The organism is Pelomonas sp. Root1237, from assembly GCF_001425055.1.
Lineage (GTDB): Bacteria > Pseudomonadota > Gammaproteobacteria > Burkholderiales > Burkholderiaceae_C > Pelomonas.
This window is the reverse complement of the sequence record NZ_LMDK01000001.1, coordinates 218,612-261,837: the sequence shown is the minus strand read 5'-3', so window position 1 is coordinate 261,837 and position 43,226 is coordinate 218,612. Positions and strand designations below refer to the sequence as shown.

36 protein-coding genes (1 of these 36 cut by a window edge) are annotated in these 43,226 nt (G+C 66.9%); 5 read left to right on the top strand and 31 right to left on the bottom strand.

The window, feature by feature from the left end:
* The 13 genes from ASC91_RS01205 to ASC91_RS01145 all read right to left on the bottom strand — a co-directional run.
* Nucleotides 1-2,367: DNA gyrase subunit B (locus tag ASC91_RS01205; protein ID WP_235531770.1), on the bottom strand; the 2,367-nt coding region annotated here is incomplete at its 3' end.
* A 109-nt stretch (nucleotides 2,368-2,476) separates the two neighbouring features.
* Nucleotides 2,477-3,589: a DNA polymerase III subunit beta gene (dnaN, locus tag ASC91_RS01200; RefSeq protein ID WP_056191286.1), complete on the bottom strand. Its 1,113-nt coding sequence runs from the start codon at nucleotides 3,587-3,589 to the stop codon at nucleotides 2,477-2,479.
* A gap of 239 nt (nucleotides 3,590-3,828) precedes the next feature.
* Nucleotides 3,829-4,809 (bottom strand): LysR family transcriptional regulator, encoded by a 981-nt coding sequence (locus ASC91_RS01195; RefSeq protein WP_056191285.1) that lies wholly within the window; start codon nucleotides 4,807-4,809, stop codon nucleotides 3,829-3,831.
* 13 nt (nucleotides 4,810-4,822) lie between these two features.
* Nucleotides 4,823-5,575 (bottom strand): FadR/GntR family transcriptional regulator, encoded by a 753-nt coding sequence (locus ASC91_RS01190; RefSeq protein ID WP_056192518.1) that lies wholly within the window; start codon nucleotides 5,573-5,575, stop codon nucleotides 4,823-4,825.
* A 29-nt stretch (nucleotides 5,576-5,604) separates the two neighbouring features.
* Complete coding sequence (locus ASC91_RS01185; RefSeq protein ID WP_056191282.1) at nucleotides 5,605-7,500, bottom strand: glycoside hydrolase family 97 protein; 1,896 nt, start codon at nucleotides 7,498-7,500, stop codon at nucleotides 5,605-5,607.
* A gap of 7 nt (nucleotides 7,501-7,507) precedes the next feature.
* The gene (locus tag ASC91_RS01180) at nucleotides 7,508-8,446 is read right to left on the bottom strand and encodes a family 43 glycosylhydrolase (RefSeq protein ID WP_056191280.1); all 939 of its coding nucleotides are present in this window, start codon (nucleotides 8,444-8,446) and stop codon (nucleotides 7,508-7,510) included.
* The gene (locus ASC91_RS01175; protein WP_056191278.1) at nucleotides 8,443-9,969 is read right to left on the bottom strand and encodes an alpha-N-arabinofuranosidase; all 1,527 of its coding nucleotides are present in this window, start codon (nucleotides 9,967-9,969) and stop codon (nucleotides 8,443-8,445) included. The genes ASC91_RS01180 and ASC91_RS01175 overlap by 4 nt, the downstream gene beginning before the upstream one ends.
* Entirely contained in the window at nucleotides 9,966-11,279 is a 1,314-nt protein-coding gene (locus tag ASC91_RS01170) for an extracellular solute-binding protein (RefSeq protein ID WP_056191276.1), read from the bottom strand. The genes ASC91_RS01175 and ASC91_RS01170 overlap by 4 nt, the downstream gene beginning before the upstream one ends.
* The gene (locus ASC91_RS01165; protein WP_056191273.1) at nucleotides 11,276-12,112 is read right to left on the bottom strand and encodes a carbohydrate ABC transporter permease; all 837 of its coding nucleotides are present in this window, start codon (nucleotides 12,110-12,112) and stop codon (nucleotides 11,276-11,278) included. The genes ASC91_RS01170 and ASC91_RS01165 overlap by 4 nt, the downstream gene beginning before the upstream one ends.
* Nucleotides 12,109-13,002 carry a carbohydrate ABC transporter permease gene (locus ASC91_RS01160; RefSeq protein WP_056191271.1) on the bottom strand — a complete coding sequence of 298 codons (894 nt, stop codon included), beginning with the start codon at nucleotides 13,000-13,002 and terminating at the stop codon, nucleotides 12,109-12,111. Before ASC91_RS01160 ends, ASC91_RS01165 begins: the two co-directional genes overlap by 4 nt.
* 591 nt (nucleotides 13,003-13,593) lie before the next feature.
* A complete protein-coding gene (locus tag ASC91_RS01155; protein WP_056191269.1) occupies nucleotides 13,594-14,685 on the bottom strand; it encodes an ABC transporter ATP-binding protein in 1,092 nt (363 codons plus the stop codon).
* Between the two features lie 16 nt (nucleotides 14,686-14,701).
* On the bottom strand, nucleotides 14,702-15,625 hold the full coding sequence (locus ASC91_RS01150; protein WP_162247720.1) for an arabinan endo-1,5-alpha-L-arabinosidase: 924 nt from the start codon (nucleotides 15,623-15,625) through the stop codon (nucleotides 14,702-14,704).
* A 75-nt stretch (nucleotides 15,626-15,700) separates the two neighbouring features.
* A complete protein-coding gene (locus ASC91_RS01145; RefSeq protein WP_056191261.1) occupies nucleotides 15,701-16,630 on the bottom strand; it encodes a dihydrodipicolinate synthase family protein in 930 nt (309 codons plus the stop codon).
* Between the two features lie 217 nt (nucleotides 16,631-16,847).
* On the opposite strand from ASC91_RS01145, the gene ASC91_RS01140 reads away from it, so the two are divergent.
* Genes ASC91_RS01140 through ASC91_RS01125 form a run of 4 tightly spaced genes read left to right on the top strand, consistent with a single transcriptional unit; the run spans nucleotide 16,848 to nucleotide 20,070 of the window.
* On the top strand, nucleotides 16,848-17,612 hold the full coding sequence (locus ASC91_RS01140) for an SDR family NAD(P)-dependent oxidoreductase (protein WP_056191259.1): 765 nt from the start codon (nucleotides 16,848-16,850) through the stop codon (nucleotides 17,610-17,612).
* Nucleotides 17,612-18,673 carry an aldose epimerase family protein gene (locus ASC91_RS01135; protein ID WP_056192515.1) on the top strand — a complete coding sequence of 354 codons (1,062 nt, stop codon included), beginning with the start codon at nucleotides 17,612-17,614 and terminating at the stop codon, nucleotides 18,671-18,673. Before ASC91_RS01140 ends, ASC91_RS01135 begins: the two co-directional genes overlap by 1 nt.
* A gap of 16 nt (nucleotides 18,674-18,689) precedes the next feature.
* Nucleotides 18,690-19,160, top strand: coding sequence for an acyl-CoA thioesterase (locus ASC91_RS01130; RefSeq protein WP_056191257.1), 471 nt, complete (start codon nucleotides 18,690-18,692; stop codon nucleotides 19,158-19,160).
* Nucleotides 19,150-20,070, top strand: a complete 921-nt coding sequence (locus ASC91_RS01125) for an SMP-30/gluconolactonase/LRE family protein (protein WP_056191255.1) — start codon at nucleotides 19,150-19,152, stop codon at nucleotides 20,068-20,070. Before ASC91_RS01130 ends, ASC91_RS01125 begins: the two co-directional genes overlap by 11 nt.
* Here the strand turns inward: ASC91_RS01125 and ASC91_RS29125 are convergent, their stop codons facing one another.
* The 8 genes from ASC91_RS29125 to rpmH all read right to left on the bottom strand — a co-directional run bounded on the left by ASC91_RS29125 (nucleotide 20,071) and on the right by rpmH (nucleotide 26,538).
* The gene (locus ASC91_RS29125) at nucleotides 20,071-20,244 is read right to left on the bottom strand and encodes a hypothetical protein (protein ID WP_157280995.1); all 174 of its coding nucleotides are present in this window, start codon (nucleotides 20,242-20,244) and stop codon (nucleotides 20,071-20,073) included.
* A gap of 178 nt (nucleotides 20,245-20,422) precedes the next feature.
* On the bottom strand, nucleotides 20,423-20,734 hold the full coding sequence (locus ASC91_RS01120; RefSeq protein ID WP_157280993.1) for a hypothetical protein: 312 nt from the start codon (nucleotides 20,732-20,734) through the stop codon (nucleotides 20,423-20,425).
* A 115-nt stretch (nucleotides 20,735-20,849) separates the two neighbouring features.
* Nucleotides 20,850-22,115 (bottom strand): choice-of-anchor K domain-containing protein, encoded by a 1,266-nt coding sequence (locus ASC91_RS01115; protein ID WP_162247719.1) that lies wholly within the window; start codon nucleotides 22,113-22,115, stop codon nucleotides 20,850-20,852.
* Nucleotides 22,116-22,284: 169 nt separating this feature from the next.
* Entirely contained in the window at nucleotides 22,285-23,649 is a 1,365-nt protein-coding gene (mnmE, locus tag ASC91_RS01110) for a tRNA uridine-5-carboxymethylaminomethyl(34) synthesis GTPase MnmE (protein ID WP_056191249.1), read from the bottom strand.
* Between the two features lie 199 nt (nucleotides 23,650-23,848).
* Nucleotides 23,849-25,570: a membrane protein insertase YidC gene (yidC, locus tag ASC91_RS01105; protein WP_056191247.1), complete on the bottom strand. Its 1,722-nt coding sequence runs from the start codon at nucleotides 25,568-25,570 to the stop codon at nucleotides 23,849-23,851.
* Nucleotides 25,563-25,850 carry a membrane protein insertion efficiency factor YidD gene (gene yidD / locus ASC91_RS01100; protein WP_056192512.1) on the bottom strand — a complete coding sequence of 96 codons (288 nt, stop codon included), beginning with the start codon at nucleotides 25,848-25,850 and terminating at the stop codon, nucleotides 25,563-25,565. The genes yidC and yidD overlap by 8 nt, the downstream gene beginning before the upstream one ends.
* Before the next feature lie 26 nt (nucleotides 25,851-25,876).
* Nucleotides 25,877-26,356, bottom strand: coding sequence for a ribonuclease P protein component (locus ASC91_RS01095; protein ID WP_056191245.1), 480 nt, complete (start codon nucleotides 26,354-26,356; stop codon nucleotides 25,877-25,879).
* A gap of 47 nt (nucleotides 26,357-26,403) precedes the next feature.
* A complete protein-coding gene (rpmH, locus tag ASC91_RS01090) occupies nucleotides 26,404-26,538 on the bottom strand; it encodes a 50S ribosomal protein L34 (protein WP_054021782.1) in 135 nt (44 codons plus the stop codon).
* A 382-nt stretch (nucleotides 26,539-26,920) separates the two neighbouring features.
* Between rpmH and dnaA the strand changes: the two genes are divergently transcribed.
* Nucleotides 26,921-28,381: a chromosomal replication initiator protein DnaA gene (gene dnaA / locus ASC91_RS01085; RefSeq protein WP_056192510.1), complete on the top strand. Its 1,461-nt coding sequence runs from the start codon at nucleotides 26,921-26,923 to the stop codon at nucleotides 28,379-28,381.
* A 17-nt stretch (nucleotides 28,382-28,398) separates the two neighbouring features.
* Here the strand turns inward: dnaA and ASC91_RS01080 are convergent, their stop codons facing one another.
* The 10 genes from ASC91_RS01080 to ASC91_RS01035 form a co-directional block, all read right to left on the bottom strand.
* Nucleotides 28,399-28,698, bottom strand: coding sequence for a hypothetical protein (locus tag ASC91_RS01080; protein ID WP_056191243.1), 300 nt, complete (start codon nucleotides 28,696-28,698; stop codon nucleotides 28,399-28,401).
* A 16-nt stretch (nucleotides 28,699-28,714) separates the two neighbouring features.
* Nucleotides 28,715-29,446, bottom strand: coding sequence for a DUF6250 domain-containing protein (locus ASC91_RS01075; protein WP_056191241.1), 732 nt, complete (start codon nucleotides 29,444-29,446; stop codon nucleotides 28,715-28,717).
* Between the two features lie 67 nt (nucleotides 29,447-29,513).
* Complete coding sequence (gene yjfF / locus ASC91_RS01070; protein ID WP_056191239.1) at nucleotides 29,514-30,491, bottom strand: galactofuranose ABC transporter, permease protein YjfF; 978 nt, start codon at nucleotides 30,489-30,491, stop codon at nucleotides 29,514-29,516.
* A complete protein-coding gene (locus tag ASC91_RS01065; protein WP_235531769.1) occupies nucleotides 30,488-31,474 on the bottom strand; it encodes an ABC transporter permease in 987 nt (328 codons plus the stop codon). The genes yjfF and ASC91_RS01065 overlap by 4 nt, the downstream gene beginning before the upstream one ends.
* 17 nt (nucleotides 31,475-31,491) lie before the next feature.
* A complete protein-coding gene (locus ASC91_RS01060) occupies nucleotides 31,492-34,419 on the bottom strand; it encodes a TIM-barrel domain-containing protein (RefSeq protein WP_082532407.1) in 2,928 nt (975 codons plus the stop codon).
* Between the two features lie 11 nt (nucleotides 34,420-34,430).
* Nucleotides 34,431-35,969, bottom strand: a complete 1,539-nt coding sequence (locus tag ASC91_RS01055) for a sugar ABC transporter ATP-binding protein (RefSeq protein ID WP_056191234.1) — start codon at nucleotides 35,967-35,969, stop codon at nucleotides 34,431-34,433.
* Nucleotides 35,970-36,058: 89 nt separating this feature from the next.
* Nucleotides 36,059-37,009 (bottom strand): ABC transporter substrate-binding protein, encoded by a 951-nt coding sequence (locus tag ASC91_RS01050; protein WP_056192505.1) that lies wholly within the window; start codon nucleotides 37,007-37,009, stop codon nucleotides 36,059-36,061.
* Nucleotides 37,010-37,218: 209 nt separating this feature from the next.
* Nucleotides 37,219-39,228: an alpha-L-arabinofuranosidase C-terminal domain-containing protein gene (locus ASC91_RS01045; RefSeq protein ID WP_056191231.1), complete on the bottom strand. Its 2,010-nt coding sequence runs from the start codon at nucleotides 39,226-39,228 to the stop codon at nucleotides 37,219-37,221.
* A 173-nt stretch (nucleotides 39,229-39,401) separates the two neighbouring features.
* Nucleotides 39,402-41,768, bottom strand: a complete 2,367-nt coding sequence (locus ASC91_RS01040) for a glycoside hydrolase family 127 protein (RefSeq protein ID WP_056191230.1) — start codon at nucleotides 41,766-41,768, stop codon at nucleotides 39,402-39,404.
* Nucleotides 41,765-43,226, bottom strand: the 3' portion of a protein-coding gene (locus tag ASC91_RS01035; protein ID WP_082532317.1) for a glycoside hydrolase family 43 protein. Its footprint extends 95 nt past the window's final position; only the last 1,462 of its 1,557 coding nucleotides appear in the window; its start codon lies off the right edge, out of view; it ends in the stop codon at nucleotides 41,765-41,767. The genes ASC91_RS01040 and ASC91_RS01035 overlap by 4 nt, the downstream gene beginning before the upstream one ends.

Sequence of the window (43,226 nt, the reverse complement as noted above, 5' to 3'; positions counted from 1 at the left end):
CTCGCCCAGGCCCTTGTAGCGCTGGCGGCCGACGGCGCTTTCGGCTTGCAGCATGAGCCAGGCCATGGCGGCGCGGAAGTCGTCGACCTTGCTTTCCTTGGCCTTCTCGCCCTCGCCCTTGCGCACGATGGCGCCGGCCTGGATGAGGCCTTGGAAGCTGAGGCCCGCGTCGGCCAGCACTTCGTAATCGGCGCCGTGCACGAAGTCGGCGTGGATGACGCTGGCGCGCACGTTGCCGTGGTGGGTGCGGGCGATCTTCAGGAAGAACTTGTCGGTGCGCGGATCGGTCTCCACCGTCACCAGCGCGTCGTGCAGCAGGCCCTTGAGGCTGGCGGCGCTGGCGTCGGCGTCCTCGTGGGTGTCAAGCTTGAGGGCCAGGCCGTTGGCCAGCACGTGCAGGGCTTCGATGTCCATCCAGTTGGACAGGCGCGCGATGACGGACTGCGCGGCCACGTATTTGCGGGCCAGCGTGTCGAGGGTGTCGCCCTTGAGGGTGTTGCCGGTGCCGGTGTCCAGGCTCGCGTCCTGCAGCGCGACCTTGAGCAGGAAGCTGTCGAGCTCGGGCGCGTCCTTCAGGTACTGCTCGTGCTTGCCGACCTTGACCTTGTACAGCGGCGGCTGGGCGATGTAGATGTGGCCGCGCTCGCAGAGCTCGGGCATCTGGCGGTAGAAGAAGGTCAGCAGCAGGGTGCGGATGTGGGCGCCGTCCACGTCCGCGTCGGTCATGATGATGATGCGGTGGTAGCGGAGCTTGTCGGGGTTGAAGTCGTCGCCGCCAGCGCCGCGGCCGATGCCGGTGCCCAGGGCCGTGATCAGCGTCAGGATTTCGTTGCTGGTCAACAGCTTCTCGTAGCGGGCCTTCTCGACGTTCAGGATCTTGCCGCGCAGGGGCAGGATGGCCTGGAACTTGCGGTCGCGGCCCTGCTTGGCGGAGCCGCCGGCGGAGTCGCCCTCGACGATGTAGATCTCGCACAGCGCCGGGTCTTTTTCCTGGCAGTCGGCCAGCTTGCCGGGCAGGCCCAGGCCGTCGAGCACGCCCTTGCGGCGCGTCATCTCGCGGGCCTTGCGGGCGGCTTCGCGGGCACGGGCGGCGTCGAGGATCTTGCCGCAGATGATCTTGGCGTCGGTGGGGTTCTCGAGCAGATAGTCGGTCAGCAGGCGGGAGACGATGTCTTCCACCGGGCCGCGCACTTCCGAGCTGACGAGCTTGTCTTTCGTCTGCGAGCTGAACTTGGGCTCGGGCACCTTGACGCTGACGACGCACGCGAGGCCTTCGCGCATGTCGTCACCGGCGACTTCGACCTTGGCCTTCTTGGCCAGCTCGTTGTCGTCGATGTATTTGTTGATGACGCGGGTCATCGCAGCGCGCAGGCCGGTCAAGTGGGTGCCGCCGTCGCGCTGCGGGATGTTGTTGGTGAAGCAGAGGACGTTCTCGTTGAAGCCGTCGTTCCACTGCATCGCCACTTCGACGCCGATGTTGGTCTGCTGGTCGCTCATCTTGTCGCCCTGGGCGTGGAAGATGTTCGGGTGCAGGGTGGTCTTGCCCTTGTTGATGAACTCGACGAAGCCCTTCACGCCGCCGGCATAGGCGAAGTTGTCTTCCTTGTTGTTGCGCTCGTCGACGAGGCGGATCTTGACGCCGTTGTTCAGGAACGAGAGCTCGCGCAGGCGCTTGGCGAGGATGTCGTAGTGGTAGTCGTTGTTCTCTTTGAAGATCTCGGTGTCGGGCAGGAAGTGGACTTCCGTGCCGCGCTTGTCGGTCTCGCCGATGACCTTCATCGGGCTGGTCTCGAAGCCGTTGACCATGACGATCTCGCGGTCCTGCGGGATGCCCTTGGCGAACTCCATGAAGTGCACCTTGCCGTTCTGGCGCACGGTCAGGCGCAGGAACTTGGACAGGCCGTTGACGCAGGACACGCCCACGCCGTGCAGGCCGCCCGAGACCTTGTAGCTGTTCTGGTTGAACTTGCCGCCGGCGTGCAGCTCGGTCAGCGCGATCTCGGCGGCCGAGCGCTTGGGCTCGTGCTTGTCGTCCATCTTGACGCCGGTGGGGATGCCGCGGCCGTTGTCGATGACGGAGATGGAGTTGTCGGTGTGGATGGTGACGACGATGTCGTCGCAGTGGCCGGCCAGGGCCTCGTCGATGGAGTTGTCCACCACTTCGAACACGAGGTGGTGCAGGCCGGTGCCGTCGGAGGTGTCGCCGATGTACATGCCGGGGCGCTTGCGCACGGCTTCCAGGCCTTCCAGGATCTGGATGGAATCGGCGTCGTACACCGCGCCCGATTTGGCCTCGGCCGCGGCGGCCGCCTGCTGGTTGGCGTTCAGGCCATCGGGGTGGTCGGCACTGCTGGAAACATCACTCATTGGAAGGTACTCAAGGCCGCAAGCGGCCGCTACTGCTGTCTGGCTAGAACCCCCGCTTGGCGGGGGCAGGGGGTGCGCCACATTCAGGCACACGTGCCTATGAGGATCGCTAGATCCTCATAGGCATGACCACGTACTTGAAGCCGGTGGTGTCGGGGATGGTCAGCAGCGCGCTGCTGGCGCTGTCGTTCAGGTCGATGCAGACCATGTCCTGGCTCATGTTGGCCAGGGCGTCCATCAGGTAGGTGACGTTGAAGCCGGTTTCGATCTTGTCGCCGGCGTAGTCGATCTCGATCTCTTCCTTGGCTTCTTCCTGCTCGGCGTTGCTGGACGCGATGGACAGCAGGCCCGGCTCGAAGGTCAGGCGCACGGCCTTGAACTTCTCGCTGGTCAGGATGGCGGCGCGCTGCAGGCTGCTCAGCAGCGGCGCGCGGCCCAGCGTCAGGCGGAACTTGTGGCTCTTGGGGATGACGCGGTTGTAGTCGGGGAACTTGCCCTCGACCAGCTTGGTGACGAACTCCATGCCGCTGAAAGAGAACTTGGCCTGGTTGCCGGCGAAGCGCATCTCGATGGCGTCGTCTTCCTTGCCGTCCTTCAAGAGGCGCTGCAGTTCCAGCACGGTCTTGCGCGGCAGGATGACTTCCTGCTTGGGGATGTCGGTGTCCAGCTCGGCCTGGGCCAGCGCCAGGCGGTGGCCGTCGGTGGCCACCAGCGTCAGGTTCTTGCCTTCGGCGACGAACAGGATGCCGTTCAGGTAGTAGCGGATGTCGTGCACCGCCATGGCGAAGTGGACCTGGTTGATCAGGCCCTTGAGCGCCTTTTGCGGCACGCTGAAGGCGGGGCCGAAGTCGGCGGCTTCCTGCACGAGGGGGAAGTCGTCGGCCGGCAGCGTCTGCAGCGTGAAGCGGCTCTTGCCGCCCTGCAGGGTCATCTTGTTGGCGTTGCTGGTCAGGCTGACGACCTGGTCGGCCGGCATGGAGCGCAGGATGTCGATCAGCTTGCGGGCGCCGACGGTGGTTTGCAGGTTGCCGGCGTCGCCGTCGAACTGGACCGTGGTGCGCACCTGGATCTCGAGGTCGCTGGTTGTGAGCTCCACCTGGTTGCCGGTCTTGCGGATCAGCACATTGGCCAGGATGGGCAGCGTGTGGCGCCGCTCGACGATGCCGGACACCGCTTGCAGCGCGCCGAGCACCTGATCCTGGGGAGCTTTCAAAACGATCATGGAGGCCTCTTGGGGGATCTCTGGGGGGCAGTTTCGGCGCGCCCAAGCACAACGCGCGCGCGAAGCTGCGATTGTCGCCCGGAAACGGTGCCCGGCCGGGCGGCGGGGCTCTTGTGGGGGCTACGGGTGAACCCGGAGACCGCCCAGGGCGCTGCCGACCTCACCCCGGGAAAAGGACCTGGGGCGGGCCGCAAAGACCCGCCATCGGGCTGCAACTGCGCCCGGCGCGCCTCAATAGCTCAGTAGAGGTCGCGCGCCGCCGACCTGACCTCATGCAGCAGCTGCCGCGCCCCGGGGGACATCAGATGCCCCTCGCGGGTGATGATGCCGAAGGCGTCCATGTGGCAGGGCAGGTCGATGGGCAGGATGGCCAGCACGTTCAGCGACGCGTAGTAGCGCGCCACCTCCACCGGCATCACATGCAGGGAGTCGGTCTGCTGCAGCAGCGCGGTGATGAGCAGCAGCGCCGTCGTGTCGACGTTGTTGGCCGGCGGCTCCAGCTCGGCGCGGCGGAACATCAGCTCCCAGCGGTGGCGCAGCACGCTGCCCGTGGGCGGCAGGATCCAGGGCTGGTCGGCCAGGTGGGCGAGCTTGAGGTTGTCTTCCTTCAGCAGCGGGTGGCCCACGCGCGCCACGGCACAGGCGGGCTCGACCGTCAGCTCCTCGTAGTGCAGCCCGGCGGCGTTGTGCTCTTCGACGATGCGGCCGATCATGAAGTCCAGCTTGCCGCGCTGCAGCATGTCCACCAGCTGCTTGCTGCTTTCCATGTGCACGCCGATACGCAGCTTGGGCGCCTGTAGCTTGATGCGCGAGATGGCGCGGGGCAGCAGGCCCATGGCCGGCGTCATGATGACGCCCACCTCGACCTGGCCGGCGAGGCCGTTCTTCAGCGACACGATGTCGTCGTGTGCGGCGGACAGCGACGTCAGCGCCATGCGGGCGTGGCGGATCATGGTCTCGCCATAGAGCGTGGGCTCCATGCCGCGCGGGTGGCGCTCGAAGAGCTTCACGTCCAGCATGTCCTCCAGGTCCTTGAGCTGCTTGGACGCGGCGGGCTGGGTCATGCAGAGGACCTCGGCGGCGCGGTGGATGTTGCGCTCATCGTCGAGCGCAATCAGCAGCAGCAGCTGGCGCGTCTTCAGGCGTGCACGCAGGAACCAGTTGGGGTTGGGGCTGGCGTCGGTCAGGCCGTTGGCGTCATCGTCGTCGTCGCGGGCCATGGAGGTGACTTTCTTAAGCAAGGTTCACGCGACCGTCGTTGGCGAGCACGCTGTTGATGTCGTCGCCCGTCTCGTCCAGCTGCACCAGCGTCGCCTGGCGGGCGCCGAGCGGATCGCGGGCCTGCAACGCGGTCAGGATGGCCTTGTGGCGCGGCAGCGAGAGCTCGTGCGTGTTGGGCAGCTGGCTGGACAACGTGATGGACTCGCGCAGCGCCAGCGACAGCATGTTGCCAATGTAGGCCAGCAGGTCGTTGCCCGTGGCTTCGGCAATGCGGCGGTGAAAGGCCAGGTCGGGCTCCAGGAGCTCCTCGGTCGTCCTGGCAGCGGCCATGCCTTCGTAGGCGGTGGCGATGGATGCGAGCTGCTCGTCCGTCGCGGCGCGGGCGGCCAGCGCGGCGGCGGCGGGTTCGAAGATCTGGCGCACTTCCAGCAACGTCTGCACAAAGTCGCGCTGCGGGCGGGACTGGATCAGCCAGTACAGAACGTCGGGGTCCAGCAGATGCCACTCGTTGCGCGGCCGCACGATGGCGCCGGCACGCTGGCGCGACACCACCAGGCCCTTGGCGACGAGCACGCGCACGGCCTCGCGCAGCACGGGGCGGCTGATCTCGTAGCGCTCCAGCAGCTGGGCCTCGGGCGGCAGCTTGTCGCCGGGCTGCAGTTCGCCGCCGACGATGGACAGCCCCAGCTCGCTGACGATGCGGCCGTGCTGGCTCTTGCCCTCGGTCTGGGCGCTGTAGGTGGAGTGGTCTGCTCGGGTTCGCATGGACGCCAGGCCGATTGCTAAAGCCTTCATTATCGAAAGCGCGCGACAAAGCCGCCCTTGGGTGCCAGCGTCAGCTTGGCCGCCGGTGCGGCGAGCTTGCTTTCAGCAAACTCGCGCTCGCCTGCGCCGTCGGTGATGAGCTGGCCCTCGGCCCGGCCCAGCCAGCCCAGGTCCAGCGAAATCTCGCGCGGCTGCTCGTCGGCGTTCAAGCCGGCGACGAACCACTGCTTGCCGGCGCGGCGGGCGATGACGACGAACTTGCCCGGCTCGCCGTCCAGGAAGCGCACCTCGTCCCAGTGGCGCGGCAGCTCGCGCAGCAGGCCTTTCACATAGGCCGGCACGGTGGCCATGCCCTCGGGCGTCTCGGCGAAATGCTGGATGCCCGACAGGAACAGCACGCTCTCGGCCAGCTCGAAGCCGTTGCGCGTGGCGCGCTTGATGTTGGGGACGTCGCCGAACACCATGGGCGTGAAGTCCATGGGGTCGAAGAGGTTGCGCGTGAACGGCAGCATCGCGGCGTGCGTGGCGACGGCGTCCTGGTCTTCCTGCGTGAAGGTCGTGAACTCCAGGCCGCGCACCGCCTCCACCGTCATCAGGTGGGGATAGGTGCGGCTCCAGCCGCGCGGCAGCGTGGCACCGTGGAAGTTCATCAGCAGGCCGGCCGCCGCGGACTCCTTCAGCAGGTCCACGTAGTAGGCCTGCATGGAGGCACCGTCGCCACCGAAGAAGTCCACCTTCAGGCCCGCCACGCCGATGGCCTTCATGCGCGCGAACTCGCGCTGCCGGTCGGCGCGGGTCAGCAGCATGCTGCGGGGCGTCTGCGGCGTGTCGTTCCAGTCGCCGGCGGAGTTGTACCAAGCCAGCAGGCCGACGCCCTTGGTCTTGCCGTAGTCCGCCAGCGCCTTCATCTTGGCGTCGCCGATCTGGCGGTCCCACTCGGCGTCGACCAGCGTGTAGTTCCAGCCCATGTCGGCGGCGTAGTCGATGAAGCGCTTCTGCACCTCGAAGACGGTGGCCTCGTCCTTCAGCAGCGCCCAGCTCCAGGACGCATGGCCGGGCTTGAGCTTGGCCTTGTCGAAGGGTACGGCGGGGGCGGCGAGATCGGTGCCGAGGGTGGACTCCATGACCGTCTTCAGCGGGCCGATGGCGAGCACGCGCCAGGGCGTGGTCAGCGGCCCATCGACTTGCGCCAGCAGGTGGCCGCCGGTGAAGACCTCGCTCGGGTCGGGCAGGCCGATGCGGTAGGTGCCGCCGGTCGAGTCGGCTTGCAGGCGCGACGCGTGAAAGCGTCCGTCCATGCCGGCTTCGGTCAACGCCACCCAGTTGGCGCCGCTGCGAAACAGCGCCGGAAAAATCCAGCCGGCCGGCATGGGCGACGGCGTACCGACGGCGATGCCCATCTGGTAGTGCTCTTCATAAGACGGGTTCACGCGCTTGTAGCCCGACTTGGCGGTCGCCATGGGCTGCAGCCAGGCGCGCGCATCGGGCGCGAAGGCGAAGCTGGTCAGTTCGTCCTTGAACTGCTTGCGGCCGGGGCCGTCCACCGTGTAGCGCAGCGCCAGGCCGTCGTTGGAGGCGCGCAGGGTCAGGATAAGCCTTTGGCCGGCGGAGTTGGCGACGGTGAAACGCTGTTCATTGGCGCGGTAGTCGATGCTGCTCTTCTTGCCGGCAGCGAGCGTGTACTGCTCGCGGTGGGCCTTCACGGGCGAGGTCGCGACGAGCTTGAGGCCGTTGGCGAAGTCGCCCTGCTCCAGCACCAGGCCCAGGCGCGAGGCCAGCAGCACGGGTTGGCCGGCGCGCTGCACCGTGTAGACGAGCTGCTGCTCGGTGTTGACCGACACGTCGACCTGGAGCTGGCCGTCGGGGCTGTTCAAGGCCTGGGCGAGCGCAGGGATGGCGAGCATGAACGAAGCGATGAGGCGCATATCGATCTCAGATTGAGTAAAGGCCATCGGCGACGGGTGCGCCGAAGTCGGGGAAGCCGTCGTCGCGCCAGCCAAAGGCCTGCGCACGCGTGTGGCGGTTGGGGTCGTTCAGCGGGTCGCCGACGATGTCGCGGTAATTGCGGGCGTGGTAGACCAGCAGGTCGGTCCTGCCGTCGGGTGTCGTCGTGAAGCTGTTGTGGCCAGGGCCGAACTGGCTCACAGATTCGTCGGTCGTGAAGACCGGCGTGGGCGACTTGCTCCAGCTCTTGGCGTCCAGTAGATCGGCGTTCTCGTCGGCCCACAGCAGGCCCATGCAGTAGTTGGCGTCGGTCGCGGCAGCCGAGTAGGCGATGAAGATGCGGCCATTGCGCTTGAGCACAGCCGGGCCCTCATTGACGCAGAAGCCGATGCGCTCCCAGGCCAGGTCGGGCCGCGTGATGACGACGGGTTCGGACTTCAAGGTCCACGGGTTGGCCATCTCGGCGAGGTAGAGATTGCTTTCCGTCGGCGGGCTCTTCTGCGCCCAGCAGAGGTAGCGGCGGCCGTTGTGCTCGAAGGGCGTCGCGTCCAGCGAGAAACCTTCCTCGGGCGTCACGATCTGGCCGCGCTCCACCCAGGCGTCAGCCAGCGGGTCGTCGCCCTGGCACTCCAGCACGTACATGCGCAGCTTCCAGATGTCGTCGCGCTCAGCCGCAGCGAAGTAGACGTACCAGCGGCCGGCGATGCGGTGCAGCTCCGGCGCCCAGACGTGGAAGCTCATCGGGCCGCTGTCGTGCTTGTGCCAGATGGCCTTGGGCGTGGCGGTCGAGAGGTCGGCGATGCTGTCAGCGGCACGGATCTCGATGGCGTCGTAGCTGGGCACCGAGGCGGTGAACCAGTAGCGACCGTCGACCAGGCTGATCTGCGGGTCGGCGCGCTGTTCGACGAGAGGGTTGTTCCAGTTCATGTGCGAACGGCTTGGGTGACGATGACATTCCAGGAGGCGGGCTTGAGCTTGACGCGCAGGTGCTCGCCGTCGATGGCGATGCCATCCAGAGCTTGGGGCGCGACGCGGTCGGGCGCGTCGGCGGTGTTGGTGGCATTCAGGTCAGCCGAATGCAGCTGCTCGGCCTGCACGAGCTGGCGTTCAACGCCCAGGCCGCGCAGCGTGATGGACAGGTCCATCTCTTCGCTCAGGTGGCGGTTTAGCACGAAGACGGCGGTGCGGCCGGTGGCCGGATCGTCGACGACGCTGGCGCACAGATAGGGCAGCTCGCCGTGCCTCGCGTCGGCGAAGCCGGGCGACTTGACGACCGAACGCAGCACATCGCCATGCGCCCAGCGCGCCGCCTGTGCGAACGGATGGAAGATGGTCTGCCGCCACGCCCCGCCGCCGGGCTCGGTCATGATGGGGGCGATGACGTTGCACAGCTGCGCCATGCAGGCGACCTTGAGCCGGTCCGCATGGTTCATGAACATCGTCAACATGCCGCCGATGAGCAGCGCGTCTTCCGCGGTGTAGACCTCTTCCAGCAGGCGCGGCGCCTCGGGCCAGCCGGCCTGCTTGAGGTGCTCGCCGTGGCGGGCGCGGTACCAGACGTTCCATTCGTCGAAGGACAGCTTCAGGCGCTTGCTGGAGCGCTTGCGCGTGGCGACCGAGTCGGCAATGGCGACCGTGTCCTCGATGTAGCGCGCATTCGTCTCGATCTGCGCGAAGAAGCTCTCGGTGCTCGTGTCCGCAGGCGGCTTCACGAAGTAGCTATGCAGCGACAGGTAGTCCACGAACTCGAAGCAGTGCTCCAGCACACGGTCTTCCCACACGCCGTAGGTCGGCATGTCGTAGGCCGACGAGCCGCAGGCGGCCAGCTCGATGGTCGGGTCCACCCAGCGCATCAGCTTGGCGGTCTCCTTGGCGATGCGGCCGTATTCGTCGGGCGTCTTCTGGCAGATCTGCCAGGGGCCATCCATCTCGTTGCCCAGGCACCAGAACTTGATGCCGAGTGGCTCTTCCGCGCCATGCGAGCGGCGCAGGTCCGACAGCGCCGTGCCGCCTGGGTGGTTGCAGTATTCGAGATAGTGGCGCGCCTCGTCCGGCCCGCGCGTGCCGAGGTTGACGCCGAACATCGGCTCGACGCCAACCTTGCGGCACCAGGCCATGAACTCGTGCGTGCCGACCTGGTTGGTCTCGGTGGAGAACCAGGCCAGGTCCAGCCGGCGCGGGCGCTGGTCCTTCGGGCCGACGCCGTCTTCCCAGTTGTAGCCCGACATGAAGTTGCCGCCGGGATAGCGCACGATGGTGGCGCCGAGTTCGCGCGTCAGGTCTGCCACGTCACCGCGAAAGCCGTGCTCGTCGGCGGTCGGGTGCGTCGGTTCATGGATGCCGTTGTAGACACAGCGGCCCAGGTGCTCGACGAACACACCGAACAGGCGGCGGTCCAGTGGCGCGAGGTCGAAGTCGCGGTCGACGGTGAGCTTGGCTTCAAACGTCATCGGCGGGCTTTCTTCAAGGCTTTGTTGACGCGCTTCTCGACGCTGGCCTGCACCTCGTCGACCGGCTTGCCGGAGATCATCACGTTGGCCACGTCCTCGCCGATCAGCAACTCGATGCCGCGCTGCGTCGGCACGTTGCCGGGCATGCCGACGCCGGTCTGCGTGATCTCGGTCAGCGCCGCGCGCAGCGGCAGCGCGCGAAAGGCGTCACTTTGCGCCACGGTCTTGCTGACGGGCAGGTGACCGGTGCGCGACCACTCGGCGCTGTGGTCCCAGACGAACTTCAGGAACTTGGACGCCGCCTCGTGGGCCTTGGCATCCTTGGCACCGCCCTTGAACAGCGCCCAGGAGTGGCCGTCGGCGAACACGGCGGGCTTGTCGTAGAGCTGCTGGAAGGGCTTCACGGTGTAGGCGCCCTGGAGCTTGGACTCCGGCTTTTGCGACTCGCGCAGGAACTGGTCGATGGTCCAGGTGCCGACGACCACGACGCCCGCCTCGCCGTTCAGGAAAGCCTGGTTGGCCGCGGCGTAGTCGAGGTTGGGCCGCACATGGCCTTCGCGGTACAGCGTCTGCATCAGCGTCAGCGCGTTGACGACGGCGGGCTGGTGCATGTCGATGGTCTTGCCGTCGGCGGAGAACAGCTGGGCGTTCTGCTGCGCGACGAGCGTCAGGAAGGTGCGGTCGTTCGCCGCCGTCTCATTGGCCACGGCCCAGGCGAAATAAGGCTTGCCGGTCTTCTGCTTGAACTGCCGCGCCTGTGCCAGCAGCTCTTCGGGTGAACGCGGAAGCGCATCGAGCCCGGCCTTCTTCATCAAGCCGGTATTGATGTGCCACAGCCAGGCCCAGGTGTCGAAGGGCAGCGCATAGGTCTGGCCATTGAACGAGGTGCCGCGGCGCGCGTGTTCGGTGAAGTCGTCCACCGGCACGCCGACGCGCTTGAAGTCATCGTCCAGGGGCAGCACCAGCTTGCGGCGCACGTAGTCGCCCAGAGCCGACTCGTGCATGACGGCGATGGTCGGGATGTCCTTGGAGACGAGGCGCGCGGTGAGCTGGTCGTAGTACGGACCCCACTCGCCGATCTGCGTCTTGACGACGATGCCATCGGTGTTGGTCGCGTTGAACTCGTTGACCAGCGCCGTGACGATGCCGCATTCGCCGACGCCCTCGGACGTCTTCACGACCTGGCCGTATTGCGCCTCGCAGCTGCCGAAGAAGCGCATCAGCGTGATCTCGGTCTTGCCCGAGTTGTCCTTGCCCGCGCCACAGGCGGCGAGCAGCGCGGCGACCGCACACACGAGCAGGCGCTTCATGACTTGCCCGTCCCTGCGACGGCCGTCACCAGATGGCGTTGGAAGAAGAGATACAGCATCAGTGCCGGCATGCCGGCGAACACGGCTTGGGCCATCAGGAAACCCAAACCTTCCGACTGCGCGAAGTTGGTCTGCGTGGACGCCAAGCCGCGGGTCAGCGTGTACATGTCCGGCTGCGTCGCGATGACCAGCGGCCAGAGGTAGTCGTTCCAGCAGCCCAGGAAGGTGAAGATGCCCAGCGTGGCCTGCGCCGGCAGCGTCAGCGGCAGGATGATGGTCAGGAAGGTCTTGAAGCGCGACGCGTTGTCCAGCAGCGCGGCCTCTTCCAGCTCAGCCGGGATGGCCTTGAAGTACTGCGTCATCAGGTAGACGCCGAAGGGCGCGGCCAGGCCCGGCAGCGTCAGGCCGGCGATGGTGTTCTGCAGGTTCCAGTCCGAGAACAGGCGGTGCAGCGGGATGAAGACCGACTGCGCCGGCACCGCCAGGCCGAACATGACCAGCGCAAACAGCCACTTGCGGCCCGGGAACTCGCAGCGCGCGAAGCCGTAGCCGGCCAGCGACGAGAGCACCAGCACGCCCACCGTCTGCAACAGCGCGACCAGCGCGCTGTTGCCCAGCCAGCGGAACACCTGCGAGGTCTGCAGGATGTCGAGGTAGTTGGCCAGTGTGTAGGGCGGCGCGAGGAAGGCGTCGGTGTGCGTCAGCAGGAACTCGTTGGGCTTGAAGGACAGGGCCAGCACCCACAGCAGCGGCGCCATCCAGACGAGGGCCAGCAGCGTCAGTGCGGCCATGACGGCACGGTCGAACCAGCCGCGGCGAAGCAACGGGTTCATCGCTGGCCTCCGCGGTCACGCTCGAGCCATAGCTGAGTGGAGACGCCGATCAGCATGATGGCCAGCAGCACCTGCGACGCGGCCGTGGCGTAGCCCAGCGAGAGCTGCATGAACGCCTGCTCGTAGATGAACTGCACGACCGAGCGCGTCGTGTTGTTGGGCCCGCCGTTGGTCATCAGCATGATCTGCGGGAAGACCTGGAACTGGCGGATCACCTCGATCAGCGCGACGAGGATGATGGCGCGCTTGAGGCTGGGCAGCGTGATGTGCGTGAACACGCGCCAGCGCGGCGTGTTGTCCAGCGCCGCAGCCTCGTAGATGTCTGACGGGATCTGCTGCAGCGCCGACAGGAACATGATCATCGGCAGGCCGATGATCCACCACACGGTCACCAGCGCCACGGTCAGCAGCGCGAGGTTGTCGCTGGTCAGCAGCGGCAGTTCGGTCAGGCCCATCGCATTGAAGAACTGCGCGATGAGGCCGCGTTCGGGCATCAATGCCAGCTTCCAGACCAGCGTGATCAGCGTGACCGAAAACACCGAGGCGCAGAAGAAGGTGGCGCGCAGAAAGGTGGCCAGCTTGCCGGAGCGGTTGAGTGCCAGCGCCAGCATCAGCGACAGCACGACGAAGACGGGCGTGCTGATGAGGACGAAGCGCAGGGTGTTCCAGACGACCTGGTGAAAGACCTCGTCGCCCCACAGTTCCTGGTAGTTGCCAAGGCCGACCCAGAAGCTGTCGTTGGACAGCAGGTCGTGGTCGTGGAAGCTCGTGTAGATGCCTTTGGCCAGGGGCCAGAGCAGCAGCAGGGCGTAGAGGGTGACGAAGGGGAGGACGAAGAGGGCGTAGGCGGGGCGCGAGGCGCGGAGGCCGACAGCGGAGGTGGTGCTCATGCCGAGACCTCCAGCAACGCGTGAGACTGTTGCCGGGATTTCGCCCCGGCGGGCGACCTACTTTCTGGGCCGCCAGAAAGTAGGCAAAGAGCTCCCCCCGAACGCCCCGCCCTCGCGTTGCTCGGGTTCCCTGCGGTACTCAGACCCGAAGCCCCGCGCCGAACTCGCGCCGCTACGCTCTGCTCAAACAAGCGTCGCGAGTCAGTTCTTGAGGCGAGCTTCGCTCGCGGGCTTCGGGTCTTCCGCTCCTCGGCGGGGCTAAAGGGGGCATACGAAATACATCCACCGGCCGGCTTTCGGGTTTGGCTGTTGGCTGCTGGGCTGTTCGGTGCCTCCCCTTCTAAACCGCCGAGAAGCGCAGAAGCTCGGGGCGCGAGCGAAGCGAGCCTCAAGCTCTGACTTCGCACCCCTTTGTTTGAACGGAGCGTAGCGAAGTGAGTTGGGTGCGGCCCCGGGCTTCGAGCCGAGCATCGCAGGGGACCCCGACAGGGGCGGTTTCGCAGGGGAGAGCTTTTTGCCTACTTTTTGGCGGCGCAAAAAGTAGGTCGGCCGCCGGGACGAACCCCCGGCTGGGCCTGGCCGCAAAGGCGCTCATTGAAGAGCCTCCTGCGCATGATGCGCAAGACCAGCCTCGTCAAACAGATGCGCCTCAGCCACATCCACACTCACCGCAACATGCGAGCCGAGCCGCAGCGACACCCCCGCCGGCACCGTCACGATCAACGGCGTACCGCCCTCCAGCTTCAGATGCGCCAACGTCCGCTCGCCGAGGAACTCGACCAGTTCGACCCGACCCCGCAGCGGCCCCTGCTCCGCCACCCGCAGGTTCTCCGGCCGCACCCCCAGCACCAGACCCTGCGACGCCAAACCATCAGCCGCAACACGCGTCACGACGGAAGCGCCACCCGGCACCGTGACAACAGCGCGCCCCCGGTCATCCGCCGCCCGCTCCACCGGCACAAAGCCCATCCCCGGCGTCCCAATGAAGCTCGCCACGAACTTCGTCGCCGGCCGCCGATACAGCTCCGCCGGTGTCGCCACCTGCTCTATGGCGCCGCCCTTCATCACCACGATGCGCGTCGCCAGCGTCATCGCCTCGATCTGGTCGTGCGTGACGAACACCATCGTCGCGCCCAGGCGCTGGTGCAATTGCGCCAGCTCCAGCCGCGTGCGGCCACGCAGCGCTGCATCCAGATTCGAGAGCGGTTCGTCGAACAGGAAGATGCCCGGCTCCTTGACGACCGCGCGGCCGATGGCGACACGCTGGCGCTGGCCGCCCGACAACTGCCCCGGCTTGCGGTCCAGCAGCGTGTCCAACTCCAGCATGCGGGCCGACTCCTGGATGCGCTTGGTGATCTCGTCGGCCGGGATGCCGATGTTCCTCAGGCCAAACGCCAGGTTCTCACGCACGCTCATGTGCGGGTACAGCGCGTAGTGCTGGAACACCATGGCCAGGTTGCGCTGCCCCGGCGGGGCGACGGTGACGTCGCGGTCGCCGATCAGGATGCGCCCGCCGCTGACTTCCTCCAGCCCCGCGACCATGCGCAGCAGGCTGGTTTTGCCGCAGCCCGAGGGGCCGAGGAAGACGACGAACTCGCCTTCGGCCACGTCCAGCGACAGGTTCTCGATGACCTGCACCGCGCCGTAGCGCTTGCAGACGTTCTCCAACTTCAGGCCAGCCACGTTGGGTGTCTCCGGTTCATTCTTCTTGGGGGATCACGGGCCAGCCATCGTCGGACCAGCTCAGGCGCTTGATGCGCAGATGCGGCTTGCCGCCGCGCTCGGTGTCGTAGGCGTGATGGACCAGCCAGTCGCCGACGATGTCCTGGTGGCCGGGGCCCTTCCAGCGCGCGCCGCTCGAGAGCAGCACTGTGCCGCCCGCATCCATCAGGTCCTTGCCATCGCGATCGAGGTACGGGCCTGTCACGCCGCGAGCGCGGCCGACGCGGATGTTGTAGGTGCTCGCGGCGCCTCGGCAGCACAGGTCGTAGGAAGCGAACAGATAGACCCAGTCGCCATGGCGAACCATCGTCGGCGCTTCGATGCCGCCCTTGCGGCGGGCGATGAAGCGCGTCTCGCCGATGGGGCGCAGCGTGTCGGCACCCAGTTCGGTCAGGCGGACGCCGCCCCAGAAGGAGCCGTAGCTCAGCCACAGGCGTCCGTCGGTGTCGACGAAGAGGTCGGGGTCGATGGCATTGAAGCCGTCCTCGGCGCGGCTCTGCACGACCAGGCCCTCATCGCGCCAGTCGCCGTCGGGCCTGTCGCTGCTGGCCAGGCCGATGGCCGATCGATTCTTGCCGAAGGTGGAGACGGAATACAGAACCCAGGCGCGGCCGCGATGCTGGAAGAGCTTGGGCGCCCACACGTCCAGGCCCTTGTGCTCGGGCACCGCGTCGGCCCACCAGGTGGGTGGCTCGCCGAACATGGGCGCCAGGCGGCGCCAGGTCGTGCCGGCATCATCAGACGCCAGCCGCTGCAGGCCACGGCCGGTCGTGAAGACGAACCAGCGGTCGCCCTGGATCAGCAGCGTCGGGTCATGCGCGCCCGTGTCGCCCTGCGGCTCCCATGCCCACGCATCGCCGGCAAGGAGCCACGCGGAACACAGGATCAGGAGCAATCGCATCACATGCATCTCCGTACGCCGAAGCTCGGCGGCGCGGGACGCCGACCATCGTGCGGCGCAGCCGGTCGGGTTGGGCTACTTGCCCCAGCGAAGCACGAGGGGGTCGAGTCGCTTGGCGGCGTCCAGCAGCCCGGCGCGCACTTCGGGGCTCATCTCGGGGAAGGGGTGGCGCGGCGCATCGCTCTTGATGACGCCGCCTTCCTTCATCAGCGCCTTGGCGGTCAGGATGCCGCCCTGGCGGTTCTCGTAGTTGATCAGCGGCAGCCAGCGGCCATACTGCACCACGGCTTCCTCGCGGTCGCCGGCATGGAAGGCGTCGAAGATCTTGCGGATGCCGTCGGGGAAGCCGCCGCCCGTCATCGCACCGGTGGCGCCGGCGTCCAGGTCGGCCAGCAGCGTGATGGCTTCCTCGCCATCCCACGGGCCTTCGATGGCCGCGCCGCCGACGCGGATCAGCTCGCGCATCTTGCTGGCGGCCTGCGGCATCTCCAGCTTGAAGTACTTCACGTTGGCGATGTTCTGCGCCATGCGCGCCAGGAAAGGCACCGACAGCGGCGTGCCCGCCACCGGGGCGTCCTGGATCATGATGGGAATGCCGATCGCGTCAGACAGGCGCTGGTAGAAGCCCTCGATCTGGCCTTCCGACACGCGGAAGGTGGCGCCGTGGTAGGGCGGCATGACCATGACCATGGCTGCGCCGAGGTCCTGCGCGAGCTTGCTGCGCTCGATGCAGATCTGCGTCGAGTAATGCGTCGTCGTGACGATGACCGGCACGCGGCCGGCCACGTGCGCCAGGATGGCCCGCGTCAGCGTTTCGCGCTCGGCATCCGACAGCACGAACTGTTCGGAGAAGTTGGCGAGGATGCACAGGCCCGTGGAGCCGGCGTCGATCATGAAGTCGACGCAGCGCAGCTGGCCGGGAACGTCCAGCGTGCCGTCGGCGTGGAAGATGGTCGGTACGACGGGGAAGACGCCGCGATAAGGACGACTGGTGGAGGCGCTCATGGTGCGGGCCTTTGTCTCTGAAGTTGGTTCAAGCGCCGGCTGGCGGCGCAAGGCTGGCTGTCATCGCCGGCATGCCTCTCATTAAAGTATGACTATTTACCCTTGATTATCGGGGTTAACCCGAAATTCGCCGGCTTTGCAAACAAAATAGTATGACTAATAATCCATCTACCGCCCGGCCAAAGCAGCTGGGCCGCCTATCGCAGGAGACAGTCTGATGAGTTCTTACGCCCGCTACCCCAGCCTCCAGGACCGCGGCGTCCTGATCACCGGCGGGGCCACCGGCATCGGTGAAACGCTGGTGGAGACGTTTGCCGAACAGGGCGCCAAGGTGGCCTTCATCGACCTGGCCGCCGACGAGGGCAACGCGCTGGCGGCCCGCCTGGCTGGTTCGCGCCACGCGCCTCAGTTCATGGCGGCGGACCTGTCCAACGTCGATTCCCTGCGCGGGGTCATCGCCGGGTTGCGCGAGCGCAGCGGCCCGTTCACGGTGCTGCTCAACAACGCCGCCAACGACAAGCGCCACGCCGTCGAAGAGACGACGCCCGAGTTCTGGGACGCCAGCGTGGCCGTCAACATCAAGCACCAGTTCTTCACTGCGCAAGCCGTGCTGCCAGACATGAAGGCGGCGGGCTTTGGTTCCATCATCAACTTCGGCTCCATCAGCTGGATGCTCAAGCAGGGCGGCATGCCGGCGTACACGGCGAGCAAGGCGGCGGCGCAGGGCCTGACGCGCTGCCTGGCACGCGACCTTGGCCCGCACAAGATCCGCGTCAACACGCTGGTGCCCGGCTGGGTGATGACCGAGAAGCAATTGAAGCTCTGGGTCACCGAAGAGACCAAGGTCGAGATCGCCAAGGGCCAGTGCATCGACGCGCCGCTGATGCCGCAGCACATCGCCAGCATGGCGCTGTTCCTGGCGGCCGACGACAGCGCCATGTGCACGGCGCAGGACTTCATCGTCGACGGCGGGTGGGCGTGATGCAGCGCCGCGACTACGGCGTGCTGGCCGACGGCCGGCCGGTGCATGAATACACACTGACCAACGGACTGGGCCTGGCGCTGACGGCCATCACGCTGGGCGGCATCGTCAACGGCCTGTGGGTGCCGGATCGGGAGGGCCGCATCGACAACATCGTGCTCGGCTTCGACAACCTCACCGACTACGCCCTTCGCAACCCCTTCTTCGGCGCCATCGTCGGCCGCTACGGCAATCGCATCGCCGGCGCCAGCTTCGAGCTGGACGGCGAAACCCACACACTGTCCCGCAACAACGGCCCCAACTGCCTGCACGGCGGCACCGAGGGCTTCGGCCACCGGCTGTGGGCTGCCGAGCCCGTCGAGCCCCGCGCCGGCGAGGCCGAGGCACTGCTGTTCACCCTCACCAGCCCGCACGGCGATCAGGGCTTCCCCGGCGAGCTCAAGGTCAGCGTGCGCTATTCGCTGAGCGCGACGGACAACAGCTGGCGCATCGACTACGAAGCCACGACCGACCGCGCCACCGTCGTCAACCTGACGCATCACAACTACTTCAACCTGGCCGGCGAGGGCAGCGCGCTGCGCCACCGCTTGTGCATTCCCGCCTCGCGCTACAGCGAGGTCAATGAGCACCTGATCCCGCTGCGCCACGCCGCGGTCGAGGGCACGCCCTTCGACTTCCGCTCGCCCACCGCCATCGTCGCCCGCATCCGCCAGGCGTACCCGCAGCTGCTGCGCGCCAAGGGCTATGACCACAACTGGTTGCTCGACGGCAACCTGGATGCCGACGGCCTGCGCCCCGCCGCCACGCTGGAAGACCCCCACTCCGGCCGCCGCATGGACATGCTGACCAGCGAGCCGGCGATCCAGTTCTATTCCGGCAATTTCCTCGACGGCAGCCTGTGCGGTCCCTGCGGACGCATCTACCGCCAGGGCGACGGCCTGTGCCTGGAGACCCAGCACAACCCCGACTCACCGCACCACGAAGCCAGCAGCGCCTGGCCCACCACCGTGCTGAGGCCCGGCGAGGTGTGGCGCAGCACCACAATCCATCGCTTCTCCTGACCGCGAAGAGAACGCCATGGACCTGCCCGCCCACCAATTGACGATGACGGTGCTGATGACGCCGGACACCGCCAACTTCGCCGGCAATGTCCATGGCGGCAACATCCTCAAGCTGCTCGACCAGGTCGCCTATGCCTGCGCCAGCCGCTATGCCGGCCGCTATGTCGTGACGCTGTCGGTGGACCGGGTGATATTCCGCCAGGCTATCCACGTCGGTGAGCTGGTCACCTTCCTGGCCAGCGTCAACATGACCGGCACCTCGTCGATGGAAGTCGGCATCAAGGTCGTGGCCGAGAACATCCGCACGCAGGAGACGCGCCACGTCAACAGCTGCTACTTCACGATGGTGGCCGTGGGCGACGACAACAAGCCGGTGGCCGTGGCGCCGCTGCGCCCCTTCACTCCCGACGAGCGCCGCCGCCACGCGGCGGCCCTCGCCCGCAAGCAGGCTCGCGCAAGCCTGGAAGCCTCACCCGATGCAAGCTGAACACCCTTTCGCCCTCGCCCTTGCCCTGGCCAACAACCTTGGCGAAGGGATCCAATGGCATGCCGCGAGTGGCCGCTGGTGGTGGACCGATATCGAAGGCGCCTGCATCTACGCCTGGACCCCCGGCGACAGCGCCACGCTGCAGGTGCGCCTGCCCGAGCGCGTGGGCAGCTTCGTGCATGGCCGCTCCGGCGCCATCATCCTGGCCATGGCCAAGCGCCTCGCGCGCCTGACGCTGCCCGACCTGCAAGCCACCGGCAGCATCGCTGCCGAGCCCGAGACTCTCACGCCACTGGAAGCCCACCTGCCCACCACGCGCGCCAACGACGGCCGCTGCGACCGCAGTGGCAATTTTGTCTTCGGCACGCTGGACGAAGCGAATCCGCGCCAGCGCATCGGCAGCTTCTACCAGTACTCGCTGGCCCATGGCCTGCGCCGGCTGGCGCTGGACGGCGTGGGCATCTCCAACAGCATCTGCTTCAGCCCCAACGGCAAGCGCATGCACTACTGCGACACGACCACCCCTCGCATGATGGTCTGCGACTACGACGCGGACAGCGCCCAGGTCAGCGAGCCGCGCCTGTTCGCGAGGAAGGAATTCGACGACAACTGCTGGCCGGACGGTTCCGTCATCGATGCCAAGGGTTGTTTGTGGAATGCCGAGTGGGGCAACGCGGCGGTGGCCCGCTACGCGCCCGACGGCCGGCTGCTGGGGCGCTATTCGGTGCCAGTCAGCAATGTCACCTGCCCCGCGTTTGGCGGCCCGGCCGGTGACCAGATCCTCGTCACGACGGCCCGCGAAGGCCTCAGCACCGCCGACCTGATGGCCCGCCCGCTGTCGGGCAGCCTGTTCGGCATGACCATTGAGCCCGGCCTCTACCTGCCCGACCCGCTGTTCAACGACGCCTGATCACCGCTTGCCGGGTTTCTGCACCCAGGCGTCCATCCAGTCGGACCCCGACAGCACGCGACGCGAGCGCCACATCTCGTCGCGCGGCGGAACAAGTGCGACGGGCTTGGCCTGTGGTTTAGGCCGGTGCTGCGCGGCTTCGGTTGTGACGCTGACGTGTTGAAGGGGTCGCATGCGAGCTCCTCGTGCATCGGGACTGTGCCACTCTGGGTAGCGGGGTACCAAGCCGGTATCAAGCTTGGTTCCCTCGAGTCAAGAACGCATAAGGATCGCGATCGGATGACTCGCTTAGATCCTGAAGCCCAGCTTTTAGACCTTCGTCAGACTCCGGGCGATGCCTGAGTCCCGCAAGTCAGTGGGGTGCGTCTTGCAGGCGGGCTTGCAGGCGCAGCAACAGCGGCGCCGGCACGGCGTTTCGGCGCTCAGCCGAGGCTATGAGAGACCGGACGAGGCCACGCATGGCCTCGCCGTCAATGGCGCCTGCCGCGGAGCCATCCGGCGCGCGCGCGATGTAGTCGCCCAGCCTTTGCCCAAAGCCAGGCGGTGCCGCCGGCCTGAGGCTGGCCTGGACCGATGCCCATTCAGGTGTGGGCAGCACCAGCGTCTCGGTCTCGGTCTTGGCGCAGGCCGTGCAGTCGCGCGAGCTCAAGCAGAAGTCTGGCATGGGTTTGTCCTGGATGCCCACATGCTCGAAACATATGCAGTTCTCCGGCGTGCCCGAAGCACCCACGGGGCCGGAGATCGACGCCAACAAGAGCACCACCAGCGCGCGCACGGCTCTAGGAACGGCGCCGAGCGGCCCCGATTGCACAGAGGCCGACGAGCCAAAGCGCAAGCGTCGCGGGCTCAGGGACCGACGAGATGAAACCACCCGCCGTCGCGTTGGCAAAACTAACGAGTTCGACTTGGAAGCCTTGGATGGCCGGGTCCGGCGCGCCAATCGGGTCTTTGTCGGCGCCGGTGCCCGTGCTGCTTGGCGTGACCTGCAGGACCGGCGTCAGCCGTGCCATCAGGTCGACAGACGCAGTTCCGCCTTCGAGCACGTTGAAGGTGTTGGTGAATCCGCCGGACGTGAACCGGACGAAGTCGGCGCTCGCGATGGGGTCGTTGGTGTTGGTCGTATTGGTGATGGCCAGCTGCGAGTGGTAGGTGAAGTTGGCTTCGGAGACATTCGCAAAGTTCATCGCTATATCGAGGCCGATCGCGTCGAGCGCACTTCCAACCTGCGTTGCACCGTTGTGATAGGTCAAGGTCCCGAGTTTGAACAAGTCACCCACCACAGGGGAAAAGGCTGCGGCGGTGAAGCTCAGCGAACCCGGTTCGCCGATGCCCCAGTTCACGGCGGGCGTGCCCAGCCCGGAACAGGTGGCCGGTGGGCAGCCGGGTGTCGGACTGGTGAACGTTGCGCTGGACGAGCCAACCGTCGCGGGTTTCATGGTCCAGCCCCAAGTCACGCCGCCGCGCACGGTGATGCCCGTGGCGCCGTCATATTCCACCGCATAGAGGCTGGCGTTCCAGGTCACCGGATTGACGGCATTGAGCGCGTTGGCGCCGCGCTTCGAATAGTCGCTGAACGCAACCGACTTGCTGGTTGACTTTCCGGCCACTTCGCTGGTGGTCCAGTAGAAGGGCAGGTTATCGTCGTTCGGACGTGGGTCAATGTAGGGCGTAGACGCGCCACCGAGAGGCTGGTTGGTGTCGATGAACTGCAGCCAGTGCAGTTGGTGCCCCGCGGCAACGGCGCTGGTTTGACTGTAAGTTGCGGTGAACTGTGCACCCCCACTGCCCTGATTCCATCCCGCCGAATAGGTCCCTGGGGTGATGCTGCTGCCGGCCACTCCACCGGCGGTATTCACTGTCCAACCCGGATAGGCAGAGGTGACGAGCGAGGTGTTGAATCCTGCGCTCCCGATGGACGTCTGAGGCACCACGCGGACGACCGCATTCCCGTCCGCTGAAAGCGCATAGTCCGCTGCGCTCGTGGGCGCCGCAATGGCGAGCAAAAGCAAAGATGCCCAGACCGTTTTGCCGGTGAAGTTCAACATGGAGACTCCCTCTTTTGAGATGGGCGCAGTACACCGGTTGTAGCAAGGGACAGTCAATGCTTGTCGGCCGAGCTGCGGCCTCATGCACGACGTTCCTCCTCAACTTGGAGGAGGATGGTGCGGTTAGGGATTCGTTCTTGTGCCGTTGTGGCGCCGACTCCAGAAATCCCTACTTGCCGATGCAAAAGCTGCTGAAGATGACGCCGAGCAACTCATCGGCCGAGAACACGCCGGTGATTTCACCCAGCGCATCGTGGGCCAGGCGCAGCTCCTCGGCGAGCAGATCCAGCGCGGCGTCGCGCTGAGCGGCAACTTCGCGAGCCAAGGCCAGGTGCTCAGCCGTGCGCGCCAAGGCCTGCACGTGGCGCTCGCGAGCGATGAACAAACCTTCGGGCACCGCTTGCCAGCCGGCCGTCTGCAGCAGGCGCTGGCGCAGCGCTTCGAGGCCTTCGCCCGTCTTCAGGCTCAGCGCAATCTCGCCTTCGGGCGCGCCAGCCAGGTCGGCCTTGTTGAACACCTGCACGATGCGGCTTGCGTCCACACCGAGCAGCCGCGCGCGGATGCGCTCGTCCTCGGCCTCGTAGTTCGCCTGGCCGACGCGGCCCAGGTCGTGCAGGAAGAGCACGACGTCGGCGTCCGCGATCGCGTCCCAGGATCGCGCCACGCCGATGCGCTCGACCTCGTCGGCCGTCGCATCGCGCAGGCCGGCGGTGTCGGTGATGTGCAGGGGCACGCCTTCGATCTGGATGGTCTGGCTGACCTTGTCGCGCGTCGTGCCAGGAATGGGCGTGACGATGGCGAGCTCGGCGCCGGCGAGTGCATTCAGCAGCGAGCTCTTGCCGACATTGGGCTGGCCGGCGAGCACCACCTTCAAGCCGTCGCGCAGCAGCGCACCCTGGCGCGTGCGGGCCTGCACGGCGCTCAGTTGCGCGGTCAGGCGGTCCAGCCGGCCAAATGCATCGGCCTTTTCGAGGAAATCGATCTCCTCTTCCGGGAAGTCCAGCGTCGCCTCGACGAGCATGCGCAGCTGGATGAGCTGGTCGCGCAGGACCCCGACTTCATGCGACAGCGCGCCGCCCAGCGCCCGACTCGCGCTGCGCGCGGCCGCCTCGGTGCTGGCATCGATGAGGTCGGCCACGGCCTCGGCCTGGGCAAGGTCGAGCTTGCCGTTCAGGAAAGCGCGCTGCGTGAACTCGCCCGGTTCGGCAAGCCGAACGCTCGCGCCGGCCTCGATGACCCGCGCCAGCAGCAGCTGCATGATGACGGCGCCGCCGTGGGCCTGCAGTTCGAGCACATGCTCACCGGTGTAGGAGTGCGGCGCCGGGAAGTGCAGGGCCAGGCCCTGGTCGATGGCCGCGCCGGCTTCATCGCGGAACGGCAGGTAGGTCGCCTCGCGAGGTTTCAGCGCGCGGCCGCAGACGGCTTCAATGAGCGGCGCGAGGCCTTGTGGTGACGACACGCGGACGATGCCCACGGCGCCGCGCCCGGGAGCGGTGGCGATGGCAGCAATGGTGTCTGCGTGACGAGCGAGCATGAATGCAATTGTCGCGGCGCAAAAAGAAACAGCCGCTCGAAGGAGCGGCTGCATCAGAGGTTGGCGCGGGGGAGGCTCGGTTCGGGCGCTCTCGTGAGTCCCGTCCGGGCCGGTGTTCTCTGCCCCGCGAAGCCATTGAACTGCTAACCCCGGGCAGAAAGAAGCCCCCGGGTGCGGGGGCTGTGCAGATTCACGTGATTCAGTTCACGCCCAATCGCTTGTTGATCAGCCACTGCTGGGCGATGGACAGGATGTTGTTCGTCAGCCAGTACAGCACCAGGCCGGACGGGAAGACGAAGAACATGACGCCGAAGGCCACGGGCATGATCCACATCATCTTCTGCTGCATGGGATCGGCGGCCGGCGGGTTGAGCCAGACCTGGAACAGGCTGGACGCCATCATCAGCAGCGGCAGGATGAAGTAGGGGTCGCGCACGGACAGGTCGGTGATCCACAGCGTCCACGGCGCCTGGCGCATCTCGACGGTGGACAGCAGCACCCAGTACAGGGCCATGAAGATGGGCATCTGCAGGAAGATGGGCAGGCAGCCGCCGATGGGGTTGATCTTCTCCTCGCGGTAGATCTTCATCATCTCCTGCTGCATTTCCTGCGGCTTGTCCTTCAGGCGCTCCTTCATCTCGTTGATGCGGGGCGCCACGGCCTTCATGCGGGCCATGGACTTGTAGGCGCTGGCGTTCAGGCTGTACAGCGCGATCTTGAGCAGCAGCACCAGGGCAACGATGGTCCAGCCCCAGTTGCCGATGAAGCCATGCAGCTTGTCCAGCAGCCAGAACAACGGCTCGGCCAGGATGGTCAGCATGCCGTAGTCCTTGACGCGCTCCAGGCCCGGCGCCAGTGCTGAGAGGTTGTTTTCCTCCTGCGGGCCGGCGAAGAGAGTGGCCTGCTGGGTCGCGCTGGTGTCGGGTGCGAGCGTGGGCAGCGTGAAAACCATGCCGGTGGCGTAGGCGTCGCCGCGCACGCCGGCCTGCCCAGGTAGCTTGCGCACGAAGAACTCGCGATTGCCGGCTTCATTGACGAGCCAGGCGCTGGCGAAGTAATGCTGCACCATCGAAACCCAGCCGTCGTTGGCCTGCTTCTCGATGTCGACCTTGCCCTTGTCGATGTCCTCGAACTTCAGCGTCTTGAACTTGGTGTTGCTGTTGTAGACCGCCGGGCCCGTGAAGCTGGGCGTGAAAGCCGCGCCGCCGGTGACGGTACTGCCGTCACGCACCAACTGCAGATAGACCTGCGGCGTGACGGGCGCGGCACCGTGGTTGACGACTTCATGCGTGACGCCCACCGTGTAGACACCGCGCTTGAACGTGAAGGTCTTGATGAGCTTGACGCCACCGACCTCGGCCGATTCCAGGCGCAGCTTGACCTCGTTCTGGCCCTCTTTGAGCTCGCGCTCGCCGGCCACCGCCGTCATCGGCGTGGTGTGGGCAGGCAGCGGGCCCTGGGCGCTGACCAGGCCGGTCTGGGCCCGGTAGTGCTGGCCCTCATTGAACAGCACGACCGGCTGGGGCGTGAACTCGGGCTTTTTCTGCAGATGCACCATCTGCAGCAGCTGGTCGGTGACGGTCGGGTCCGGCGACGTCAGGTATTTGGGCAGCTCGGCGCGGACGATGTCGCCGCCCAGGGTGTCCACCGTGACCGTCAGCACGTCGGTGCGGATGGTGATCTGCTCGGACGGCGCGGCCACTGGTGCGGCGGTCGTGGGCGCCTGGGCAGCAGCCGTACCGCCAGCAGCGGTCGCTGCCGGTACGCCAGACGACGCAGGTCCGGCCGGTGCCGTCGACACGGTCTTGGGCGTCGGGCTGAACATCGAGGGATGCCCGTTGTGCTTTTGCCAACCGTCCCAGAGCAGGACGAGAGACATCGTGAACACCACCCACAGCACGGTGCGGCGAATATCAGTCATGAGGAGACTCGGACGAGGAAGAGGACGCGCAGGAGGCGCGCGTCACGGGGGGAGAGAGGAGGCGGGAAAACAGCCGCGGCGGATTGTCAGGCACGGGGTCGTGCCCGCCGTTACACCAGGGCTGGCAGCGCAGGATGCGGTGGACGGTCAGATAGCTGCCGGCCAGCGCACCGTGTTTCTCAAGTGCGCCCAGCGAGTAGCGGGAGCAGGTCGGCTCGAAGCGGCAGGCGTTGCCCAGCCAGGGGCTGAGCATGAGGCGGTAGCCGCGCACGATGGCCATCAAAGCGCGGGCGGGCCAGCTCGGCTTCACGTCTTCGTGCCCGGCTTGGACGCCATGGCTTTATCCAGAAGCTGAGCCAGCTCGGCTCGGGCAGCTTGGCGCAGCGCGTCGGAAGCGGCGCTGGGGAACTTCTGGCGGTCAAACGGAGCGCGCAAGCGGACAACCCACAAACCCGGCGGCATGCCGGTCGCTGCAGCAAATGCGGCGCGGATCTGGCGCTTCAAGAGCTGGCGTGTCACGGAGCGCTTGGCATGCCGCTTGGGAACGACGATGCCCACCCAGCAGCCTTCAGGCGCAGTGGGCGGGTTCTGTTCCACAGGGTTGTGAACAGGCTGTGATTCGCCTGTTGATAACTCGACTGAGGCTGTGCGCAACTTGGCGGCACGCCAAGCGCTGGGCGCCGGGTTGGCCGAGAGATGGTGCAGCGCGAAATGCGCGCTGCGGGCCCGGCTTTGTCTGCCGAGCACACGCTCAAAGTCCACCGGGCGCTGCAGCTTGCCGATCATCGGGTGCCCGACAGGCTGACGACGCACGGGTGGCGTCGTCGCGCGGCTTAGACGGCCAGGCGCTTGCGGCCCTTGGCGCGGCGTGCGGCGATGACGGCACGGCCACCGCGGGTCTTCATGCGCACCAGGAAACCGTGGGTACGGGCGCGGCGGGTCTTGGAGGCTTGGTAGGTACGCTTCATGGGAAACCTCTTTGGAGGGTTTGTGCAGGCCGGGCACAGCGGTTGGCACCCGGCAAGAAGGCCGGTTTTGACACCCGGCAAGAATGGCCGGTTCGTATCCGGCAAGAAAAGCGCATGGCGAACCAGTCGCAACCGGCCGGCAATGCGCGAAAACCCGGCATTACAGCAGAAGCCGCCGACCCGGTCAATAAGTCGCCAGTCTCAAGCCGGGTTTGCCAGGGATTGACCCCCTTCCAAATTCTGTGGATAACCCGTCCTTCGGTGGCCTCGGGTCCGTACAATCCAGCAGCTCGAAAAGAAGTTTTCCACAATGAGCGAAGAAGAACATACGGTGGATGGGGTGCAGGCTTTGAAGACGGGCGTGATGACGGGCTTAGAGGGCATGAATTCGCCGGATTGGGCGTCAGAGCTTTGGCGGCGGGGCTGCGAGCGCCTGGCCACTGAGCTGCCTGAACAGCAGTTCAACACCTGGATCCGTCCGCTGCCACCCGCCACGGTGTCTGGCGAAGCTGCCGACAGCGCCCTCGTGGCGACGCTGAAGGTGCCCAACCACTTCAAGCGCGACTGGATCCGTCGTCAGTACGCGGCCCGCATCGAAGCCATCCTGACCGAATTGGCCGGCCGCCCGACGCGGCTGGAGCTGTCCCTGGTTGCGCGCGATGCGTCGAGTGTGCCCATCACCGTGCCCAGCTCGATGTCGGGCGCCGCTCAGGCACCTCAGCAGCCGTCGGCGTTTGCGGCCGAACCGAGCGCCGCGCTGCGGCCCGTCAGCGCGCCCCCGGCCAGCACCATCATGCTGCCCTCGCAGGCGCCCGCCTCGGCCAAGCACCGCATCAATCCGCAGCTGACCTTCGACACGCTGGTGCCCGGCCGCGCCAACCAGATGGCGCGCACGGCCGCACTTCACGTCGCCGGCGCGCCGGGCGTGACCTACAACCCCCTGTTCATCTACGGCGGCGTCGGCCTGGGCAAGACCCACCTGATCCACGCCGTGGGCAACGCGCTGCTGAAGGACCGCCCGGACGCCCGCGTGCTCTATCTGCACGCCGAGCAGTTCATCTCCGACGTCGTCAAGAACTACCAGCGCAAGACCTTCGACGAGCTCAAGGCCAAGTACCACTCGCTGGACCTGCTGCTGATCGATGACGTGCAGTTCTTCGCCGGCAAGGACCGCACGCAGGAGGAGTTCTTCAACGCCTTCGAGGCGCTGCTGGCCAAGAAGGCGCACATCATCATGACGTCGGACACCTACCCCAAGGGGCTGGTGGACATCGACGAGCGCCTCACCAGTCGCTTCGACGCCGGCCTGACGGTGGCCATCGAGCCGCCCGAGCTGGAGATGCGCGTCGCCATCCTGATCAAGAAGGCCGAGGCCGAGGGCACGCCCATGCCCGAGGACGTCGCCTTCTTCGTCGCCAAGAACGTGCGCGCCAATGTGCGCGAGCTCGAAGGCGCGCTGCGCAAGGTGCTGGCCTATGCCAAGTTCTCGCACAAGGAGATCAGCATCACCTTGGCCCGCGAGGCGCTGAAGGACCTGCTGTCCATCCAGAACCGCCAGATCGGTGTCGAGAACATCCAGAAGACGGTGGCCGACTTCTACAAGATCAAGATCGCCGACATGTACTCCAAGAAGCGCCCGGCCAGCATCGCCCGGCCGCGCCAGATTGCGATGTACCTGGCCAAGGAGATGACGCAGAAGAGCCTGCCCGAGATCGGCGAACTCTTCGGCGGACGGGACCACACGACCGTGCTGCACGCGGTGCGCAAGATCGGCGCCGAGCGCCAGAAGAACACCGAGCTGAACCAGCAGCTGCACGTGCTGGAGCAGACGCTCAAGGGTTGAATCAAGGGCTGAGGCGCTCAGTCTTCGGCTTCGCCGTAGACCGCCAGGAATGCCTCGAGGAATTCCGCCGCCGCGCTCAGCGTCAGTGTGACGGTCAGCCAACCGCCCTCCTCCTGCTGCACGAGCAACTCGTGGTCCCAGGCCTGGCCGTCCTCGACCGGGCCGTGGCGACCAGGGAAGTGGCTGTGCGCCCAGTCCAGCACCTGCTGAGCCTCGGCCAGCACGCGGCTGTGCTCCTCGGCTCGCGTCGAGGCCATGGCCTCCAGCGTGGCGATGCCGTCGTCGCCATCGCTGAAATCGAAGATCAGGTAGCGCATCGCTGCGCAGGCTAACTCAGTCCAGCGCGTAGATGCGCAGCGCACCGACCTGCTGGCGTGACCAGGTGCTGCGCAGGCCGAACCAGCCTTCGCGCAGCGGGCTCTCGTCGCGGTGCTCGAAGAACAGCTGGCCGTCGACGTAGACCGCTGAGCGACCGTCCTTGACGAGGGTCTGGACGAGGTAGTCGTGGTTGGGTTTGAGCAGGTGTTCGGCGTCCAGCCGCTCCTGCAACAACACGCGCTGGCCCTCGCCGTACTTGCGCAGCCGCGTGCTGGTGTTGCCGTTGCCGCCGATGCCGAAGTAGTACAGGCTCAAGGCGTCATAGGACTCGAACGCGCCATTGCGGCCCAGCGGGGAGCCGCCACCGGCACCGGTCGCCATCCAGAACTGGTTGAGGTCGCTGAGCCTGTCGTTGGCGCCGCCCTGCAGGACGATGCGGCGGCGGTACTCGATGAGGAGGTTGCCGCTCAGGCGCCGGTTCAGCCAGACGGTCACGCCACCGGCTGTGTCGAGGACGAGGTGGCCGTTCTCGGTGCGAACCGTCGAACCGGGCTTTGCCTCGATCTCCGCGACCCAGGTGGCCGGGTCCAGCGCCTGCTTGAAGTCATCGCTGAAGATCAGCCGGCCGCGCTCGCCCAGCGGTGCGGGGTCGGCCATCGCTGCACCGCAAAACGCCAGCCAGAACAGCAGCGCGCGGCGCGGGACTTTCATGGTTTGCAGCCAGGCGACGAATGGGCGCAGCTTCATGGCCCGTTGGCCTTGAGCCTGGCGCACGTCAAGGCCACAGCGCGATCGAGAGACCGCCTCTTGAGCATCAGGCAGCAACCTTCTTCAGGGACAGCAGGCGCTGCACGGCGCAGAAGACGAAGAGCAGGGCGCCGATGACGATCTTGGTCCACCAAGAGCTGAGTGTGCCGTCGAATGCGATCAGCGTCTGGATCAGGCCGAGCACCAGCACGCCTGACAACGCGCCGGCTACATAGCCATACCCGCCCGTCAGCACGGTGCCGCCGATGACGACGGCTGCGATCGCGTCCAGCTCCACGCCCTGGGCATGCTGGCCGTAGCCGCTCAGCATGTAGAACGCGAACAGCAGGCCGGCCAGCGAGGCGCAGAAGCCGCTCAGCGCGTAGACGGCGACCTTGGTGCGGCCGACGGGCAGGCCCATCATCAGCGCCGAGGCCTCGCTGCCGCCCAAAGCGTAGACGGTGCGGCCGAAGGCGGTGCAGTGCGCCACCCACAGGCCCAGGCCCAGCATCGCCAGGGCGATCACGGCACCGGGAGACAGGAAGGCGCCACCAAAGAGCGATATCTGCGTCTGCGACAGCGTCACGAACAGCGGCGCATCGATGGTGATGCTGTCCACGCTGATCAGGAAGCACAGGCCGCGCGCCAGGAACATGCCGGCCAGCGTGACGATGAAGGGCTGCAGCCTGAAGACGTGGATGACCACGCCTTGCAACGCGCCGAAGGCCGCGCCGCCCACCAGAACGACGACGATGACCAGCTCCGCCGGCAAGTGCGCCACCTGCAGCAGCCAGGCAGCCACCATGGTGGTCAGTGCCAGCACCGAGCCGACCGACAGGTCGATGCCGCCGGACAGGATGACGAAGCTCATGCCGACCGCGATGACGAGCAGGAAGGCGTTGTCGATGAGCAGGTTGAGCACGACCTGCGAGGACGCGAAGCCTGTGTAGTTGGCGGCGCCGGCAATGAAGAGCAGGGCCATCAGCACGACGCTGACCCAGGTGGTGAACGAAGGGGCGGCCATGGCCGCGCGCAAGGCTTTCATGCTTTCTTCCAGGTCGACCAGGCGGACGACTGCGAGATGCAGACGGCGAACACGACGACGGCCTTGACGACCATGGTGACCTGCGGCGGCACGCCCATCGCGTAGATGGTGGACGTGAGCGTCTGGATGATCAGCGCACCGATCAGGCTGCCGGCGAGGCTGAATTTGCCGCCGCTGAGCTGCCCGCCGCCCAGCGTGACGGCGAGGATGGCGTCCAGCTCCAGCAGCAGGCCGGCGTTGTTGGCGTCGGCGCTCTTGATGTTGGACGAGATCATCAACCCAGCCAGACCCGCGCCGAGGCTGCAATAGACGTAGACGAAGAAGACGATGGCCGCGGTGCGCACGCCGGCCAGACGCGCGGCGACGGGGTTGATGCCGACGGTCTGGATGAACAGGCCCAGGGCCGTGCGCTTCATCAGCAGCGCCGTGAGGCCGCCCACCGTCGCGACGACGAACAGCGACACCGGCAGGCCGAGCAGATAGCCGCCGCCCAGCCAGAAGAAGCTCGCGGGCTCGTAGACGGTGATGATCTGGCCGTCGGTCAGCAGCTGTGCCAGGCCCCGGCCGGCGACCATCAGGATCAGCGTGGCGATGATCGGCTGCAGGCCCAGGGCCGACACGAGCAGCCCGTTCCACAGCCCGCACAGCAGCGCAGTGCCCAGCGCCGCGGCGAAGGCGACGGCCAGGCCGTGCGAGCCGACCAGCACACAGGCCACCGTGCCGGCGATCGCGACGACGGCACCGACCGACACGTCGATGCCGCGCGTGGCGATCACCAGGGTCATGCCCAAAGCCGCGAGCATCAGGGGAGCGGCGCGATGCAGGATGTCGATCAGGCTGCCGTAGAGGTGCCCGTCCTTGATCTCCAGGTGCAGGAAGCCCGGCACGAAGAGGGCCGCGACGGCCAGCAGCAGCGCGAGCGCGGCAACCGGCCGGAGCAGGGGATGGCGCCAGAGGGCGGCGCGCGCGGGCGGAGAAGACATGGCAAGCGTGGGAGAACTCATGGGGTCGTGAATTGCAGCGCCGTCGCTTCGCCACGGTAGAGGACGGACTGCGGTTTCGTGCTGGGGCCGCTGGTATCGACCAGTGTCACGTTGAAGCGGCGCTGCTGGACGAGGCCGGGGAAGCGGCCCTCGCGGGCGCCGACTTGCAAGGTGCGCCGGGCGTCGTCCCAGCGCAGCGTGACGGTCGCACGTTCGCCGGTCTCGTAGCGGTAGGTCTCGCCGTCGTCCTCGTAGAGAGTGAACTGCGCGTCGGCGCCGGGATAGATGCGGATCTCATAGGGCGCATCGGGCCGCTGACCGACATGCTCGATGACCGGGCCCATCGGCACGATGCTGCCGGCGCGCACGAACAGCGGGAACTGGTCCAGCGGGTACTCGCGGGACACGGTCTCGCCGCCGGCGTGGCGGCGGCCGCTCCAGAAGTCGAACCACGCGGCGCCAGCCGGCAGCAACGTGGCCTGGCGCTTGTCGATGTGGCGTTGCTCGTCGGCCAGCGCCAGCAGCTGGCCGGGCGTGCGCCAGGCCAGGCGCAGCTTGCGCCCGCCGCCGTCCTGGTAGAACTCGATACGCAGCTTGACGGCCTGGCCGGCGTTCAGCATGACGCGCTTGCCCTCGAAGCGCGCGGCGCCGTTCTTCCAGTCGTCGACCAGGAGCTTGTCGTCCAGCCACAGGCGGAAGCCGTCGTCGCCCTCGACGCCGATCTCGTACTCACCCGATTCGGGCACGACGAGCGTGCCCTGCCAGCGCGCCGAGAACTGGTTCAGGCTCTGCAGGCCGGGCGGCACGCTGCCGAGCGGCGCGGGCGGCCAGTCGTGGGCGACCGGGCCGTCTACGGTGCGGCTGGCCGGCTTCTCGAAATTCATGCCGGCGAAGTACTCCAGCGCCAGCCCCGGCTCGCCGGAAGGCGTACGCAGCGCGCTGGCGGGAATGGTGGCAGCCGGCGGCACCTCGGCATAGAGCGTGGACCGGGTGACGGGCTGCACGAGGAAGGCGGGGCCGAACATATAGGTGTCATCCACCTTGCGCAGCGCGGTCTCGTCGGGGAAGTCCATCGCCAGCCCGCGCATCATCACGTAGCCCTCGTCGTGGGCGCGCCAGGCCAGGCCGTAGAGATAGGGCAGCAGCCGGTAGCGCAGCTGGGCGGCGCTCAACAGCGAACGGTAGACGGCCGGGTCCAGCGTCTTGTACAGATAGGGCTCGCGCTCGACGTCCGTGCCGTGGATGCGGTAGATGGGGTTGAAGATGCCGAACTGGTTCCAGCGTGCGTACAGCTCGCGCCAGGCCGGGCTGCGCTCGCCGCCCGGGTAGGGCACGAAGAAGCCGCCGGTGTCTTGCGACCAGTAAGGCGTGCCGGCCATGCCGACGTTCAGGCCGCCGGCGATCTGCGCGCGCAGCGTGGCCCAGCTGGACGTCGTGTCGCCCGACCAGGGGAGCGCGGCGTAGCGCTGCTGGCCGGCCCAGGCGGAGCGGGTCAGCGTCATCGCGCGCTTGTTGCTGCTGGCGCGCTGGCCTTCATAGACGCCGCGCGTCGTGACCAGGCTGTAGACGTTGAGGTAGCGCGTGAAGTCGCCCATGGCATTGCGGCCGAGGCGCTTGATGTCGGCCTCGACCTCGCCGGGGTCATGCGCGGCGCCGCCCACCTCGACCTCGGTGCCGTCCATCCACAGCGCGTCCACGCCGATGTCGAACAGGCCCTTCTTGGTGTGCTTGAAATAGATGGCGCGGCCTTCGGCGCTGAAGGCGTCGTAGACCTGCGCCTTGCCCGAGATCCAGTGCTTGGGCGCGAAGCGCAGGCCCTTGGCGTCGAGCTCCTTGGCAAGTGCCGTGTCGTCACCGATCGAGGGCCAGATGGACACCATCAGCTTGGTGTTCAGTTCGCGGTGCAGCGTGTCGACCATGCCGCGCGGGTCGGGGAAGCGCTCGGCGTTCCAGGTCATGCCGCTCCAGGTGCCGTCCTTGTCACCGCCCCAGTACTGCCAGTCCTGCACGATGGTGTCGAGCGGGAAGTGGTCGGCACGGAAGCGCTTCGCGACGTCGAGCAACTGCTGCTGCGTCTTGTAGCGCTCCTTGCTCATGAACAGGCCCAGGGCGCTCTTCGGGAACATGGGCGCCGCGCCGGTGAGCTGGCGGTAGCCCGCCATCAGGTCGTCCATCGTCGTGCCGGCGACGAGGTAGTAGTCGGCGCCGGCCGGCGCGCTCTCGGCCCAGAAGCGGGCGCCCTGCGCGTCGTCGGTGAAGCGCATCTTGGAATAGACGTCCCACAGCACGCCCCAACGCCGCGTCGAGATCATGAAGGGCAGGACGGTGCCGATGTTGGTCTGCACCATCAGCACGTCACGGCCGCGGTAGTCCATGTAGGACTCGTTGTACTGGCCCAGGCCGTAGAGCGACTCGTCGGCCGTGAGGCTGAAGGCCTGGGTCATCGCGTAGGTCGGCGCGCCGGATATCTCGATGGCCTTGAGCGCGGCGGGCGCCTGCTCGCGGGTGAACAGGCTGCCATCAGGCCGGTAGAAGGCGAGGGCTCCGCTGCGCTTGTCGATCTCCACACGCACGGCCGCGCTGGTCAGCACCAACGCGTCGGCAGACTCCTTCACGTCCAGCGGCACGGCCTGCGGCGCGGCCACGACCACCAGGCTGGGCTGGGTGGCATGGCTCTGGCCCAGGTGAGCCGTCACGCGGACGAGGCCTGGCCCGTAGAACAAGATGTTGCGGGTCAGCGCGCCGAGCTGCACCTGGGCGCCTGCGGCCAGCGGCGTCCATGCAAAGCCGCGTGCGTCGGGCGTCAGTGGCTGGCGCTGTGCCTGGCCCTGGGCGTCAAGACCGGTCGGCGACTGCGCGAGCGCGGCCGGTGTGAGTGCCGCCAGGCAGAGCAGGGTCAGGGTGGCCAGGGCGGCGCGCAGCGCGGGGACGGTGGGGTGATTCATGTTGGACACGCTCAGGCCGCAGCCGAGACAGGCTCCGCGGCGATGACTTCAAGCACGCTGCGTTCGTCCAGCTCGCCGCGGCGGTATTCGCCGGCGGCGCGGCGGTCGCGCATCACGAGGACGCGGTCGCTGCAATGCAGGACCTCGGGCAACTCAGACGAGATGAAGAGGATGGACATGCCACTGCCGTCTTCCTTGTGGGCCAGGGCGCGCACGGCATCCATCAGGTCTTCCTTGGCGCGCACGTCGATGCCTCGGGTGGGCTCGTCGAGGATGAGCACGGCCGGATTCGTGGCCAGCCAGCGCGCCAGCAGGGCCTTCTGCTGGTTGCCGCCGCTGAGTTGCCCGATGGGCGTGTCGGCGCTCGGCGTCTTGATGCCCAGGCGCTTGATGTAGTCGTCGGCCAGGGCCTGCTGCGCTTCACGGCTCATGACGAGGCCCAGGCCGTGCCGGGCCTGCAGCGCGAGCAGGATGTTCTCGCGCACCGAGAGGTCGAGGATGGCGCCTTCGTGCTTGCGGTCCTCGGAGCAGAAGGCGATGCCGGCAGCGATGGCCTCGCGCGGCGAGTGCCAGCGGCCCGTACGGCCTTCGGTTTCCACATGACCCGCATCGGCGGCGTCGGCGCCGAACAGCAGGCGCGCGGCCTCGGTGCGGCCGGAGCCCAGCAGGCCGGCCAGGCCCAGCACCTCGCCGCGCTTGAGCTCCAGGTCGAGCGGGTGCAGCGCGCCGCGCCGGGTCAGCCCTTGCGCCTTCAACACCGCGGCGCCGGTGTTCGGGGCGCGGCTGTCCAGGCGGGTGGGTTGCTGGTCGGGCGGCGCGCCCACCATCTTGTTGACGAGGGCCAGACGGCTGAGGTCGCTCGCCAGGTACTCGCCCTCGGTCTCGCCATTGCGCATGACCGTGATGCGGTCGGCCAGCGCATAGGTCTGGTCGAGGAAGTGGGTGACGAAGAGGATGGCCAGGCCCTGCTCGCGCAGGCGGCGCAGCACGGTGAAGAGGCGCTGCACGGCCGCGTCGTCGAGGCTGGAGGTGGGCTCGTCGAGGATGAGCACGCGGGCCTGCACGCGCAGCGCGCGGGCGATGGCCACCATTTGCTGGACGGACAGCGAGTAGCGCGACAGCGGCGTGGTCACGTCGATGTCGAGGTCCATCTGGGCGAGCACTCGTTTGGCTTCGGCGTTCACCGCAGACCAGTCGATGCGACCCCAGCGGCGCGGGAAGCGCCCGGCGCAGATGTTCTCTGCGACGCTGAGGTTGGTGCAGAGGTTGACCTCCTGGTAGACGGTCTGGATGCCGAGGGCTTGGGCTTCTTCGGTGCGGCGCGGGGCGATGGTCTCGCCGCCGAGTTTGATGGTGCCGGCTTCGGGCGTGTAGAGGCCGGTCAGCACCTTGATGAGGGTGGACTTGCCGGCGCCGTTCTGGCCCATCAGCGCATGAACCTCCCCGGGGAACAGGCGCAGGCTGACGTCGCTGAGCGCCTTGACGCCGGGGAAGCCTTTGTGGATGCCGGAGAGCTCCAGCACGGGCTCGGCGGTTCTATGGAGAGTCATGGTTTCGCGTTCTCAAGCCTCGGCGCTTGCAGGCGCCGAGTCCTTCGTGAGGCGTCGGACAGGACGCTGGTCCTGTCCTCGGTTCTCACTCAGTACTTCCGGTTCGGCAATTCCTTGGCCGCCACTTCCGCCGGGAACACGCCCTCGGTCACGGTGATGCGCTTCTCGACCGGCTTCTTGGCGACCACATCCTTGGCCAGCTGCATCAGCTGGGGGCCCAGCAGCGGGTTGCATTCGACGGTGACGTTGAGCTTGCCGGCCTTCATCGCCTCGAAGGCGCCACGCACGCCGTCGATGGAGATGATGACGATGTCGACGCCAGGCTTCAGGCCGGCTTCCTCGATCGCCTGGATCGCGCCGATGGCCATGTCGTCGTTGTGCGCGTACAGCACGTCGATCTTCTTGTCGCGCTGCTTCAGGAAGGACTCCATCACTTCCTTGCCCTTGGCGCGCGTGAACTCACCGGACTGGGAGCGGATGATCTGCAGCTTGGGGTTGGTCTTGATGACCTCCTCGAAGCCCTTCTTGCGGTCGATCGCGGGCGCCGAGCCCACGGTGCCCTGCAGCTCGACGATGTTCAGCGAAGCACCAGGCGTCTTGGCAGCGCGCTCGAGCAGCCACTTGGCCGCCTTGCGGCCTTCTTCGACGAAGTCGGAGCCGATGAAGGTGACGTAGAGCGACGGATCGGCCACCTTGACGGCGCGGTCGGTCAGGATGACGGGGATGCCGGCCGTCTTGGCTTCCTTGAGCACCGTGTCCCAGCCGGATTCGACGACCGGCGAGAAGGCGATGACGTCGACCTTCTGGGCGATGTAGCTGCGGATGGCCTTGACCTGGTTCTCCTGCTTCTGCTGCGCGTCGGCAAACTTCAGCGTGATGCCGGCGTCCTTGGCCGCGGCCTTGATGGAAGCGGAGTTGGCGGTGCGCCATTCGCTTTCGGCGCCCACCTGGGAGAAGCCCATGACGAGCGGGGCGGCGAGGGCGCTGAACGCAGGGGTCAGCAAAGCGGCGGCCAGCAGGCTGCGACGCAGAATTCTCATGGTTGTCTCCATCTGGGGTCTTGTGACAGCCGATGGTAGGAAGGCCAGTGATGCGCGACCAATGACATTTCTCCGTCAAGCCATGTCGATTTCGGTATGGGCCAGTCTCTCATCTCTGGCCGAGCGGCCTGGCGCGGTCGCCGCGTCTGTGTCGGAATGCCCAGGTAAACAAAGGAACCGACACAGCGCGTCCAAGTGGTACTAGCGGCCTATTTGGTCGACAGCACCAGCACCGTCACTGAATACGGCGCGAAGCTGTAGCTGAACTGCTTGCCGAGCCCGCTCGCCTTGCTCGTCACCGGCACCACCTTGGTCGGCTCGGCGATGGTGTTGGTGTCTTCCTTGTGCGTCGAGCTCAGTACGATTGCCTCCCCTTCGGCCGCCACCTTGACGGCGCCGGCCAGGTCGACCTGCACCGTCTGCGCGTTGCCGATCGCGTTGACGACCTTCAGGTAGATCTCGCCGCGCTGGTCCGACTTGGTCGCCGAGAAGAACATCGTCGGCACCTGCTTGGCCGGCGGCACGTCCTGCGGCGTCTCCTTCTTGGCCTCTTGCTGCCAGGTTTGCATGCTGACCTTCTCGGCGTGCACCGGCAGCGAAACATTGCCCAAATAGTTGCTGAACATCTTTTGCGCGTAGTACGACGGCGAACCGAAGCTGGACTGCGCGTTGTAGCCGATCAGGTTGTACTGCCACTGCATGCCGCCCGGGTTCACGTTCACAAACAGCGGCGCGTAGCAGGACATCTCGACAATGTCGGCATTGCGCTCCATGCCGGCCATGAAGGCGGCATCGGCCAGTGCGGCGTGCAGGTTGGTGGTCGGCGAGCCTTCCTGCCCGGCCCATTCGCCGATAAAGACCTTCGGCCCGCTGCGCGCATAGCTGTCGTAGCGCGCGGCGTCGTTCATCATCTCCATCGGGTTGTAGTAGTAATGCTCGTCGACCAGGTCGGGCACCCGGCTGGACAACTTCTGTTGCTGGCCCAACCAGTCCTTGCCGTTGACCGTGGCGATCAGCTTGATCTTCGGGTACTTCTTCCTGATGGCGTCGTGGAACTGGGTGTAGCGGCCGTCGTAGGTCTTGTTCTTCTCGAAGCCATCCTCGTTGCCGATCTCGACATAGCGCAGCTTGAACGGCGCCGGATGGCCATCCTTGGCGCGCTTCGCGCCCCACTTCGTGCTCACGTCGCCGGTCACATATTCGATCTCGTCGAGCGCGTCCTGGACGAAGGGCTGCAGTTCCTTGCCGACCGGGACGGACTCGCCGTTGAGCGCGTAGCCGGCGAACACCGCCAGCACCGGCTCGGCCTTCATGTCCTCGCACCACAGCAGAAATTCGAGCAGCCCCATGCCGTCGGTAGAGCGGTAGCCCCAGGTGCCGGGATTGCCGGGACGCTGGTCGATCGGGCCCAGCGTTTCCTTCCACTTGAAGCGGTTCGTCACGCTGCCGCCTTCGACGTAGTTCCCGCCGGGGAAGCGCAGGAAGCCCGGCTTCATGTCGATCATCTTTTGCATCAGGTCGGGCCGGTGGCCGTTCGGCCGGTCCTTGTGGGTCGGCGGGAACAGCGACACCAGGTTGAACCACACCTTGCCCGGGCTTTCGGTGGCAAGCACCAGGCGCGCGTCGGCGGTCGGCTTGACGTTCGCACCGGTGGCGAGGGTGACGCTGTAGCGCTTCCATTGACCGTCGATGCGGCCGCCTTCGGCCTGGGCGTAGACGGTCTTGCCGTCGACGCCTTCAATGCTGATGGTCAGCGGCACGCCACTGGCGCCGGACGTTTTGGCGTAGAAGCTGGCGCGGTAGCTGGTGTTCGGCGTGACCGGGATGCCCCAGTAGCCAGCATTGGCGATACCGACACGGTGACCCGGCGAAGCGTTCTCGGCGTCGATCCGCAGACTGGTCGTCAGGGCGGTGCCGGCGACCGGGTAACGCTCGTCGAGCGCCATCGCGGCGCTGCCGCCGGCGTCCTGCACCAGCGACCAGTGCTCCGGCGTGTAGCCGTGATTCTTGAAGGCGCGGTTACGCACCAATTCCGCATACAGGCCGCCATCGTAGGAAAAGTTGATCTCCTCGGTCATCAAGCCGTACAGGGTCGGGCTGACCGGCAGGCCAGGCTTGGCGAGGTCGATCCGGACGGTGGTCTGCGCCATCGCCAGCGGGGCGATCAGGGCAACCAGCGACAGCACACGGGAGCGGAAGCGGCGTTGCACGATTGGCATGGCGGAGCTGTGCGATGGAATGTTCGAGGTCATGGGTGGGATGGTCTGTTAGTGAAGCTGCGCTTTCGGGCGCTTTTGTGTGAGGTCCGCGGCATCAACACCGCGAACGTGGTGACAGGAACGGAAGGCCAGGCGCTTGTTCATGAGCCACAACATTGCGCCGGTGCCATCAGTCAACGCAACAGCCTCAGGCCATAGAGGCCGCCGGCGATGGAACCCGGCTTGGCGACGAAGCGCACCTCCAGCTTGCCGCCTGCGGCAGCGACGAGATCGGGCGGCAGTGGCACTTCGCGGGCATACAGCGGCTGGGCTTCGGAGGCCAGCGCCAGCTCGGCGACGACACGGCCGTTGACGACCACGTCAAAGCGCCGGCCCGCATCGCCGCTGGCCAGCATCAGGCGCAGCAGCCGGCCCTGTGCCTGCGGGTCGTTCAGCGTGTAGCCGAACCACTGCTTCGCATGCCGCCAGCGGCCGGCCGGCGCGATGCCGGTTTCGGCGCCCTCGCCCTGGAAGCTGTGGTCGGACTCGGGCTGCTGCTCGCCCGGGGCGACCTGGTCGATGGTCTGCGCGTCCAGCGCCAGGCGCTCTTCCTCGGCCTTGGCCAGCTCGGCACGCATCAGGCTCTGCTGGGCCGGCGTGGACCGCGCCCAATAGACCATGTAACGCGAGTCGTGCAGGCGGAAGAAGGGGATGAGCTGCAGCTTGTCCGCGTCCTTGCCACCCTGGATGAGGTCGGGCGCGGTAAAGGTGAGCGGCTGGCCGGGCACGGGCTTGAAGCGGCGGATGAAGTCGGCCTTGTCGCTGACGAACACCGGCGCGCTGTCCTGCGGGCAAACGGCGCCGGCCGGGACTTGGTCCCCACGCGCGCTGTCGGCCATGAAGTTCAGCGTCTCGCCCGGCTGCGGCGTCTTGGCGGCCAGCACGATGGGGCCGTGCAGCACGGCGACGTAGTTCTTCAGGCCGGGCATGGGCTCCAGCGTCGTGCGCATGGGCAGCTCGATGTCGACCCGGTCGCCGGCCTTCCAGTCGCGGCGCAGTTCGACATAGTCGCCGGGCTTGGCCGTCACCTTGACGGGGTTGCCGTTCAGCTTGACCCTCAGCGCGCCGGGCGCGACCCAACCGGGGTAGCGAACCTTGAGCGCGAAGCTGCCGGCGCCGTCCACCGTCAGCCGCGTGCGCGACTCGTCGGGGAACCGGGTGGACTGCGTGAGCTTGATGCCGCGCTCGCGCCAGTCCAGCTTGGAGGCGACGAAGAGGTTGACGACCAGTGCGTCGTCGCCCTCATGCGCGTAGATGAACTCGCCGTGACGCGCGTGGCTCTCGATGCCGGAGCCCACGCAGCACCACATGCTGTCGTCCACCTTGGAGTAGACGCGGTAGTGCTGCGGCCGCATCGGCGTGAAGTAGACCAAGCCGCCATCGCCCGGGTGCTGGGACGCGAGGATGTGGTTGTAGAGCGTGCGCTCGTAGTAGTCGGCGTACTTGCCCGTTCCCGCGCCCTGCTTCGGCCGGGCCTGCGCCAGCAGCGCGGTCAGCTTGAGCATGTTGTAGCTGTTGCAGGTCTCGGGGCCTTCCACCGCGTCGAGCATCGGCTTGAAGTCGTCGGCCGGATGGAAGTGCTCCTTGACGCTGTTGCCGCCGATCGCCACGCTGCGCTTTTCGACGACGGTGCGCCAGAAGAACTCCGCCGCGCGCCAGCCCTCGTCCTCGCCAGCCTGCTGCGCGATGCGCGCAAAGCCGATGACCTTGGGGATCTGCGTGTTGGCATGCAGGCCGGTGAGCTTGTCCTGGCCGGCCGCGAGCGGCTGCAGGATGGCCCGGTGCGAGAAGCGCCGCGCCAGCGCCAGGTAGCGCAGGTCGCCGGTCATCTCGGCCACGTCGGCCAGCACCTCGTTCATGCCGCCGTGCTCGGCGCGCAACATGTCCTGCATCTGCGCGTCGCTCAGCGGCGTGGTCAGGCGCAGCGCCCAGTCGCTCAGGCGCACGAGCATGGCCTTGGCGTCGGCATTGCCGGCGTGCACCCAGGCGTCGCGCAGGCCGGCGAACGTCTTGTGGAGGTTGTACCAGGGCACCCAGCGCCCGTTGAGTCCGAAGCTTTCGACCTTGAGCTCGCCCGCGGCCACCTGGCCCCAAGCCTTGGCGCCGTCGGGAACGCCGCCGATGTAGCCGTTGCCGAGCTTGTCCTGGCAGCGCTTGAGTTCGGCGATGAAGTAGTCCAGTCGCTTCTTGACCTCAGCGTCGCCGGTGGAGGCCCACATCAGCGCCAGCGCTGAAACATAGTGGCCGCCCATGTGACCGTCCAGGCCGTGGGACTCCCAATTGCCGTAGCTGGGCGTAGGCACCGGCAGGCCGGCCTCGCGGCGGAAGGGCGCCAGCAGGCGCTCGGGGTCGAGCGCCATCAGGTAGCGCAGGTCGGTGCTCTGCGCGTCGAGGAACGGCCCGTCCTGTAGACGTACACGATCCAGCGCAAAGGCTTGCGTCGCCGCATGCGCGCCGTGGGCACACAGCGCGAGGGCGAAGATGGCGAGAAGGCGTTTCATTGCGAGCTCCCTGTGCGAACCGCCCACAGCGACACGCCGCCGGAGGACAGCGCGCTGAAGGTCACGACGAATGCGCTGGAGTTGGTGTTCCATTGCCGGGACAGTACGCCGGCATAGGTCGCTCCGCCGCTCACCACACTCAGTTTGTTGCTGCCCTTGTGCATCCAGTTGCCTGTCATGCCGCCGCCGAGCGTGCCATCGGCGTTCAGCGTGACGTTGATCGAAGTCTTGCTCACTGCCGTGATGTCCTTGCCATGGTTGACGAGCTTGTAGTTGCCGGCCGCCTGCGCGGCGCTGACGTCGGCCGTCTGCGCCGGCGTGGCCAGGCTCAGCGGCGCGTAGCGCAGCGGCGCGACGACGAGCCAGCCGTCCTCGTTCAGATGCATCTCGTGCACCCGCACCTCGTGGACCTCGCCGGTGCCAGGGAAGCGCGTGTGAAAGATGATGAAGTACTGACCGGTGGCCGCGTCGTGGTAGGCCGAGTTGTGGCCCGGCGAGACATAGCCCAGCGCCGTGCCGGTCTCGCCGGCCGCGTTGGCGAACTGGTGGCCGCCCATCAGCTTCATGCCGTGCGGCGTGATGCTGGCGTCGTCAAAGACCGTGCCGGCCGCACCCTTGACGGTGGCCATGTCGGTGCCGGCACCATCCACGTAGGGCCCATCGGGTTGCAGGGACCGCGTCACGCGGACGTTGTAGCCGCCGGCCGCATCCAGGCCGCCGAAGGACGTGAACAGGTAGTAGTACTGGCTCTGCGGGCTGTAGAGAACGTAGGCCCCTTCAATGCGCGCATGGTTGCCGCCCATCAGGTGCCTGCCGTAGCCCTGGCCCGGCAGCGGCAGGCCGGTCGTCGCGTTCAGCTGCAGGATGAACAGGCCGCCCGAGTAGGAGCCGTAGATCATCCACAGCTTGCCCGTTGCGTCCTTGAACACCTGGGGGTCGACGACGTTGGGGTGGACGGTCGCGTCATAGACCGTGCCGTCCTCGCTGGGCAGCCCCCACATGCCCGATTTCAGCAGGATCTGCTTGTTGACGTAGGGGCCGTCCACCTTGTCGGCCACGGCCACGCCCAGCGCCGAACGCGGAGAGTCGCCCTTGCAGGCGCAGTAATACATGTAGAACTTGCCGTCGTCGAGCCTTGCGACGTCGGGCGCCCACAGGTCGGTGACCTGGGCCCAGGCGAAGGTATCCGCCAGGGCCGTCGTGACCTTGTTGCCGAACAGCGCGTTGGCGTCGTTGACGCCATCGGCCACTTTGGTCCAGTTCATCAGGTCCGTCGTCTTGGCCGCGGCGAGATGGGAGCCGAAGACGTAGAAGGTGCCGTCGGTGCGGATGACCGAGGGGTCATGCACGGCGACGTTGGCGAAGCTCACCGGTGCCTGCGAAGGCGCAGGCGCTGGGGCCGGCGCGGGCGCGGGTGCAGGTGCGGGAGGCGGAGCGGGTGCCGGCGTCGGTGCAGGC

Excerpts from the sequence above, each read along its gene's own strand:
- ASC91_RS01170 (WP_056191276.1), bottom strand. The coding sequence starts at position 11,279 with ATGAAGCGCCTGCTCGTGTGTGCGGTCGCCGCGCTGCTCGCCGCCTGT.
- yidC (WP_056191247.1), bottom strand. The coding sequence starts at position 25,570 with ATGACTGATATTCGCCGCACCGTGCTGTGGGTGGTGTTCACGATGTCT.
- ASC91_RS29125 (WP_157280995.1), bottom strand. The coding sequence starts at position 20,244 with ATGCGACCCCTTCAACACGTCAGCGTCACAACCGAAGCCGCGCAGCAC.
- ASC91_RS01115 (WP_162247719.1), bottom strand. The coding sequence starts at position 22,115 with ATGTTGAACTTCACCGGCAAAACGGTCTGGGCATCTTTGCTTTTGCTC.
- ASC91_RS01185 (WP_056191282.1), bottom strand. The coding sequence starts at position 7,500 with ATGCGCCTCATCGCTTCGTTCATGCTCGCCATCCCTGCGCTCGCCCAG.
- ASC91_RS01150 (WP_162247720.1), bottom strand. The coding sequence starts at position 15,625 with ATGCGATTGCTCCTGATCCTGTGTTCCGCGTGGCTCCTTGCCGGCGAT.
- yidD (WP_056192512.1), bottom strand. The coding sequence starts at position 25,850 with ATGGCCATCGTGCGCGGCTACCGCCTCATGCTCAGCCCCTGGCTGGGC.
- ASC91_RS01135 (WP_056192515.1), top strand. The coding sequence starts at position 17,612 with ATGCAGCGCCGCGACTACGGCGTGCTGGCCGACGGCCGGCCGGTGCAT.
- ASC91_RS01095 (WP_056191245.1), bottom strand. The coding sequence starts at position 26,356 with ATGATCGGCAAGCTGCAGCGCCCGGTGGACTTTGAGCGTGTGCTCGGC.
- ASC91_RS01065 (WP_235531769.1), bottom strand. The coding sequence starts at position 31,474 with ATGTCTTCTCCGCCCGCGCGCGCCGCCCTCTGGCGCCATCCCCTGCTC.
- ASC91_RS01055 (WP_056191234.1), bottom strand. The coding sequence starts at position 35,969 with ATGACTCTCCATAGAACCGCCGAGCCCGTGCTGGAGCTCTCCGGCATC.
- ASC91_RS01050 (WP_056192505.1), bottom strand. The coding sequence starts at position 37,009 with ATGAGAATTCTGCGTCGCAGCCTGCTGGCCGCCGCTTTGCTGACCCCT.
- dnaN (WP_056191286.1), bottom strand. The coding sequence starts at position 3,589 with ATGATCGTTTTGAAAGCTCCCCAGGATCAGGTGCTCGGCGCGCTGCAA.
- ASC91_RS01075 (WP_056191241.1), bottom strand. The coding sequence starts at position 29,446 with ATGAAGCTGCGCCCATTCGTCGCCTGGCTGCAAACCATGAAAGTCCCG.
- mnmE (WP_056191249.1), bottom strand. The coding sequence starts at position 23,649 with ATGCTCGCTCGTCACGCAGACACCATTGCTGCCATCGCCACCGCTCCC.
- dnaA (WP_056192510.1), top strand. The coding sequence starts at position 26,921 with ATGAATTCGCCGGATTGGGCGTCAGAGCTTTGGCGGCGGGGCTGCGAG.
- rpmH (WP_054021782.1), bottom strand. The coding sequence starts at position 26,538 with ATGAAGCGTACCTACCAAGCCTCCAAGACCCGCCGCGCCCGTACCCAC.
- ASC91_RS01175 (WP_056191278.1), bottom strand. The coding sequence starts at position 9,969 with ATGACGTTTGAAGCCAAGCTCACCGTCGACCGCGACTTCGACCTCGCG.
- ASC91_RS01180 (WP_056191280.1), bottom strand. The coding sequence starts at position 8,446 with ATGAACTGGAACAACCCTCTCGTCGAACAGCGCGCCGACCCGCAGATC.
- ASC91_RS01165 (WP_056191273.1), bottom strand. The coding sequence starts at position 12,112 with ATGAACCCGTTGCTTCGCCGCGGCTGGTTCGACCGTGCCGTCATGGCC.
- yjfF (WP_056191239.1), bottom strand. The coding sequence starts at position 30,491 with ATGAAAGCCTTGCGCGCGGCCATGGCCGCCCCTTCGTTCACCACCTGG.
- ASC91_RS01160 (WP_056191271.1), bottom strand. The coding sequence starts at position 13,002 with ATGAGCACCACCTCCGCTGTCGGCCTCCGCGCCTCGCGCCCCGCCTAC.
- ASC91_RS01120 (WP_157280993.1), bottom strand. The coding sequence starts at position 20,734 with ATGCCAGACTTCTGCTTGAGCTCGCGCGACTGCACGGCCTGCGCCAAG.
- ASC91_RS01080 (WP_056191243.1), bottom strand. The coding sequence starts at position 28,698 with ATGCGCTACCTGATCTTCGATTTCAGCGATGGCGACGACGGCATCGCC.
- ASC91_RS01190 (WP_056192518.1), bottom strand. The coding sequence starts at position 5,575 with ATGCGAACCCGAGCAGACCACTCCACCTACAGCGCCCAGACCGAGGGC.
- ASC91_RS01040 (WP_056191230.1), bottom strand. The coding sequence starts at position 41,768 with ATGAAACGCCTTCTCGCCATCTTCGCCCTCGCGCTGTGTGCCCACGGC.
- ASC91_RS01145 (WP_056191261.1), bottom strand. The coding sequence starts at position 16,630 with ATGAGCGCCTCCACCAGTCGTCCTTATCGCGGCGTCTTCCCCGTCGTA.
- ASC91_RS01130 (WP_056191257.1), top strand. The coding sequence starts at position 18,690 with ATGGACCTGCCCGCCCACCAATTGACGATGACGGTGCTGATGACGCCG.
- ASC91_RS01195 (WP_056191285.1), bottom strand. The coding sequence starts at position 4,809 with ATGGCCCGCGACGACGACGATGACGCCAACGGCCTGACCGACGCCAGC.
- ASC91_RS01060 (WP_082532407.1), bottom strand. The coding sequence starts at position 34,419 with ATGAATCACCCCACCGTCCCCGCGCTGCGCGCCGCCCTGGCCACCCTG.
- ASC91_RS01045 (WP_056191231.1), bottom strand. The coding sequence starts at position 39,228 with ATGCCAATCGTGCAACGCCGCTTCCGCTCCCGTGTGCTGTCGCTGGTT.
- ASC91_RS01125 (WP_056191255.1), top strand. The coding sequence starts at position 19,150 with ATGCAAGCTGAACACCCTTTCGCCCTCGCCCTTGCCCTGGCCAACAAC.
- ASC91_RS01140 (WP_056191259.1), top strand. The coding sequence starts at position 16,848 with ATGAGTTCTTACGCCCGCTACCCCAGCCTCCAGGACCGCGGCGTCCTG.